Source organism: Bradyrhizobium sp. CCGE-LA001, from assembly GCF_000296215.2.
Taxonomy (GTDB): Bacteria; Pseudomonadota; Alphaproteobacteria; order Rhizobiales; family Xanthobacteraceae; genus Bradyrhizobium.
The window spans coordinates 7,287,400-7,345,070 of sequence record NZ_CP013949.1 but is presented as its reverse complement, the minus strand read 5'-3'; the positions used below and the strand labels follow the sequence as shown (position 1 = coordinate 7,345,070).

The 57,671-nt window shown below is 62.2% G+C and carries 31 protein-coding genes (1 of these 31 running past the window's edge); 17 read left to right on the top strand and 14 right to left on the bottom strand.

Going from position 1 to position 57,671, the window contains the following annotated elements; all coding sequences use genetic code 11:
• Nucleotides 1–157 precede the first annotated feature (157 nt).
• From BCCGELA001_RS33395 to BCCGELA001_RS33385, 3 genes are all read right to left on the bottom strand, one after another.
• Complete coding sequence (locus BCCGELA001_RS33395; protein ID WP_144441624.1) at nt 158–1,918, bottom strand: hypothetical protein; 1,761 nt, start codon at nt 1,916–1,918, stop codon at nt 158–160.
• Between the two features lie 73 nt (nt 1,919–1,991).
• A complete protein-coding gene (locus BCCGELA001_RS33390) occupies nt 1,992–13,379 on the bottom strand; it encodes a neuraminidase-like domain-containing protein (protein WP_060737227.1) in 11,388 nt (3,795 codons plus the stop codon).
• Between the two features lie 353 nt (nt 13,380–13,732).
• The gene (locus tag BCCGELA001_RS33385) at nt 13,733–21,190 is read right to left on the bottom strand and encodes a SpvB/TcaC N-terminal domain-containing protein (RefSeq protein WP_158511670.1); all 7,458 of its coding nucleotides are present in this window, start codon (nt 21,188–21,190) and stop codon (nt 13,733–13,735) included.
• 630 nt (nt 21,191–21,820) lie between these two features.
• Between BCCGELA001_RS33385 and BCCGELA001_RS33380 the strand changes: the two genes are divergently transcribed.
• The 6 genes from BCCGELA001_RS33380 to BCCGELA001_RS33355 all read left to right on the top strand — a co-directional run bounded on the left by BCCGELA001_RS33380 (nt 21,821) and on the right by BCCGELA001_RS33355 (nt 33,091).
• Nucleotides 21,821–24,538 (top strand): DUF2235 domain-containing protein, encoded by a 2,718-nt coding sequence (locus BCCGELA001_RS33380; protein ID WP_008541586.1) that lies wholly within the window; start codon nt 21,821–21,823, stop codon nt 24,536–24,538.
• Between the two features lie 20 nt (nt 24,539–24,558).
• Complete coding sequence (locus BCCGELA001_RS33375) at nt 24,559–27,339, top strand: patatin-like phospholipase family protein (RefSeq protein WP_060737225.1); 2,781 nt, start codon at nt 24,559–24,561, stop codon at nt 27,337–27,339.
• 96 nt (nt 27,340–27,435) lie between these two features.
• Complete coding sequence (locus tag BCCGELA001_RS33370) at nt 27,436–28,365, top strand: hypothetical protein (RefSeq protein ID WP_144441623.1); 930 nt, start codon at nt 27,436–27,438, stop codon at nt 28,363–28,365.
• A 13-nt stretch (nt 28,366–28,378) separates the two neighbouring features.
• Entirely contained in the window at nt 28,379–29,149 is a 771-nt protein-coding gene (locus BCCGELA001_RS33365; protein ID WP_144441622.1) for a hypothetical protein, read from the top strand.
• 562 nt (nt 29,150–29,711) lie between these two features.
• Nucleotides 29,712–30,848, top strand: coding sequence for a hypothetical protein (locus tag BCCGELA001_RS39210; RefSeq protein WP_008541599.1), 1,137 nt, complete (start codon nt 29,712–29,714; stop codon nt 30,846–30,848).
• Nucleotides 30,800–33,091 (top strand): P-loop NTPase fold protein, encoded by a 2,292-nt coding sequence (locus tag BCCGELA001_RS33355; RefSeq protein ID WP_236840917.1) that lies wholly within the window; start codon nt 30,800–30,802, stop codon nt 33,089–33,091. The genes BCCGELA001_RS39210 and BCCGELA001_RS33355 overlap by 49 nt, the downstream gene beginning before the upstream one ends.
• A gap of 240 nt (nt 33,092–33,331) precedes the next feature.
• Here BCCGELA001_RS33355 and BCCGELA001_RS33350 read toward each other — a convergent pair whose 3' ends face one another.
• The 5 genes from BCCGELA001_RS33350 to BCCGELA001_RS33335 form a co-directional block, all read right to left on the bottom strand.
• Nucleotides 33,332–33,706 carry a hypothetical protein gene (locus tag BCCGELA001_RS33350; protein ID WP_008541603.1) on the bottom strand — a complete coding sequence of 125 codons (375 nt, stop codon included), beginning with the start codon at nt 33,704–33,706 and terminating at the stop codon, nt 33,332–33,334.
• A gap of 9 nt (nt 33,707–33,715) precedes the next feature.
• Nucleotides 33,716–34,357 (bottom strand): helix-turn-helix domain-containing protein, encoded by a 642-nt coding sequence (locus BCCGELA001_RS36640; RefSeq protein ID WP_083543481.1) that lies wholly within the window; start codon nt 34,355–34,357, stop codon nt 33,716–33,718.
• Nucleotides 34,358–34,367: 10 nt separating this feature from the next.
• Nucleotides 34,368–34,589 (bottom strand): helix-turn-helix transcriptional regulator, encoded by a 222-nt coding sequence (locus BCCGELA001_RS33345; RefSeq protein ID WP_008541605.1) that lies wholly within the window; start codon nt 34,587–34,589, stop codon nt 34,368–34,370.
• 103 nt (nt 34,590–34,692) lie between these two features.
• The gene (locus BCCGELA001_RS33340; RefSeq protein ID WP_060737223.1) at nt 34,693–35,382 is read right to left on the bottom strand and encodes a hypothetical protein; all 690 of its coding nucleotides are present in this window, start codon (nt 35,380–35,382) and stop codon (nt 34,693–34,695) included.
• Nucleotides 35,383–35,432: 50 nt separating this feature from the next.
• Nucleotides 35,433–36,692 carry a tyrosine-type recombinase/integrase gene (locus BCCGELA001_RS33335; protein ID WP_008541624.1) on the bottom strand — a complete coding sequence of 420 codons (1,260 nt, stop codon included), beginning with the start codon at nt 36,690–36,692 and terminating at the stop codon, nt 35,433–35,435.
• A gap of 47 nt (nt 36,693–36,739) precedes the next feature.
• Between BCCGELA001_RS33335 and BCCGELA001_RS37740 the strand changes: the two genes are divergently transcribed.
• Both BCCGELA001_RS37740 and BCCGELA001_RS33330 read left to right on the top strand, forming a co-directional pair.
• The gene (locus tag BCCGELA001_RS37740; RefSeq protein WP_144441621.1) at nt 36,740–36,934 is read left to right on the top strand and encodes a hypothetical protein; all 195 of its coding nucleotides are present in this window, start codon (nt 36,740–36,742) and stop codon (nt 36,932–36,934) included.
• Nucleotides 36,935–37,210: 276 nt separating this feature from the next.
• Complete coding sequence (locus tag BCCGELA001_RS33330) at nt 37,211–40,462, top strand: outer membrane protein (RefSeq protein ID WP_008541625.1); 3,252 nt, start codon at nt 37,211–37,213, stop codon at nt 40,460–40,462.
• A 235-nt stretch (nt 40,463–40,697) separates the two neighbouring features.
• Here BCCGELA001_RS33330 and BCCGELA001_RS33325 read toward each other — a convergent pair whose 3' ends face one another.
• Entirely contained in the window at nt 40,698–41,189 is a 492-nt protein-coding gene (locus BCCGELA001_RS33325; protein WP_008541626.1) for a hypothetical protein, read from the bottom strand.
• 288 nt (nt 41,190–41,477) lie between these two features.
• Between BCCGELA001_RS33325 and BCCGELA001_RS33320 the strand changes: the two genes are divergently transcribed.
• Nucleotides 41,478–44,531, top strand: a complete 3,054-nt coding sequence (locus BCCGELA001_RS33320; RefSeq protein ID WP_060737221.1) for an ATP-binding protein — start codon at nt 41,478–41,480, stop codon at nt 44,529–44,531.
• Between the two features lie 70 nt (nt 44,532–44,601).
• On the opposite strand, the gene BCCGELA001_RS33315 is transcribed toward BCCGELA001_RS33320, so the two are convergent.
• Entirely contained in the window at nt 44,602–45,807 is a 1,206-nt protein-coding gene (locus BCCGELA001_RS33315; RefSeq protein WP_060737220.1) for an ABC transporter substrate-binding protein, read from the bottom strand.
• Nucleotides 45,808–45,972: 165 nt separating this feature from the next.
• Here BCCGELA001_RS33315 and BCCGELA001_RS33310 point away from each other — a divergent pair, with 165 nt between their 5' ends.
• The 3 genes from BCCGELA001_RS33310 to BCCGELA001_RS33300 all read left to right on the top strand — a co-directional run bounded on the left by BCCGELA001_RS33310 (nt 45,973) and on the right by BCCGELA001_RS33300 (nt 49,444).
• Nucleotides 45,973–46,740, top strand: coding sequence for a FadR/GntR family transcriptional regulator (locus BCCGELA001_RS33310; protein ID WP_060737994.1), 768 nt, complete (start codon nt 45,973–45,975; stop codon nt 46,738–46,740).
• A 67-nt stretch (nt 46,741–46,807) separates the two neighbouring features.
• Entirely contained in the window at nt 46,808–48,421 is a 1,614-nt protein-coding gene (locus tag BCCGELA001_RS33305; RefSeq protein ID WP_008541634.1) for an acyl-CoA synthetase, read from the top strand.
• Nucleotides 48,422–48,436: 15 nt separating this feature from the next.
• Nucleotides 48,437–49,444, top strand: a complete 1,008-nt coding sequence (locus BCCGELA001_RS33300) for a zinc-dependent alcohol dehydrogenase family protein (protein ID WP_008541635.1) — start codon at nt 48,437–48,439, stop codon at nt 49,442–49,444.
• Here the strand turns inward: BCCGELA001_RS33300 and BCCGELA001_RS33295 are convergent.
• Nucleotides 49,441–50,391, bottom strand: a complete 951-nt coding sequence (locus tag BCCGELA001_RS33295; protein WP_008541636.1) for an AraC family transcriptional regulator — start codon at nt 50,389–50,391, stop codon at nt 49,441–49,443. The genes BCCGELA001_RS33300 and BCCGELA001_RS33295 overlap by 4 nt on opposite strands.
• 302 nt (nt 50,392–50,693) lie before the next feature.
• Here BCCGELA001_RS33295 and BCCGELA001_RS33290 point away from each other — a divergent pair, with 302 nt between their 5' ends.
• Nucleotides 50,694–51,515 (top strand): outer membrane protein, encoded by an 822-nt coding sequence (locus BCCGELA001_RS33290; RefSeq protein ID WP_158511668.1) that lies wholly within the window; start codon nt 50,694–50,696, stop codon nt 51,513–51,515.
• Between the two features lie 21 nt (nt 51,516–51,536).
• Here the strand turns inward: BCCGELA001_RS33290 and BCCGELA001_RS33285 are convergent, their stop codons facing one another.
• Nucleotides 51,537–52,736 (bottom strand): MFS transporter, encoded by a 1,200-nt coding sequence (locus tag BCCGELA001_RS33285; protein ID WP_060737218.1) that lies wholly within the window; start codon nt 52,734–52,736, stop codon nt 51,537–51,539.
• Between the two features lie 184 nt (nt 52,737–52,920).
• Here BCCGELA001_RS33285 and BCCGELA001_RS33280 point away from each other — a divergent pair, with 184 nt between their 5' ends.
• The 3 genes from BCCGELA001_RS33280 to BCCGELA001_RS33270 all read left to right on the top strand — a co-directional run bounded on the left by BCCGELA001_RS33280 (nt 52,921) and on the right by BCCGELA001_RS33270 (nt 55,862).
• The gene (locus BCCGELA001_RS33280; protein ID WP_060737993.1) at nt 52,921–53,724 is read left to right on the top strand and encodes an MBL fold metallo-hydrolase; all 804 of its coding nucleotides are present in this window, start codon (nt 52,921–52,923) and stop codon (nt 53,722–53,724) included.
• Between the two features lie 159 nt (nt 53,725–53,883).
• A complete protein-coding gene (locus tag BCCGELA001_RS33275; RefSeq protein WP_060737217.1) occupies nt 53,884–54,900 on the top strand; it encodes an alpha/beta fold hydrolase in 1,017 nt (338 codons plus the stop codon).
• A 14-nt stretch (nt 54,901–54,914) separates the two neighbouring features.
• Nucleotides 54,915–55,862, top strand: coding sequence for a fatty acid desaturase (locus BCCGELA001_RS33270; RefSeq protein WP_060737216.1), 948 nt, complete (start codon nt 54,915–54,917; stop codon nt 55,860–55,862).
• Nucleotides 55,863–55,918: 56 nt separating this feature from the next.
• On the opposite strand, the gene BCCGELA001_RS33265 is transcribed toward BCCGELA001_RS33270, so the two are convergent.
• The gene (locus BCCGELA001_RS33265) at nt 55,919–56,170 is read right to left on the bottom strand and encodes a hypothetical protein (RefSeq protein ID WP_060737992.1); all 252 of its coding nucleotides are present in this window, start codon (nt 56,168–56,170) and stop codon (nt 55,919–55,921) included.
• Between the two features lie 97 nt (nt 56,171–56,267).
• Complete coding sequence (locus tag BCCGELA001_RS33260; RefSeq protein ID WP_060737215.1) at nt 56,268–57,287, bottom strand: helix-turn-helix transcriptional regulator; 1,020 nt, start codon at nt 57,285–57,287, stop codon at nt 56,268–56,270.
• Between the two features lie 87 nt (nt 57,288–57,374).
• Here BCCGELA001_RS33260 and BCCGELA001_RS33255 point away from each other — a divergent pair, with 87 nt between their 5' ends.
• A protein-coding gene (locus BCCGELA001_RS33255; RefSeq protein ID WP_060737991.1) for a glutathione S-transferase family protein crosses the window boundary here: on the top strand, nt 57,375–57,671 show its start. It continues 342 nt past the right edge of the window; the window shows 297 of its 639 coding nt (coding positions 1–297); its start codon is at nt 57,375–57,377; its stop codon lies beyond the right edge, outside the window.

Here is a 57,671-nt window from a genome sequence, read left to right as displayed (position 1 = left end):
GCCGTGGGCTGATAGTCAAATTTTGCTGGCATAACATGTTTTCGTACGAACGTCGTTCCAACCAGCTTTCTCGCCAAGCTACCTCCGAAATGAGTCTAATTATCAAGTGCTCATCTGCGCAGCGCGAGCGAGCTGCGGTTCAACAGAAGGATTGTCGTTATCGTTTATACGCTCCGACCAGTTTTCCACCCAGCAGCGTGGCGTGACTGAGGCCGAGCAGCCACAAGAACGTCGCGCCGACCGGCGGCATGCTCGAAAAGACCTGCCGCGCTTCGGCGACAGCTCCGGTTGCAGACAATCCGCCGATTCGTTCGGCCGCCTCTAGGGCCAGGCTCACATAGATTGCTGCGAGTACGCCGGTGATGACAATCGTTTGCACCCTTGTAGAATCGACAACTCCATCATCCTCCGCCGTCTCACCATAGACTAGGTCTGCAAGCGCGGCATCCTTCGGATCATCGTTTGTGAGGATGCGTGTCCTTCGCGGAGGAAGCACAGGCGTGGCACCGGCAGGGGAAGCGGACGTCGTGCCCGGCTGGGTTATGAAGCTCGACAGAATGGTTGTCCCACCGGAGATTCCGAGCAGAGCCCACAATGTCGATTCCATGCTGGGTGTAAATTCCAGCAAGCCTGATAACTTTGTCGCCCAAGGCTTCAGTTGCGAATCGTTGGCTGCACTGGTCGCGTACGCCACGCCTTCCTGGATTCGGCCCAAACTCTCCGCCCAAAAACCGACGTTGAACAGAGCGTAGGCCGCAAGCGGTCCCATCAGGATCACAAGCCAGATCGCGAATTGAACTTTGGTGAGGCTCATTCGGTTGCGCTTGTCGATGAACAGGCCAAGCGGCCGACCCATCACGCCGAGACCGGCCGCAAGCGCCACCATGATAATTGATGCCATCGTCAGAAGGATCGGCATTCGCAATGAGAACGCGTATCCTGAATCAGAGACGGTCCATTTTGCCAACCATACCTTGGTCCGCGACCACCAGTCGCGATTGGAAGCGTTCTGCGCATCGCTAACAGCCTTTAGCCACTCCGTCAGGCAGGCGCCGTCCTTTCCTGCGGTTCCTGGCAACCAGTCTTGCGGCGCGCCGAACAGTGTGGATGGCCGCTTATCGTCAAATTGGCTTGAGCACTTTGTCTCAGGTGTCGCAGGGGCCGCAACGGCCGCCGGAGCCGCAGCGGGGGCCGCAGGCGCCGCTGGAGCTGCGGGAGCTCCAGCGGCTGGGGCTGCAGGAGCGGCAGGGGCGGGCGCTGCAGCGGGCACAGTAGCCGCAAGTCTGGCCGCAAAGGCGTTCCGAGCTGCTCGCGTCACGTCGCCCACACTCATCGACCATAGACATGCCACGGCAAAGAGGGCAATCGAGGCGACGGCGAGCCAAAATGCCACCCGTGCGGTTTTCGCGTCGACCGGCTTGCGCCGAACCTCGCGCGGCACGTACACGGAGGTACCAGGCGGCAGGCCTGTCCCGGTCACCAGCGAGACGAAACGGGGCGCATCTTCATTCGGGCGAACCGCGCGCGAAAATGCCGACACTTCGTGGCCATCGACCGTGAAACGTCCAATCAGCTCCATTGTATCCGGTGTCGCGGTGTCCCATGGCGCGGGAAGGGCTTCATCCTTGGTCAGCGTCTTGCCGTCGGCGCTGGGCCACAGGATCACACGCATGTTCTTCAGCGCATCGGGTACTGCCGCCTCGGCCGCGGCGGCTGTGCAAGCGGCGACGTCCGCTCCATACAGATCATCGTCCTGGGCCGGGACGGACTCGAAGCGCGAAAAGCTCCTTTCGGCTTCGCTGGCGATTGCGGCCACCTGCTGCCGTAGCCTCGCCAGCGTCGTCGCATCTCCGCCGGCGGGCACCTGCAGGTCCTTCGTCTCGGCCCACACGATCTGAAATCTCGTCAATGCACTCATTTGTGCCCCCTGATCCACGTCCTCATGACGCTCCATTGTCAAATATCGGTCCGCGACGAATGCCCCCACCAGATCAATTGAGCGAGGCAAAGCGTTCGCAAGGTGCTACCTCCGTTTTCGGTGGCGCGAAAAAGTATTTCAAGCAAACCAGCAGCACCTCTGGCTGCGGGACGGCGGCACCGACCGGCGCTGCAATTTCGAGTTGGATTGAGGCACTCGCGGTCCCGGATTGAATGACCGACGGCGAGAGCGACAGCCTGACGTGATAAACGGGTCCGTAAGACTGATCGACAAGCGCAGCCTCGCAGGGTTGGCCGTTCACCTTGATTTCCAGGAGCGGCGGGAGGCTCGCTCCAGCCTCGGGCTTGAAGTAGACGTCGAGCTCTTCGACAACAACATTCTCGTTGTTCCGGCTCCAGGGAAACATGTCGCGATCGACCTGTACAGAGATACGGGTTGCGCTGCCTTCGCGCAGATTGGTCCACTGGGCCGGAAAGTCGTGCTGGATGTCCAGATACCGGTTCGCAGGATTTCCTTCCACGGGGAGATTTTGCCTGGCTGTGGTTCGCGCCTGTTCGCGCATCTCTGCGCCGCCCTCCATGGCGGTGTAGCGGAAGTGCAGCACCACGTCGGTCAAGGAGTCCGGGTCGAACTGAGTCGTCGTCGGGTCCATTTCGATTCGCCACCGGCTAATCATGCCGGCGCCTTCGAAGGGCAGATAGCGTTCGTCGCGCAGATTGGTCTCGAACAGGCCGGTATCGTTCTGGGCCGACGTTGTGACGATCGATTGATGTGCGGCGTAACGGCGCACGAACCGCGGATCACCTGCCAGCACGACCTGCTCCGGATACTGCGGGTCGACCTGAGGCGACAACCTCACCGCATCCGATAGCAGGGTCAACTTAGCGTTGACGGTATGATAGGGGCCTGTCGCGCAAAGCACGCTCAACGCCACGTTCTTGATCCGGCGCCGATAGTGTCCCGGCATTTCCAGATCTAGCATCCACTCCGGCAGATCGACCTCACAGGTGCCCGTCAGTCGCAGGCTGACGAGCGCGTCCGGCGCGCAGAGCCGCAGCGAAACACTCTTGCCGAGTTCGTATTCGCGCACGTTCTGCTGCAGGTAAGTCTGCTCCATGCGGCGAAGAGCCATCAGCAGGTGATCGCCCGCCGTCATGCCCTCGCGATAGTTGGTCCAGGATACCGACGCGAGAAAACCGGAGGATGCATAGTGTCGCTCGTAGCGGAAGGCGTTTTCGGCGTCCTTTGCTGCCGCAAGCGCGACGTCAAACATCTCGCGATAGAGCCCGGCGAGATTGTCCTGAAGCCAGCAGAAATGTTCAGCATTGGTGAACTTGCTCTGCTGGAAACGCTGGATTTCCTGCGCATTCAAGACGGTGTCCTGATGGATGTTCAACTCGCGTAACGCAATATCCTGCCGCCGGTCCGCAGCGAGAATCTGACGGCGCACCTGTTCGAGCTCGATCTTCACAACCTCCAGTTGGTGGCGCCATTCTTCCTCGCGGCGGGCAAACGACCCTCGCATCGAGTCGATGGAGGCGTCCATACTGTTGACCGAAGCCAGCATGTGCAACAAGCTGGCGCCAATCTTCGAGCTGGCTGAGTACTTCTGCCCACTGACGAACTTCACCATCGAGCAAACGCCGACATACACCTCGGGGACAAGGAGGAGTACCTGCGCGGCAATTTCGAACCCCTCGGTGGCGGCAGTGAGCATCTTCGCCACTTCCATGTGGGCGAAATACGACTGCTCGTCCGAAATAAGCCCGACCTGAATGAGGTGTTCGATATGCTGCTTCTTGATCTCCAGGATCTCGCGCGCCTTCTGTAGCGCCTGCTGTTGCCAGTCGGCCTCACGCCACTGCGAGCGTCGTACATCGAGTAGCAGTCGATTGATCTGCACCTCGTGCCTTGAGCGCAGCAGGGCTAGTTCTTCTGCATCGCCTCTCTCGAAGGCGGACATCAGCGCGGCACCGAAGCTGCGCGTTTCGGCGCACAGCTCGAGCGCCTTCTGCAGGACGACGTTGAACCGGTAATGCGGCGGCGGTACCAGCCATTCGTCACGATCGAGTTCGGTGCTGTCGTAGGCATGGCGCCACATCCAGCCATCGTGCAGCCGCATGTCGCCGTAGGCTGGCGTGGCCACGGGAGACCGTGACAGGGCGCGCTGTGTGCGATCATTTATGATCTGACGGCTGTTCTCGCAACGCTGGATGGCGGTAGCGAGACGGTCAGTGCGATCCCACAATAGGGCAAGACGCCGGTTCAGGGGCGGTGATTCGGGAACGAAGCTGCGAAGCTTGTCCGCGGTGTCGGGATCCTGGTGGCGCAGCCGTCGCGGCCGGTCACCGAGCACCTTGCGCGCGAGGGCGAACGTCTCGCGGGCAAGTTCGGTGGTCGAAAGACGCTGGCCGGCAAGCTGAGACTCGCCGATATCAAGGATGTTCTCCAGCCAGTTGAGAACCAGGACTCTGGCGTTCGGACGGCCGGCCAGTCCCTTGGGGTCGAGCCAGCCGTTGGAACACGCGAGCGGCTTGTGCAGGAACTCAAGCCACTCACGTGCCGCGTCGCCGCGGTCGTGCAGACGCAGATGCTTCTGCACAAGTAGGGCCGGCGCGTGGAATGTCGCCGGGCTCGCTGCGGCGCCGGGCGCCGCCGCCATGAAATGCGGAAACGAGGACAGTCCGCCGGCGGGCGGCGCGGTGCCGGCGTTCCAGGTCGTCTGCACCAGTACCCGTGCAATATTCTCGTCCGGGTCATAGACAAAACGCTGGTCGATTTTCGCCGCGCCGTCGACTTGGAACACCAGAAGGTCGACATCGCGTTTGTCGAACTTCAAGTTGCTGTCGCTCGCGGCAAGCGGGACGCCGTAATCCGAAACGCGGACATCGTCTGCGATGCCGTCGCGTATCCTGCACCACGCAAGCCGCACCTTCTTTCTCGTGTCCCAGCCAAGCAGGCTGGCGGGAATGCCGGTCACATAATCGTCGTGGTTGTAAGGATGCTCCCAATCCTGGCCGGCATCCTGCGTCGGCTTGTCGTAAGCTGCACCATCGACCAGCCAGAAGTAGAAATCGTCCTCTCTGTCGGTCGTGCTGCATTGCAGGCGGACGAACCTGCCGTCCAGCTCAAGCGGCGCATCGCGGAACATCCGCATCGAGTTGGTCTCGCGCCCATCCACCTTGTTCGTGACCTCGGCAGGGCTCAACGCGGTCCGGCTCAGCGCGCGGTCTCGTCTTGTCAGATTCTCATAACCATCCGGTTTCGTCGGAAGTGCCTCGGACAGCGATGGCAACCTGTCGATCCAGCGGACCAGCCCGGGAATCGCCGGCATCAGCGGTGGGGCGAGATCGTCCCAGTCCTGATCGGCCGTCAGGCTTTCCTGCTGAAGATGACGCTCAAGAAATGCGAAGCTTTCGGTGTGCGAGGCCGCATTGATCAGATAAGCCTCGCGATAATTCTCGGGGTAGACACTTCGATACTGCCACGCCTCCCACCTGCGATATTCCGCAAGGCGCAGGTCCCAGTCTTCAAGGAAGTCGCGGCTGATATCGTCGGTAGAGACTTCCTCAAGCCCCAGCCGCAGCCGCTGGACGTAGGTTCGCAACGCAGCACACGCTTCTTCAAAGCGAGGCGTTGCCGCGCATGTTCCCGTTTCAACGTCCAGCAGCAGCCGCTCGGAGAGATCGCGCGCGGAGCAAGCGAACGGAGGTCCGCCGTTCATTTGCGGCATCGTGCAGCGATCGAGCGAAGTGAGATATCCGACCAGCGCGAGGCGTGCCCTTTCGCGCAACGGCCCGTTCAGTTGCGCGAGGTTGGCATATCGGCGGACCGGGCCGTTTTCCAGATAGGCTTCGGTGATGTACTCGCGCAGCGACGGCACGTTCGGCTCGAACCTCGCCCATTCCCGACAGTTCGCCGGCGCAACGCCGCGCGCCGCTGCGAACCGTCGCTGCCGGGCGTATTGCCACTGCGCCGCCTGCCAGACGCGGATCGGCCACTCCTCGGTCTTGAGCGCGGTCTTCGCCAACTCCGGATAGTCGGGGCTGGCGTCGATCGTATAGAGCAGGGCGTCGGGCGCCACGCTCGCCTTCAGGCCGAGATGGTCGCACACCAGCCGTTGCGCGGTCGGCGGAGTTGCCGGATTGGCCGCGTCGCTGAACAGTTGCCACAGCGGCGTGGCGGCGGCGGAAACGTCCGAGCGAAGTTGCACATAGTCGTGAAAGCGCTCCCATTGGTCGAACAGCGGCCAGACGCGGTCCGGCATGTGCGCTTCCGGATACTGGCGCACATCCTCGCCGTCGGGGCGGTGCCGGAAGGCGTCGCCGACGCTCCACTGGTTGAAGTCGAAATTGAGCTTTCGCGACTCCCAATTCCCCGTCGTGGTCGCCCACGTGTGCGCGATACCCCGAAAGTCGGTGCCCTTGCTCAGAAGGAACGCAACCTCCTTCTCCACCAGCCGGAAGCGGTGGCAGAACAGCACGGCCTTGAAAGCACGCTGGTAGCTGCGACGGATGTCGCGGATCGAGCTGAAATAGTATGGCTCGGGATAGAAGAACGGCAGCGGCGGTGCGGCACCAGCGTATCCTGGAAAGTCTCGTGCTTCCTTGACTTCGATGAACAGCGACTGGGCCAGCACTTCGAAGAATTCTGTAGAAGTTGTGTCGCCGCCTCCCGGAGGATTCTTTGGAAAGCTTCGCGTCACCGCGATGTCGCTCAAACCATGCAGAGACGAGGCCTCCGGCGAATTCACGAAAACGCCGACCCATGCGACATGCCTGTCCTTGATGCCGCTCGGACCCTTGCTGATCTCATAGATGGAGGGATCGACCGAGTAGTCGACGAATGTCAATTTGACATCATAGTGGCGCGGCTCGAGATTTGTGAAGACCGGGGCGGTGTGGAACGCGCCGTCCGCGTCGTTGCCGAATAGGGCCAGCGAATCGGAAGCGCCGCCGGGCGCATGCAGCGGCACGATCTCCTTCGTCGCACCCGCGATTTCGATGCGCATGCCGTCGTCGGTCAGATTGGGAATGGTGGTGGTGCCGAGAGGTCCTTCTTCTCCGTCGGGGAGCTTGAAGGAGGTGACAAATCGGTGCTCACCTTTGATCGTGACCTGCAGTCGGCCATTCCACTCGATATAGTACGGAACCGCGCCGCCATAGCGTGCCTTGTCGGCCGGATCGGAGCGCAGCTGATAGCCGCTTCTCAGCTCAACTTGCTGCTGCGTTGGCGGTATCGGGTGCAAGAAGAGGTGGTCAACCGGTTCCGGTACACGCAGCGGCTTCGGAACATTGTAGAGCCAGTCGTTACTGTTCGGTCCGACGTTATCCCCGTACTTGTCGTTCGCATGATCAAGATAGTTCAGCGAGCCGGAAATCTCGCGCATCAGCGCGGTGGTTAGAGGCAGATTTGCGAACGGCGGAAATACCGGGAATGCTGGGGGTGTCTGCAACTGCCCGTAATTTGGATTGGGCAAGCCCGGGGCTCCGGGCACCTGCGCCACGTACCTGTCGAAGCGCTGATTGAAAACATCGGTGTAGGGGCCGGGTGGTTTGAACGACGAGAACGTCGTCCAGATGCCGGTGCCGCGCAGGCCGAGGATGCCGGCGATCGCCTTGGCGTTTGGATTAGCCGGGTACTGGAAGGCGCCGCTATTGTCCTTCCAGTTTTCGTCCGCCTCGATGTGATGCAGCAGTAAATAACGCGCCGTCGTGGACAGATTGTCGAGTTCGACGTCGGGATTCTTGACGGGTTCACGCTGTAAGACATGGGCTGCAAGGTGGTCGGCGACGACGAGCTGCTGACGAAAGAAGATGAAGAAATAGCGCACGAACACCTTCATGCGGTCGGCCGCCTTCTTGGGACGGAGCAGGCGGCGTGCGGCCTCGCGCTGGTCGGGGAGTATCAGGGAGAATTTGGCCAGCGTGCGCCGCGGCTGTTCGAACAGGTCGCGGATAGCCGTCACTTCGCCCGGCTTGCAAGGTGGAAAGGGGGTCGTATCTGTCGTATCGGTTTTCCTGAGACGCGTGGCTTCGGTCAGGATATCGACGGGATCCAGCAAGCCCGTACACGAAAGCTTGTTGGTCGCAGGGTCGAAGGCGAATATCGCAGAGAAGTCGTATTTCTTCGGTTGCGCGGGATTTTTTTGTGTGTACCGCGTGACATCGGCCTCAAGCAGGCCGGTCGTGAATTTCGGCTTGTCTTCGGTCAACAAGCTCTTCAACGCGTCGAGATCGGAATAGCCGAGCTTTTTCAGTTCGTCCGCAAGCCTGAGCCACAGCTTGTTCAGGTCGTCATTGTTTGGCGTGGGCGACCAGAGACCGTCGGGCTGGCGATCAGCTGCGAACACGCGATCGAGACGTTTGAAGTCGTCGTCGCTAAGCGCAAATTTGCCTTTCAGTTTGCTTTTTTCGCCGCCGTTCTGGTCCCATGTCGGCTTGTGGCCATCGCTAGCGTCGGGCCGATCCGATATCATCGACCCGTACGCCGCGCCGCGGAGCAGCCGCTGCAGGCGCAGCATCGATGCATCGGTGCAGTCGGAAAACTTGTCGGCAAACGGGTTTTCCCTGATGTTGTTCTCGACGGTCTCGACGCGGAACGGATCGTCCTCGAATGTCGTCAGGTGACGGTTGAGATAGAGGAAGGAAAGCTCACCGACGCTGAAGTCGGAATGCGCGATCTTGAAGCAGACTTCGACGAACCGCAGGGTATGCGTGGGTTGCAGGAATGCCGGGTAGTTGTCGTTGCCGGCATCCGAACGAAGGCTGGTCAGGTCGGCGATTTCGCCGAATTCCTCGGCGTGCAGGATACGTTTCTTTGGTTCCTTGCGGTAGCAGTTCGCCCGCTCCTGAATGACCGCGGCGAGGTCCTTCTTCGCCTGTTCGGTAACGGGAGTGTCGGCACCGCCCGCCGCCGGCAGCCAGAGCGGCAGCACGTCGATCAGACACAGCGCATAGTCGTCGCGCAGCATCTGCATGGCGGCAAGCTGCCTGATGAAATCGGCGTTGATGTTGGCGCCGTTGTAAAGGCCCAGCACGTCGCAGGTCTGCTTCAGCGCCAGAAAAGACTGATCTGTGGCGGCGAGCTTTTCCCACCAGCCGAGCAAATCCTCGATCTCGCCAAGCGGTCCGGCGAATGACCCGTCGCGCGGTTCGCCATTGATGAGGTCGATCAGGTCACGAAGGCGCTCGCGGGCTGCGGCAGCGCCAGGGAACGTTGCCGGAAGGGAATCGATCTTCACGCTGACAGGAGTGACGGTATCGCGGATTTCGTCCTGCAGCCGGTCTTCATTGAGGGCGGTCAGCAATTCCTCGCATTTATCGACCGTTGCCTGGGTCTTGAGTTGGTCCAGCGGCAGCCGGCCCAACTCCTTTGCAAATGCCTTTACGCGATTTGACGCGGCAGGAAGCAGGCCCAGCCGTCCGAGTTGCGCTTTCAATGCGGTTGTCAGCGCGTCGAGTTTTCCCTGAATGAAGGCGTTGTCGATCTCGATCGTTGACGGCCACCACACCGCGACGGCGTTGTCCATGTCCTGACCGGCGGCGGTGGCAGCGGCCTTCACATTCGGGACAGTCGCCATGCCGGGCAGAACGGCAGCAATCTGCGCCTTGGCGTTTCTGATGACGGGTGCGGCGCTGGCTGCAGGCAACAGGCCGTCGAGCATTGTCAGGGCGGCGGGGAGATCAGCAAGGGAGTCCAAGGCGTCAGACCCGTCGGCGAGGCTGACACGCAGTTCGCGCACCCGTTGCTTCAGCGCAGTTCGAACTTCACCGCTGGCGATGGCAACTGCAAGCCCTTCGGCCTGAGTCTCGATGTTTTCGATGCTTTTCCGCGCGACTTCCGACGCCGTAAGGCTCGCCTTGATGCGTCCGGCATGGGTCCTGATGTCGTCAGTGACCTGTGCGTTGGCTGAGCTTTCCAGGCGTTCGAGTCTCGTTTTCAGGGCGTCGATCGCAGCATCCGCTGCGGCGAGTTGAACGTACTGGTTCGGCAACGCTGCAAACGCCACCCTTACGGCATCGCTGGCCGCGTGCTGGTTCGCCGGATCGACCGGCGTTGTTCCCGCTTTCTCGAAAGCGGCGATGAAGGCACGCACGGCGGCTTCGATGGCGGCGATCGACGCCCGGGCGCCGTCCCAATTCCGCATCTGTTCGCGCGCCCTGCGCAGGCGCTGGAGGATGCCTTCGAAGGAATAGTCGGTGTGCGGGATTTTTCGCAGCAGGCGCCAGAGCCGCAGGAAAACCGCCAGCCGTTCGAGGGCGACGTCGGCGTTGAGCGGCGCAAAGTCGATCTCATACTCGCCGATATCGCAGGGCTCCTCCTCGGGCAGCCCCCGCGCCACCATGATCGGGACAAAGCCGCAAGCTACCAGATCGCGAAACTCGCGGTAGCTCAAGGCGCTGCGCAGCAGGAATTCCGACAGGCGCCGGACTCCGGCCGGCCGGGCATTCGCATCGGGCCGCATCACGACCCGATGCGTATCCAGCCAGTCGGCCCATTTCGGCGTGTCGTTGTGGCCGGTCCCGGGGGCCGACTCATAGCCCCAGAATTGCCAGAGCTTCTGCCGGGAATTGTTCAGCGTTTCGGTGAAGACTTCGCGGTGCTCTTCCACGCTCAGCTTGAGATATTCGCGGGCCGTATCGATGCGCACCGGGTAGCGACGCAGATGAGTCTGCGTGTCGAACTCGGGGGGCAAGTAGGGCGCGAACGCCTTCGCGTTGGCCATGTCCTGCGGCTGCTTGACGAATTCGTGGATGTCCTTGCGAAACGTCCGCATCGTGTCGTAGCGGCGCGACCCCATGTGTTCGAGGTAGCTGCGGGTTATATCGAGCGGCTGATGATACGGGCGCGTGAACGACGAAAAATCTTCACGCAGCCGGTCGTATGCAGCCTTTTGCCGCGTAAGGGCTGCGGCATCTGCAGGCGCCGACGGCGTGGAATGTTCGGGGACGGCGGTGAGTTCGTCAGCCGTCACGCCTATTGAGGTCTGGAAGATCGCGGGCGCAGCGACCGCTGGCAGCTCGCCGTTGGGGTGTGCGTCGATATCCGCTTCAGCGAGACCGACAAGGCTTTCAAGCGCCTCGTTGACCACGTCGACGGCGGGAACGGGCGTGAATGTGTTGGCAGCCGTGACATCGAGCGCGCCGAGGTCGCCGCGCCTGCCGGCAATTTCGGCGCCGAGCGAGGCAACCGTTGGATCGCGCTTCTTGTCCAGCAAGGCGCGCGCATAGCCAGCCGGCCCGAACGGCGACAGATGCTCGGCGGGCATGCAATCGGTGAGCAGGCCGTCATGATTGACCGGCCGAAACACCGACTCGACCGGGCTAGTGTTGTCGCGATCGTCCGGCGGTTCCGGAAACTCGTTGGTGAGTGTGACGGCACGTCCATGAATGCCGAGCGCGTCGGCATAGGCGAGGGTGCCCAGCAATGCCGCCTTGAATTGATCTTCCGACAGACGCGCGACTGGCCACGGATCGGTGAAGCCGCGGAAATAGAGGGCTTCCATCTTCAGAAGGCGGTCGTCTCCGGGACCGGCAGCGCGGTCGAGAAAATACAGGACGAGCAGTTGCCGTTTGACCGACTCGTCCGTGATTGGCAAAGCCTTGATGCTCGCGGCGGTGGTTGGCCGATCGCCGGGCATAGGATCGAAGCGGAAGGTCGGGTTGGCGTCGAAAAAGTCTTTCAACCCGGCGACGCTGGCCGGCCGGGCGCTGAACTTGGACGCCCCGGGCGGCGCAAAGGCCGCGGCCGGCCCCGGCGGCGTGGCGAGGTAGCGGCGCAAGCGCAGCAGCAGAGTTTGCCATTGCTGGCGGGCAGCCAGTTCGTCGATATCTCCCGCCCAGTATTGCTTGAATGCCTCCGCCCAGGCTCCCTCGTTCTCGGCTTTCAGGCCGTCGACGGTGGTAACGGCCGCAAAAACCGGATCGGTTTCGAGATACTCCGCGAAGCTCGGGCCAGCTACCCCGCCAACCGGGACGGGCTTGGCGACGCCGGCACACACGACCTGACGAATCAGCTGGAAATGCGTTGTCTGCGCGGACCCTGCAATGTTCTTCCAATATTCATCGTCGGGCCTGTCGGTGCCAAGCCAGTCATCGAACAGAGCCTTGCAATTGGCGTAGGAGAGCTTGACTGCGTCGCTATGGGTGCTGGGTTGCGGCCGGCCGTCGAGATCCAGCGGCGCAAGGCCCTGCAATCGACGGGCAGCCAGGCGATCGCTGAGGCTGGGGGATGCGGGATCGATGTTTGCCGCGTCCGTGATCGGAGAATGGGTCTGTCCGATCACTCTTCTGGTCTGCGCCTGCCGGAATTTGGCGCGGAGGCTGACTTCGGTGTTGCCGGCAGCCAGATTATAGCGCTCGAGTGCCAGAGTGCCGGCGTCGAGATCCTTCGATACCGCGTAGAAGTACGCTGCCGGTACCCGCAGCGTCAGCGGATCGATGTTGGTCACATCGACGCGGACGGTGGTGTTCGAATATGCCGGATTCCAAATAGCGGGATCGACAGGGACCAACCAGGAGAAGCGGCCGGCCGTCGCGGGGTCGGCGGTCCATTGCTGGCAGGTAAATCCCGTGGAGAGCGCTGCAACCAGCGCCGCGCGATCCCGCGCCGCCTGCTCGGATCCAATTTTGCGCTGCTGGACCTCCGCCTCGAGCGCAAGGCGAATGCCATGCGTCTTCAGGGCCGGCATGCTGTCCGAATCCGGATCGTAAAGCTTCTTGGCGGGCGTCGGCGGCGGCATGCCGATTACATCGAGGCCGCTAACCGATTGTGCCGCGATTTCCGCGATGGCAGTGTAGGAAAGGGCCGTCAGCGTAACGCCTTCGTCCTTCAGCACGTTGGCGGTCTCGCCGCGAACGCGTTCGTACTGGACGTCGGTGGAGGCGCTTGCGGCACCGGGCAGGCGTTCTTGCCCGGCGCTGGGGACGCCTATCCAGATAAGGCTTTCTTCGTCCATTGGGCTGAGGTCGGTAAGATCGTCCCGGCAGTTCCGAAACAGCTCGGAGCGCCCAATTTCCCGGACGGTGCCCTTGACGTCTCGCTTTACGACGATCTGAAAATCGAAGTTGCCCTGCAGCGGAATCGACCGCTGAACCTCGACACGTTTGCGTACGCGGGTGTGCTGGTTGGCTGGTAGTCCGACGTAGGGCTTGTACTCGGTCCAGACCTCGGCCCATGGCTTCCACTGTGCATCCAGGACACCCGGAGTGTTATTGGTTCCGCTCATGTCCGTGAGCGGGTCTTCACCGGTGAAGAGCTGGGTCGCGCCGGGTACCGGCAGGCTTGGGACGTAAGCTCCGTTCACGAGCACCAGCAGTTGCTCGTCGCTGCCGTCAATTTTCCGCTCGTAGAACTCGACGCTGACGGGGCCGAGTTCGTCCTTGCCGGTTTGCTGCGTCTGATCGAGCAGATAGATAAAAAATTGCAGAGAGGACATAAAAAGCCCCGGCACGCAGGGGGCAACAATAAGGACCGAGCCCCCACTCGGTTGAAACCCGCGGAAAATGCGGTGTATGGTTGAATTAGGCCAGACTATTCGACCGCGCGTCAAGCGGCTATGTCAAGTTGACGCAGATGTTTTTTGCACGACCGGCCTGGTTTGAGTTCAATGCCCCTTTGCCGGGACGCGCTCCAAAAGAGGATCGGTGCGCAAAAAGGGGCTTGAGCCAGCCAAGCTGCCCATGACACTCTTGGGCGCTTTTTCTGATCATCAACTCTTGAAGACTTGTGCCGAGTGCTAGCGGCTCCGGTACGCGCCGCTGGTTCAAAAGAAACAATAATCGCGAGCGACTAGTGGTGCTGCCGCCATTCAGCATACGCTTTACTGAGATAAGCCTCGCCATACGCCAGCGATTTCGTCACGTCATCAATTGCGGCATCAAATATCAACCCAGCCTGGCCCACATTTCGAGGCCTGATATCGTTGAATAGGGTCCGCAACCGTAACGATCCCTGCGCGTATCGTTGAAGGAATAGGCTATTCAACTTGGTCATTTGCTCGCCGGCACTTCGAGTCCACAGCGTTCCTTCGCGCAAGGTAAAATCAACTCCAATGTCTCCGAGTTTTGCCAGGGCCTTGGCTTGGCTCTCGATCGAGAGCAGGCCCCATTGTTTCCGAAAGAAGCCGGCAGTTGGATTAATACTCTTGATAAACCAATCTCCTTCGCGAAAGATACTCACGCCAGGCCCGGCCCATGGGCTCGATACGTGAGTTGCCTCTTTGACAAGTTTGGGTACCGCCGCTTCCGCAAGTTGAGGCGAGCTATGCAAGGAGAGCTGCGCCGCTTCGCGGCCTAACAGCTTCATGCCTCCGCGCCACAGAATCTTGCCTGCACCCGTGGCAAGTGACTTGACCAGAAAGACATCCGAGACGGCCAGCGCACCCCAAAGCGTACCCCTCCAATAATTCCCTTCCTGGAAATGATGATAAGACTCCTTCCCTGATCCCCAAATAGGGATGAGTGATTCTTTGAAGCCGGGCTCTTCCACTCGAGGCAGCGAGAAACCTCGGTCCGAACTCTTGGTGTTCAAGCTTCCCTGAACTTGCCGGGGCTGTTCCTGGCGATTGCGTGCTGAATCAGGTTTGCTTTCGAATAGACCAGTAGGATCCATGTGGGAAACAGGATTGCTGCCCACGTAGCAATAACGGTTAGGCCCATCCACCACGCCAGCCGGATCCGCCGATATCCATCGCCCAAGCCACGGCGCGTAGTAGCGTGCGCCGTGATAGCTCAACCCGGTCGACTCATCGCGCTCCTTTGCCGTGAAGCGATAGCGGCGCGCGGCTGCGCCCGATGTCGGGGCCTGATAACTGGTGCCGCCATAGGGATAGTATTCTTCTCGCGCGAGGAGTTCGCCGCTGGCTTGGTCGACCTCGATGCAACGCGAGCCGAGATGGTCCGGGATCTGCAACCGCACCTGCGCGTTGGCGCCGCCGGCATGGTCGACGATCGCCAGAATCCCGTTGCCGTCGCGGATCACCGAGGAATTTTTCGCCGAGCCGGCCGAGAAGAATTCGAACTGACCAAGATAATACCGCGTCCCGCGCGGCTCCGATTTGGCCACGCGCTCGCCGGCGGCGTCATAGGCAAAGCGGCTGTCGTCGCCGCCGCCCCGGGTCAGGACGAGGCGGTCGCGGTAGTCCCATCGTAGATCGGTGAGATGAGCCATGCGAACGACGTTGCCGTGGGCGTCGCAGTCGAGGGTTTCCAGCTCGGTGTTGCCGATCGTGACGCTGCGCAGGCGGTTGTTGACCACCTCGACGTTGAAGCTGCGTGTCCAACTGCCGGGGCCCGCGACGTGACGCTGGCGGACCATGTTGCCGACGGGATCATATTGATAGGTTTCGCGGTAGTTGCGGAACGCGTGCTGGTCGTGCGCATGGGCGCAAAGGTCGTAAGGGAAGCCTTTCGGCTGCTCGTTCCAGGTCCCCGACGTGCGACTGCAATGCTCGCGCCCGCGTGCGGTGACAAGCCGATAGAGCGAGTCGTAGTTGAACGTGCGAAGCGGATCGACACGCTGACCTGCATTGAACACGACCTCGATACTGCGGTCGAAGATGTGGGTGATGTTGCCGACAGGATCGAAGATGTGACGGATATTCTGGAAATCGCCGGCGCGCTGGCTGTGCAGCCGTCCCGTGAGCGGATCGAACACATATTGCAGGCCCGGTCCCGCGCCGCCATGCCGGAGCGACAGGCGCTGGCCGGACGCACGATAGGTGATGCCCGTGACAACCGCGCCGCCCGGAGAGGACGTCACTTCGATCAGTTGCCCCGAGACGGAATACTTCCGGGCAATCCTCGATCCATCGCTTACCGACTCGACCGGACGCGATTGCGCGTCGAACTCGTCCTGACGCGTCTCGGTCCTGGCGGGCTGGCCGGGCAGTACGGTTGTGCGTTCGGTTCGGGTGGGCGATCCATGCCAGTCGTAGCTTGCAATCGTCGATGATCCCCCCTCGTCGTCCTGTCGATACAGACGTCCTCTGAGGTAGTTGGCTGCGCCGTCGGCGACGCTCTCTCCGTAGGCGTAGGATTCGCGGGTGCGTTCGCTGCCTGCTTCGCGCACGGTGACCCTTAGCAGCCGTCGCAGGCTGTCGTATTCATGCACGATGCGACGCTGCATCGCGTCCCATTCGACCACGGTTTTGCCGTCAACGGCCGTGAGCAGTATTCGGCATCCGCTGTCCATGCTGTGGGAGCGCCAGGGCAACCCGATCATCGAGTAGTCCCAGCGCATCACCGCACGCTCCATGGTGTCGATAACGGCGCGCAAATTGCCCTCGACGTCGTATTCTGATCGCGTGCAGATGAATTCGTTCCGCGCTTCTGAATCGCGGCGATGATGCACCACGGAGAGGAACTGCCGGCCGAGCGGATCGAGGAACGTGCGCGAAGGGGTGGCCGCATGAACTGCAGTCTGCAAGGCGCACTCGCGTTCGTGGCGTTGCCTGGCCTCGTCGTCCGGCCACGACTCCTGGTTTAGATCCAGGTCAACGCGTTGCTGATACCAGGTCGGCAGCACCTCGCCGGCCGGTAGTTTGCGGAAGAACCCGTGAACATCCGCATCGTGAAGCGGATTCAGGAGCACGGTGTCGTTGGCGTCCCAGGTCTCTTCACCCCAGGGATGGTGAGTCTGCTTCTCGTAGCTGTGGCCGACTGGTGCGGTCGGCGCCACGGCGCCCGAGTCAAGGAATGTCCGGTGTGGCGCCAGCTTCGTGCGCACCCGCTGCAATGCGTCGTAGAATGTCGTGTGCGACGCGCCTTCGAGCCGGCCGGGCTCAAAGCCGTGGGTTGCCGTGAAGAAAGCCTCGTACTCGCGGACGATCTGGTTCTTGTTGTCGTGGATCTGCCAGCCTGAGCCGATCCAGCGTGTGACGCTTGTGTTCGCGGGATCGTGGACGGGATCGAGCGGACCGGCATTGGTCAGCTGCTTGGTCTGGGCGACTTCGCCAAAGCCGTTGGAGTAGGCAAAAACGATCTCGATCGTCGCGCCTTTATCTTGTGAGATGTGAAACTGCCGCGCAACTGTCGCGGCCCAAACCGGCTGCACGCGGGACACCGTTTGGCCGGCGGTGACCGCGATCGACCGCTGCAGATCGCAGGCGGCGAACATGTCATGGACAAAGCGCGAGGTGGCGCTTCCTATCGAGGAAGGTGCTCCGGAGCCGGGCTGCGCCAAAGCCACGGGCGTACCGAAGAATTTCGCGATGTCGGCCGCCGCTAGATTGACGCTGATGCCCCCCAGAGTATCGCCGGTCGGGCGATGCTGGTTGCCGCGCAGGGCTGTCGCAGCCACCATTCCGCGGAGGTCGAATCGCACTTCGGCCACCGAGCCGTTGGGATCGGTGATCTGCCGGGGTCGAAGCAGGCGGTAGTCGTTCCTGATGCGGGTCTCGTTTCCGGCGGGATCGACGATGCGCTCCGGCATCAGGACGCCGATGCCGAATTCCTGGATGGTCTTCTTGTAGAACGCATCGAAATGCGTAACGGGAACGAAAAATGCCTTGGGGTCGTATTGCTGAAACGGCGAGGGCGCCCACCAGCTTTCACTATCAGCGTCGTCCGGCCAGGCTGCGGCCGGAAACAGGGACGAGGACACCACGTCGCGGCGCCGCTGGTAGCCCGCGCCGAGCAGGCGATCGGCATCGACGGGCTCCCGGGCCTCGTCGGCCAGTCTCTGAATCATCTGTGGCGTAGATGCGAGCTTGAAACTCTGATGGGCGAGAGCCGGTAGCGCGAGGCCGCCGAGCGGCAAGGCCTTGTCTTGCGCTGCGTTCCAGTAGTGCAAGCGGTTGTGCTTGATCCGCCGGCGCGTCGCGGTGCCGTGTTTAACGGACTGGTAGGGCAAATCGACAATTGCGACCGTCGTATCGAGTGCGGTTGCGTCGACCGGCCGATAGAAGCCCTTCGGACCCGTGGGAGGAACGCCGGTGATCTCCCAGTCGATGCTTTCGGCGGGCAGTGCCGCCTGATGATCGAGCGGGTTGGCGAGCGGGTCGGCGACGCCGTTCGTGTAGCGTTTGCGTGAGTAGGTGAGGGACGTGCGGCTCTGGATCTTCCGTGCTTCGTCGTTGAGGAAAGCAAGATCCCGAACGAGGCCCGCCGTCCGCCGTCCGTAGGCGGCGTGCGCGGACTGCAACACGTTGCCCCACTCGTCCGTTTCCAGCGTGAACAGGTGTTGGACACGCGGATCATCCGGCCGCTGCTCGTAGCTGTAGTCGATCTGCTGCGCAGGATTGACCTGGAAGACGGCATGGCGATTGCCGGCCGTCGGCTGGCAGCGACGAACGGAATAGCTGTGTTCCGAAACGGTGTAGGGCCACGCACCGGGCAGTACCCCTCCATCCTCTTCACCGGAGTAGAGTTCCTGCCGCAGCACCGAACCGCGGAGTGCCAGGATCGCGTCGCGCGTCTCGGCCTCATTCAGTTCAGGCACGGCGGTGTCGGGCAGCAGAAGCGCCTCGGGATCGGCGGCGAAATATTCCATCGCCAGCCGTTCGTTCAGTGTCTCGTCCTTTAACGTCGCTCCGGTGTGAAACCACGTGCGGGTGACAGTCGGAGGAAGCTCGAAGGCGGCGTTTGCGCCGAACTTGGGTGATGGCGCGCGATCGGCGGTGGCTTCGTATCGCACCGCATCCCGCTGTTCGACATGCGCGAAGCCGCAGAACTCGCGTTCCTGTCCGTCGTAGTGACCGTGCCTATAACGATAGCTGTTGGTCAGGATCTTGCCGGTGACGAGATCATGATGTTCGACGCGTTCGATGACCTGCACGGGGAAGCCGAGCTTGGTGATCCACGGTCTGCTATTGTCTCGGTCCTCGATGCAGAACTGTGCCGACGTCGTATAGCGGAAATGCGTTTCGCCGCCGCGATTGTTGGTGTAGCGAACGAGCAGATGCGGCTTTTGCGATCCTCGTGTATCGGGGGAAACCGCGGGATCGGGCGACTGGCCTCCGACGAAATGCAGATAGCGAAGCGGCGCCGACGGATCGGGACTGCCCGGCGCGAACACCAGGCAAGAGGTGCCGTTGGCCAGCAAATCCACAACCGAGACCGCGCCGGGATCGTCGATCGGTGGGAAAGGAATCGTGACGGGGCGGCTGAAGCCATTGCCCGACTGGTTGCGCCAGCAGCGCAGTCCGTCGGCGCCCAGATAGGCAAGATCGGTCGAGCCCGAGCCATCGACATCGACCAGCCGGATACGGCTGGCGCTGAACAGTTCGGACCGGTCGAATATGACATGCTCGCCAGTTTCGTTCCCGTCCGCGTCGCGAATCGTAAGCGGGATGCGCGCTCCAAACCGTCCTGCGCCGAGATTGGGCCAGTAGCAGATCTCGCCATTACGTATCCGCACAAGGTCGGTCAGACCATCGCCTGACATATCCGCGAGATACACCATGTTGTTTCGATCCGCGAACAACAGGCGCGGCCCGTTCTTTTCCTCGCTAGTCCAGCTCAATCGCTCCGGGGGAGCGAAGCCGTTTTCGCCGAGCGAACGCTGCCAGACATAAGCTCCTTGTTCAGACGACACGAGGTCGGAAAGTCCGTCGCCGTCCAGGTCGAAGAGGCGCACGTTCGGATCGTCGGGATCGAGCGCCGGACTGTGGGCGAAGGGGACGAATTGATCCCACTTGTAGTCGGCCGTGCGTTCGCGAAAACCGGCGGCAGGCCGACCGAACTCAACGGCCTCGAGTTGGCCGTCACCGCCGAGGTCGAGCAGCGCAACCGAGCCGCTACTTCGTGACGTCATTGCGCCCGATAGCGGGGCTTGATAGCCGACCGGCTGCGGCGCGCTGAACCGCCCACCGCCGCTGTTGCGCGCGTATAGCCAGGCGCCGTCGGGCGACCGGAACAGGGCGCCCGGTGCTCCCTCGGCGTCCAGATCGATCCAGGAATAGTGGGGTCTGTCCAGCGCAGCGCGCAATGTCGGCAGGGCGTCGGGCGCGAGCCTTTCAACGCGCGCCTTAGCAAGGTCCGGCACGCCGGCATAGGCAAACTGTAGGGGTGGAAATGCCTTGCCAGTAACCCCGTCCCAGGCCACCTGGGTGACCGCCGCGAGCTTGCTGAGGTAAGGATTCTCTTCGTAGGTCAGCTCAAGCGAGCGAGTGAGCCCCTCATAGGCGTCTGACAGACGATGATATGAGAGAATTCGCCGGCACAGCCGGCGAGTCCGGATGGCAAATCCGCTTCGATAGGACGTAAAACTGTCCTGCCGGAAACGGCCTGCCGCCGGCAGGACGCAGCGGTCCTTGTCGACCGGCCGCTCCACGAGCGCGAGGATATCGGCGATGCTCTTCGAGGGATCGCCGATCGCATGGCCATAGTCGAACTTCAGTTCGAACAACCAGGCACTATGCTGCGAAACGGCAGGAAACGCCGCCGTCAACCAACCGTGACGATCGTAGGGCGTAGCGTTTCCGTATTTAACGGAGACGAGGTAGCACGGCGATGCAACGAGCGGACTGACATGTCCGTCGTCGTCGGCTGCGTATCCGTAGAGAACTGCGTTGCCGCGATCATCGAAAGAGCGCTCCAGCTGCCACTGAAATATTTTTGGCGTATCGTCGGCGACGCCAGGGGCGCGAAGCTGCGAGGCTGCTGAAAAGCCATACAGGCTGGTGACGTTCGACCGGCTGATGATCCGCCAGAAGCTATGCGGGCACGATCGCCTGCCGTTTTCACCGGGCACGATCCTGCGCCACCACTCGATGCGGCTGCGTATGTTGTCCACGCGCGGTATGTAGGGACGCACCTCGTAATATTCGGATGCAGGAGGTGACGAAATGAGTTCACCGTCGAGGGAGTGATACCGCAAGACCGCCTCACCTGCGCCATCGACTAGGCGAACAAGCTCGTCCGAACCTGCAGCCATGAAGCGGTCGGAGCCGATCTCGTCCTCGTAACGCGGAATTCCCTTGTCCGTCCTTCGGGAAATTGCGGGGGCTGCAACGTTCCAGCCGATGCCAAACGGACCATTGCCCGAGCCGGATTCGTAGTTCAGCGAGAGCTCTGGGACGACACCCCCGCGTACTGCATCGATGCCAAGAGGCACCGAAAGCCGTGCGGTACCGCGATAGACATCCACGCTGGCCTTTTCATCAATGCTACGAACAGCCCCGCCGCCCTTGGGAAGGTTGGCCGCAAAGCTCTGGCTTTGAGTTGCAGCCTCGGCAGATAGGGGAGTCGATCCGGAGGCTTGTCTTGCTCCGCTCGCAACGGGGTGAGGTGGGAACGCATTGGACATCGGCTGATACCTGAGCCGCGAGCGGCAATCTCTCATTCAATTCGTCTACGAAGCAATCAAGAACATCTGGAATCGTTATGAAGCCGCCAATCGAAGGATCTATTGAGTTTACGTGCTACTCTGCTTTCGGCAGAACTAGCCCCGTCATTTTTGTGCCGTCCACCGACCGAGCGGGCCGCGCTCAAACATTCTAATCCCATCAGGTTCTACCAAGGCGTGTACAAAAGCAATCCCTATTCGGACCGGCGTGGGCCCAAACCGTCGTGGCTATTGACTTCGTCAATGAGCAAGGGGCCACAAGCTACGTTTGTGGCGAGTGTCGATGCGGTCTCACCCTTCTATCGTCCTCCAAAGTTCGGTTCACCATCCGCGACACTGACCTAGGAAATATTGGAAGGTGTTGGTGAAGCAGGGAATTCCGGGCAACGATCCGGGTCAATCAACGACGGAGTGTCGCGGCACCTGGACCTGACCGGCGAGGGCGTTATAGAGCGTCGCAATTCGCCCAGCCTACAGCACATCTTACGCGAGTAAAAATTTTCAGTTACACTATCCCCCCTGCGCGGTTGAGGTTGAGGGGCGCCTAGCTTTTTTTCGCGTTGGCGCCGTGGGTGACAGAGTGGGGGCTTGATGACGGACATCGCAGCCGGGTCGCCGGTGCTGCCGCTAGGGCGGAAGTTCGTGATTTTCGCCGACGGCACCGGCAACGCATTCAGCGCTCAAGAATCGAACGTCTGGCGCCTCTATGAAGCGCTCGATCGCACCAAGACGGACCAGGTCGCGTACTACATCAAGGGCGTCGGCACCGCCGGTTGGAAACCGTTCGCCCTATTTGACGGCGTAACGGGCGTTGGCGTGCCGTCGAACGTGCGCACTCTCTACCGCTTTCTCTCCTGGAATTGGCAGCCGGGCGACCACGTCTACATCTTCGGTTTCAGTCGCGGCGCCTTCACCGCGCGCACGCTCGCCGGCATGATCGCCGCGCAGGGGCTGATGCCGGCTATGATAGACGGCAAGAGCGTCTCGCATGCCGACATGGCGCGCAACACGAAGGCCGCCTGGCGTGCCTATCGCAGCGCCAGCGTGACATGGCGCAACGTTTGGCCGACGGTCACTCTCGCCCGGGTCGTCCGCGACGTGTTGCTGTGGATATGGCAGGAGACCGGCGGCCGGCTGCTCGGCCACCAGCGGTACAGCGATGTGCTCGACAAACGGAAGGAGCAGGACGACAAGCTCACCGACAGCGGCGTCAATTCCGAGAGCCGGCGCGATAATGTTCACATCGAGTTTCTCGGCCTGTTCGACACGGTCGAGGCGTTTGGCGTGCCGATCGAGGAGCTGCGCGTCGCGATCGACTATGTGATCTGGCCAATCTCGTTCCGCAATGGCAAACCGAGCCCGAAGGTCAAGCGGGTTCGGCACGCGCTGTCGCTCGACGACGAGCGCGAGACCTTTCATCCACTGCGGTTCGAACGCGAGGTTATCAAGGACCCGGACGGCAAGGAGTCCATCAGCCCAGCAGAGCAGGAGCGCATCAAGGAGGTCTGGTTCGCCGGCGTACATTCCGACGTCGGCGGCGGCTACCCGGATGGCAATTTGTCGTATGTGCCGATGACGTGGATGGCAAGCCAGGTCGAGGGCCAGCTGCGCTTCCAGGACGGGCGCATCGATTATTTCCGCGCCTATCAGTCGGCGATCGGTCCGGTGCACGACTCGCGCGCGGGCGCCGCTGTGTTCTATCGCTACAGTCCGCGCGGCATCGCAAGCGACTTGAAAGATGGTGGGCCGCCGGTGCTGCATCACAGCGTGGTGCAGCGCATGCTCAAGGGCTGCGACAACTATGCGCCGGTGACGCTGCCGGCGAAGTCGCTGGTCTGGCTCCCGGGACCGACCGGCGCAACGGCGGAATTGATCTTGCCACCGGAGAAGCGCGCGCGGGTCCGCTGGCAGCCGGCGGCCAATGCGACGCAAGCGCGGCGCGACAATGCTGCGGCCGGCGAGGCCGCGATCGACCAGTTGCCGCCGCCCAGCGAGACGATCGTCGAACGGACTCTCGATACGGTGTGGTGGCGGCGCGTTTCCTATTTCTGGCTGCTCGCGCTCGCCGCGGTGGCCCTGGCCTGGCCGGTTCTCGCGCCGAAACTTGTGGCCGTACTGCGCGGCCTCGCCGTTCTGGCGGGACTTGGGGGGGTCTTTGAACAGCTCGAGGAGGGTAACGATCGGTCCGTTCGCGTTCTCGCGGTGCCCTTCGATCTGTTGCAGGCTTTCCTGCCTTCGGCAGCCGCCGCGTGGCTCGAGACAGCACGCACTTATCCGTTGCTCACGCTCTTGCTCGCCACCTTCATCTTTTTTGCCTATCAATGGTCGACGTCGCTGCGTGACAGGATCCGCGAGCGCGCGCGACTTGCTTGGTATCACCCGGAGCGCATTGTCGCAGGCAAAGAGCGCGAAACCTGCGAGGCGGCGCGGGAGCATGCCGGCAGACGCAGCTTCGCGCGCGAGATGCGCAACTGCCATCTCGCGAACGGGCTGGCGATGCTCGTATCGACCTGGGTCTTTCCGGGGGTGCTGCTCACCGCTCTTTTCGGCTCCGTATTCGTCGCTGGCAACCGCTCATTGTTCGACTGGTACGCCGGACGCAGCACCCCGATGTGCGTGACCGCGGGCGAGTTCGTAGTCGACGAAACGCCGAAGCAAGCCGGCAAACTGTTCGAAACGAGCGCGATGTGCTGGGGTAGCGGGCTTTGGATCGAGAAAGGCCGCCAGTACCGCCTATCGATGAAAGTCGTGGAGCCATGGTTCGACCGCACGACCATGTCGGGCACGAACGGCTTCACGACGTCGCTTTTCACCTCCCACGGCCTGGGCCTCGCTAGCCGGCGCTGGTATCACGCGGACTGGTTCCAACCGATCGCCCGTGTCGGCAAGTGGGGCACCTCCGAATGGCCGTTGGTTGCCAATAACAAGCGACCGGCCGACGAACTGCCGCGCAAGGCCGCGCCGGCGCTGATGCAGGAGCTGCCGTCCAGGTTTGCCTACGCACCTAGCCCCGAAACGGTCGCGAACAACGGCAACAAGGACTGCCGGCTGATCCCGACTGACAAGATCGATGCGTCAAAAATGGACGACGCGAAGCAGGAGTGGGACGCGCAGAACCTCGCGCGCGAGTTCGTTGCCGATTTCATCGCGCCGGAATCGGGCGAGCTTTTCCTCTACGTGAACGATGCGATCCAGATCGTGCCATTCCTGGGGCCCTACGGCTGCTACTACTCTAACAATCGCGGCACCGCGCAGGTCACACTGCAGCGCCTGCCGGCGTCGCCGGTTGCTCCGGCTCCACCGAACTGAGCATCGCGGGAACGGACACCATGATCGACGATATCAAGGACACCAGCGAAGTGTTGCTCGAGGAGCTGCAGTATGTCCGCTATCGCCGCTCGGGTGTCATCGGTCCAGAGCAGAATTCTCAGGCCAATACGGCAGCCAATATCGATCGCTATCACAGGCTGGTCGAGGATCTTGCGACGCCGCTTGCGGCGCTGTGCCTTTCGGGTGGCGGAATCCGCAGCGCTGCGTTCGCGCTCGGCATTGTGCAGGGACTGGCGAAGCGGCAAATTTTGGAAAAATTCGACTATCTGTCGACTGTGTCCGGCGGCGGCTATGTTGGCAGTTTCCTCGTCGCTTGGATCCAGCGGCATGGATTCGACGATGCGCAGGGGCAGCTCAGCGGCAATGAACCAATGCGCACGAATTCACCACTACGGCACCTGCGCAACTACAGCAACTACCTGACGCCGCGGACCGGGCTGTTCTCCGCTGACCGGTTAACGATGGGCGTGATCTATGTTCGCAATCTGCTGCTTAACTGGCTAGTGCTGCTGCCAGTCGTCGTGCTGGTCGTCGCAGCGGTAAAGCTGATTGCGGTCGGCGCTTGGAACGCTCCACCGGAATGGCGTGCCATGCTCGCGATTATCGCGGTCGCTTTCATGGGTATGTCGTTCGTGGATTCTATCGGGCAGCGGCCGGGGCCCCACGGAGACGTGGCTGATTCCGGCCTGTTCAATTTCTATGTATTCGAGATCATTCCGATGCTGATCGGCGCGACGCTGATCACGGTCGCTACCATCGGCTTCGTCCTTCCGCCGGACATCACGATCACGGACGTCGGCTTCGTCTTTCCGCCTGACAACATCGCCGGATATCAAAATTCTCCCCTCTCGATCAGCATCACCTTCTTTTTTGCCAGCGTCAGCGCCGTTACCGGCCTACTCGCCTGCCTTGTCGCGCTCTATTTTTCGAGTTTCGCACGCCCGCCCAGCGACGCGTCTCTGATCGCGCCGCGGAAACTTGCAACTGTCGCTGGCGCTATCGTGGTGAGCTGGGCGGTGGGGGCGGCATTGGTTGGTCTTGCGATTTATGGCGGTGACCGGTTGCACGACCTGCCGGCACCGCTGACGCCGCGGCATACTTTCATCATTGCAGGACCGCCGGTTGTCATGCTCACCCTGTTCCTCGGCGAAGTCATCTATGTGGCGCTGACGCACATGACAGACTGGAGCGACGGCGAGCGCGAGTGGTTGGCGCGCGCGGCCGGGCATCATCTACTGGCGGCAACAGCCTGGCTCCTTCTGTTTGGTCTAGTGCTGCTCGGGTCGCTAATCGTCTTCGATTTGATGAGCCATCCAACGAGGCTGCAGTTGGCGGGCTTCGCCGGCGTGGGCAGCCTCGCCGGCGCAACAACGGCGCTGCTCGGCTGGGCAAAATCGACAACAGCGACGATCAAGGAAAACGTCAGGTCGTGGATGGAGCTGCCGCGCGATCTGGTGATGGCTGTGGCGACGATGGTGTTCACGGTCAGTCTGATCGTGCTGACGTCGGTCGTGCTCGACTGGCATATCCACGGCACGGCACTGCTTCCTGCCCACACCGACACTGGACTGACCTGGGCGGTAGCCGCCGCAGCTATGACGATCGCCCTTGCAACGTCGTATTTTGTCGACATCAATCGCTTCTCGATGCACGGAGTCTATCGCAATCGCCTGATCCGAACATTCCTCGGCGCCTCGCATCATCCGCGCGAGGCCAACGAACTGACCGACTTCGACCGCAACGACGATCTCGGCCTTGCAACGATCTGGCCGGGGACAAGGGTGAGGGAGCCGGCGCCGGCAAACAAACCGGGCCAGCGCCCGCCTTTGCTCGTAGTAAACATGGCGCTGAACGTCGTCGGCAGCTCGCAACTCGCCTGGCAGGAGCGCAAGGCGGTATCGTTCACGGCAACGCCGCTCGCGATCGGCACCGGCGATCTGCCATCGATGGGGCAATCGGGGGGCCTGCCGGCCGGCTATTTCCGCAATACTGGGGACTATGGTGGCGGCATCACGCTCGGGAGTGCGATGACGGTTTCCGGCGCCGCCGTCAGCCCGAATATGGGCTACAGTTCGTCGCCCGCCTACAGCATCCTGATGACGCTGTTCAACGTTCGTCTCGGTGCGTGGTACGGAAATCCGGGGCCGAAAGGACACAAGAGCCACAAGAGTTCGGGGCCGCTGTTCTCCGCAATCCCTCTAATCTCCGAAGCGCTCGGGATCACCACCGCGGATCGACACTATGTCTACTTGTCGGACGGCGGCCACTTCGACAATCTGGGCATCTACGAAATGTTACGCCGGCGGTGCCGGCTCATCGTCGTCAGCGACGGAGGTGAGGACTGCAAGATGACTTTCGAGGACCTCGGCAACGCGCTGCGGCGGGCGGAGATCGACCTCGGCGTCACCGTGCAGTTCGAGTCGTTCGACATCGCCGCCAGGCTGACCGATGCCTCCTCGCCTTGCGCCGTCGCCACCATTACCTATCACCTGCCTGAGCGCAGCACCGGCAAACTGCTCTACATGAAGCCGTGCCGCGACGATAGCGCCCCCCTGTCCGTGCGCAGCTACGCGCTCATGCACGAGAAGTTTCCGCATGAGCCAACGACAGACCAGTTTTTCGGGGAGACCCAGTTCGAGGCCTACCGCGCGCTCGGCGAGCACGTCATCGACACGATCGCTCCGACTGCCACTGACAGCGGCGTCGGCAGTTTCATCGCTGCGGTCGAGAAGGCGGTGAAACAGCGCGTGGCGAAGCAGAAGAGGGCGGGAAAGCAGTGAACGTTGGTAGATGCTGAGGGGCATCCTTCTATTATTGTCAGGCGCTAATGTGCGTTAGCGAACTTTGTGGTTGATCGAGATCGGGGGCCGTTCGACATGAATTTTGTTCATCTATTGCCGATACCGATGTTCGTGGCGTGGCTCGGGACCCTTGCTCCGGCGGCTGCACAGGTCCCCAATTGGAACGACGACCAGGCCGTCTGTACCGGACTCGGCGCTGCGCGCGGCCTGTTCCTGCTTTATCCGGCCCACATTGCTGCCGCGCCGGGCGAAGCTGGCAGCCTCGGGGACGGCCGCCGCTATTATCGCGTCAACGGCGTAGCCCTGACATATCACCCCGAAGCGCGCTTGTTCATGATCGGCGGCAGGGTCCTGGCGGGCCGGGAAGAAGTCTGGAGTGTGCGCACCGAAACGATTGAGGAGCCCGGGGTGGATATCGGGAGCCGGATCGAGGCAGACAAGGTCAAACTCTGGCGGCCGGGCATTGCAACGGAGTGCTCGGGCGGCAAGGCGTTACTGCAGTTTGGTGGTGGTCGTTGGCTCAACAGCCGCTGGGTCAGCATGCGCGAATATGCCCAGAATCACGCCGATGACATTTCGCGCAACCCGCTGGGAACGAACATAGGCGATCGTCTGCATCTCGATCTGAAGGACGGCGGCACCGACTGCGTCGGAAGTAACAGCGATCTTGTTACCCGCGGACAGCGCTGGAAGACTTACGGCTTCGAGAGGTTGCCCGACGACATGGAGGTGCTGCGGACCGTGTTCGGCGCTGACGCCGAGCGTAGGCGTCAGAAGAAGGACGCGGAGACTCGCGGCTCCTATACCACTGAATTCGCTATCGTTTCGGCAGGTGACAGCGCGGCACCGGCTTGCTTCGGCTTCAGTGTTCCGACCCAGGATTCCTGGTCGTTCAGGACTTGGCAACCCTATCGGACCATGATCAGACTGTGGCGCGCGAGCAAGAATGGCGATCGCACGCCCTTAGTACGGACCGTCACGTGGAAGACTTCCTCGGGCCGCTAAACGGGAGCTATCGATGCCGACCAGCAGTATGTCCGCAGCCGTGCTTGCCAGCGAGGCGATCGAGGCGGAGGCCGAGCCGTCCAGCATGCTAACCCTGACGCGCTTTCCTGGTCGCGCGATGCTCGGTAATCGCCGCATCGAACGCGGACTAGCCGCGCTGATCTGGCTGTCGCTGCCGTTCCTGCTGCATCTGATGCGCGTGCACCCCGGCGGATACGGCAAGCTACTCGGAGAATATCCAGAATATTTCTTTCTTGCCGCCGTCGCCGCTCTCTTGGCCGTCTTCGGACTGTTTGTTCTGACTCGAATGTTCGTGAGCTGCGGGTATGACAAATCGCCGCTGCAATCCTTGGCGCACCGAGTGATGATGACATCGATCGTGTCAGCGTTTTCCGTCACGGTGATCCTGTTGTCGCTGTCGTTTCTGCTTGCTGAGAAGCTCCAGTCCGGCCAGCGCGAGAACCATGCGATCGATTCAATCAGTCTGCTATTGCGGAGCCTTGACTTGAAGGGAGACCAGTACGAGATCGCCGCCAGCGCTGCGCATGCCCTGGTTGCGGCACTGCTCATCAACCTTGGCGTCAGCGCGCTGGCCCGATGGCTGAAAACGAAGCCGGCACAGACAAGTTACACCTCGGGTCGCAATAGCGGCAAGGTAGCCGTCGCAAAGGCGCCTGAACCACTTCTCGCTTTCGTCGTACCATTCGCCTGGCTGACGCTAGTCGTCATCCTCTGGCTCACGACGCTGTCGTCGGGCTGGCTGCTGTCCTGGGCGCAGCGCTGATACCGCCAAATGCGCACTTTCTCATCCGTCGGACCATCCTGATCGATGTCGCGCAATGGAAATGAATTGTCTTAATGATCGCTTGTTGTCGACTGTCAACGTGTCAACCTTGTCAACCCAGCTTCCGCCCTCTGCGGCTGGTGATTTTCTGGGGCGCGTTTGTGCCGTAGGGGGTGGCGTCCTCGGAGGGACCCGCATCCTCCCTCAAACCGCTTCGGTTCGGGCTAACAAGCGCAGGTCCTGAACTCAATCCGCAGTCTGCTAATCGCCAGAAAGCAGATTCTTTGCGAGGCCAATCACGCACCAATTGCGGACTCATTTTCCGCACATTCAGGCTTTCCGCCTGAGTTTCTGAACGCCTCAATGATCGCGGGTCGGCGGGCGTTGTGCCGCCGCAGCCCTTCGCCTGCGCGCCGTTGCGCAATCCACCGGCTCTTCGCGACGCCGGTGTGTAGCACAGGTCACGATTGTGAATTAGATTACATGCATCCGACCGTTGAGGCGTCGCCGCGGGCGCGGTTTCACCTGCCTCGACCTTGAATGCCGGCACGAGGGCGATGCAATGCAAGAACTCGCAAGTAACCTGCATGACCAGATAGCGAACCTTGAACGGGAGATCGCAGCGCTCGAGGCTGCCCGAAATAAGCCGTATGTGACATCCGTCTCATCAAGCGCGTCGCCGTCCGAGGAGCCTGGATGGTCCAAGACGTCGCGGCAGATCGAATTGGAAAGTCAACTTTCAGAATTGCGTCGGAGGGTCGATCGACGCCCAGGAAAGGCGAAGAACGAGAGCGAATCCGATTTCGACGAACAAGCGGGCAGTAGAGAGCAGCAGGCTGCTGGTGAAGAACCAGATACGCTGCAGGGGACCGGCACGATCGGTCAGAACGGTATCGCTCCTCTGGCGGATCCGCTGGCGCCGGCACGAGACCGTGGCGCTGCTCTACAGGACATTCTCGCGTTCACCTGGCCTGAGAGCGCCGTGCCCTATGTTTCGGCAAACCTTGGACGGCTGCTTCGGATTGCTGCGACCCGGCTCGACCACGATCGGATTTTGCGGCCACGTCAGGTTTTCGATGCGCTGCTGCACCGGCAGATTGGGCAAGGTATGGCGAGTAGGCCGAGCGTATTCCTGCCGAGGATAGTGCGCGAATATTCCAGTGCAACGCCCACTCAGCTTGGGCAGTTCGATTTCCCGTCCGAAACGACAATTGATGCGAGTGCGAGCAACGTGATCGTTGGTCCGGAACTCGTAGCCATTCTTCTTCGTATGTCCTTGCTGCGCGAAAAGACAAATGTCTCGTACCTTGAAGGCGGCGTGCGGCACTTCCTCGCCGGACTCGTCCTTGAAGAGATAGGGCGTGTAGCCAGCGATGCCGCTGGACTGAACTTTATCAGCTGGCGCGATACATTGACGCGGATTGTTCAGGACGAAATTAAGAATTACGTAAACCTGGGCGACAAGCTCGAGTCCTGGGGCCCGATCTTAGACGAGATGCGGCAGGTAAGCCTGCCCCCCGCGCCGCTGGCGAAACCCATGCGTTTGCGAATGATCGGACCGAGGCCGACTTGCTCAACACCGGGAGCGATGCGGCGGCGCTTGCTGATCTGTTACTGCTCGATGACCTCAAGCCGCCGGTCGCGGTTGGAGTGTTCGGTCCTTGGGGTTCGGGAAAGAGTACGCTTATCCGCCTGCTAAAGGATCAAATTGCCGCGCGCACGTCGCCGGAACCGAGTGTGCCGGCGGCGCCGAAGGTGGTGCAGATTAACTTCGATGCTTGGAGTCATGCCGATGCCGAAAACCTCTGGGCTTCCCTTACAGCAGAGCTGTTCGATCAGCTTGCCGATGCCATCGACGGCCGCGCACCGGACGGTAAGCTTAGGACCGGCCTGATCACAGAGATCGCCAAGCGACTGCGCAGGGACGCCGAAGCTTCGCCGCTGGTAGAAGGCGCTATCGAACTTCAGCGCGAGGCTATACAGGCGGCCGAGACAAAGCTCGTAGGCCTCGAGCACGAGCCAGTGGCAGCGACCGTGGCAGGCGAGATGGCCAAAGAACTCATCACAAAAGCAACCCCGAAGGAACTCAGCGATAAAGACAAAAAGGACCCGAACAAGAGGCGCGAAGTCGAAAAGGCCGAAGCCCACAAGAAGCGTCTCGACGAGTTGTTGCAGGCGTGCGGTGTACCGACCGGCGAGCGCGATCCGGAAAAGCTTGCGTCGCTCCTGTCGGGGTTGTTCGATCTGCCGAGCCGCGCCGGGCTGCTCTTCGTGCTGCTGCGCCGCAGTCTCAGCCGGGGCATCATCTATGGGCTCACTGCAGCCCTCGCCGTTCTTACCATCGGAGTCGGCGGGGCCGTCTGGTATCTCGGTTGGGGACGTGTCCCGGAGATTTGGTCCTACATCGTTAGTGCCTTTCCTTCCGTTGCTGTGCTCGGAACGCTGATCGGCACGGCTGCGATCGCGATCGGCACCGCGACGCCGATCCTCTCGCTAGCCGCCGAATTCCTCGCCCGCAAGGAGAAGCGAGCTGCCGAGCTAAACAATGAGCGGCGCGAAGCCTCTGAGTTGGTCAAGAAGGAACGCGAGAAGCTCGACGCCATGATCGCCGAGCAGAAGAAGGCAACGGAGTTCGCGGCCTCTTACAGCCTCGCGGCCGAGGGGCGATCTCGCGAAGGTCTGCTGCGCTACTTCATTACCTACTCGCCGGAGCTTGCCGAGGTGCGCAAGAAGCTTGGGCTTCTCGCGACGGTCAGGCGGTGCTTCGTAACCCTCGAGCAGATCATGCACGAGAAGCGTGCGGCAGCGCCGGCGGAGGTCAAACCCGCCGAAGGCAACTCCAAGCCCGCAGCAGACAAAGTAGCCGATCTCACCCACGTTCCCGAGGTGCGACGCATCATCGTCTATATCGACGATCTTGACCGCTGCTCCGAGCAGCACGTTGTGCAGGTCCTGCAGGCAATCCACCTTCTCCTTGCCTTTGACCTTTTCGTCGTAGTCGTTGCCGTCGATGCCCGCTGGCTGCATCGCGCTGTCGGCAAGGTCTACAGCGGCCAGCTTGCGGTGCCCGGGCAACCGGGTGATGCCGACCAACCGGTACAGCCCGCTGGCGCAACTGTCGCCGATTACCTTGAAAAGATTTTCCAGCTGCCGATCTGGATGCAGCCCATCAGCAATCCCGGAATGGTCGAGACATTCGTCAGCGGCATCGATAAACAGGAGGAAGAGCCCGCAGACTCTCCGGGGCAGGCCGCCGGTGACAAAGGCGGGCAGCAGGGCCAGGACAACATGGTGCCGATCGACGTGGCGCCCGATCCCACGCTATTTCAAACCGCGGCGCAACGACGAGCCACGATGTCAAAATTCGAGCGGCGAGCGCTGGCGGCCATGGCGCCGCTTGCAGGAAAGTCACCGCGCGGGCTGAAGCGCCTGGTCAATACCTACCGCCTAATCCGCGTGATGCGTGGGCCCACGGGCATTGCGGACTTGGAGGCGGGCGGCGTCGGCAAGACACCGCTCTATCCGTATTTGCTTTTTGCTCTCGCCTGCGAGGTCGGGCTCACCACGGAAACCGCGGCGCTGGTCGCCGAAATCGCTGGACAGAACCTGCCGACCGATGGCCTCCATCCGCTCGTGGCTTGTCTCCTTCCTAACAAAGAACCCGTCGCGGAAGGTCGAGATGATGCCCAGATCCGGTTACGTGAACGCCTCAACGACGAAGGCATGCGAGCCGCCGTCCTCACCGCATTGCGCGCCGTATACGTCGCCGCCGCCGGCCGCGACCCGTCGGAGACGCGCGCGACTGACACCGGCCCGGATATTTCCGCGAATGCGCTTCAAAGAGAGGATGAAATCTTTGTGGACCGCAAGACCGGCAGCGAGCGCTTCGCTCAGGCTTTCGCCGAAGCGGCCCGCTTTACGTTCCGTCCACGCAATCGCTGACCTGTCCGAGGTGACGGGCTAACAACTGTTCTCGGTGACGATGTGACCCGCAAGCGGGATGACCAGCTTCTTCCCCACGGGGACATTCTGTGATGGCCTTACCTAGAATTTAGAGATGAGAAGCAGTCCCCCCATTCGCCCTCGGCCTCGATTGGCATCGACAAGGAAGCCTCCCGCGTCTCTGCGCCGACATCGCGGCCGTGGGATACATTAAAAACCCTCCCGCAGCACGAGAGACAACTAAAATGGTACCGGTCCATCCCAGAGCTTCCCGAGCCAGACATCATGTCCGCCGACGAATATCTCAACGCATTTGTACACTGCGATCGCAAGAATGATCTCGCGCGGAATCAAGATGCGGTCGCTACGAAAAATCCGAGACCGCAACTGACTGATCGTGATGGCCCCTTTGTCAAACTCGCCATTCGTCAATAATCTCTCCACCCATGTGATAGCGATGCGGCAGCTCCTTTCGCGAAGTTGCGATGCGGCGGGTTCGGGCGGCTGCGCCGCATCGGCTGGCTTTGGAAAGACATAGACCTCTGCGCTCAAACGCGGGTAGTAATATCGCGCCGCGTCGAGCGCTCTCGACAATATCTCGTCAAATTCTGTCATTCTTCGGTCCTATTGATTTTGCGCCACGGTCAGCTCAGCAGCGGCAATGTCGACGCGTGACAAGGTTCCATTTTTCGCCCGCCGGCAAAGCTGTTCGACGGCGCGGGGGTCGATCTCGTTCAGCTTTTCAAGCACGTCGATCATGCCCGGTCCAAATCGCCCAATGATCTCAGCTTCGAATTTGCCTTGATCGGCGAACCGAGTTCCTTGCCTTCCTCCGCCAAGCCGACTTGAGAAGGTTTTAAGGGATTTAGTTAAGTAGGATTGGCGGACAGTTTTGTCCCCTCCGGTGAGACGTTCTTGTCTCTCCACGAGGACAGTTTTGTCTGCATCATTGCCTTCGGTTGGCCTGGGCGCCGGGGCTCGTCCAGGCGGCCATCTCAAGCGATATCGGTTAGAACGCTCCCTTCTTCGCTCCACCTCAAGCCATCCCAGTCTTTCCAGCTGCCCGACCGCCCGCTGAATCGATTTATTCGATAGGCAGACTTTCCCGGCCAGCCGAGCGAGGGATGGCCAAGCGAATCCAGCCACTGAATTTTGATGATCGGCAATAAGATAAGCGACCCGAAAGGCGGTAGAGTTGACCTCGCACTCAAGACTGATGGCATTGAGCCACTGCATCTTCTCGCGGTTAAAGGCTCGTACGTCCATTGGCCCAACCTTACGCGGCGGAGCCGCTGTCAGACGTCGAGCGTCGCCGGCGAGAGCCCATCCACGCGTTCAGGTCGAGCGCAGAATAGCGAACGGACCGCCCAATCTTGATGGCCGGTGGTCCGTCGCCAGAGACAAACAGCTTTGCAAGCGTGCTCTCACCGAGTCGCAAGTAGGCGGCGGCTTCTTTCCGAGTCAGCCATTTGGACGACTCGGTTGCTTTTTCGATCATCAAGTTTTTCCCCTTTGAATTGCCGACGCGCTGCCGGCAACCCAGTCCTACAAGGGGAAAGCAGAGAGCTGTTCAGACAAGTGCGGACATGTCTTGCTTTGTCTCATTGTCCGTGCTTGCTGAATTCCTTGTAGTGGCGTTGAAGCCCCTTCCGGACCGAACTGTCGACGGAGTTGAGCTGCCCCGTCCGTTCCAAATACTCAATGAGTAGACCAAAGACGTGGTCGAACCCGACCGGCGCGGGACTGTGGAGGTACTTTTCGCCCTCAATTTCCTTTAGGAACCTGGGGTACTTTTTATCGAGCGGCGGGTCTTCTTTAGTTTGAACGATTTCCGTAGGAAATACTCGCCGCAGATCGCATTCGAGAAAGACAATTTGGTCCATTACCCTGTGAAACCCAGGTTCATTTTCATTCAGGCCTGGCAGGAGCTTGGAGGCCGGCTGGCTCAAGTCTTTAAGCGCCTCCGCGCGGTAGGCTTTGAGGGAGCGGACTATGAACTGGGGAATATAATCCACCTTTTTTTCGATGCGCCGGCCATCGCGATCAGCGGGGAGAAACTCAAACTCGGTCCACGTCCATTGTTGGATGAGCTGCACAGGCCCGGCATCCAGGGAGCCGTATCCCTGAAGTGTGCCATTGAGCAAAGCGGCTTCAAGCCGATTTGCGCTCTCAAGTGTTGATGTCCAACCGTCTCGCTTGGCTTCTTCAATCTGCTTGAACTCGATCCACCATAGCGCTTCATCTAGTTGGGCAAACGGTGGCTGGACGAGGTGAAAGTCGGAATCATCCATATCAGTGAACTCACTCACTTTGTTGTTTAAGGACACGTCGACACCCGGAGTCAGTCGCCCATGGCTTCCGCTAGTGCCTTTGCGATTTGGTTGGATGCTCGCCGCAACGGATCATTGTCCAGATGCGCATACCGGGCGGTGGTCGCGGGCTGCGAATGGCCAAGCAACTTCCCGATAATGGGCAGCCCAAAGCCTGCGCCTGCGCCATAGCTGGCGTGGGTATGTCTCAGGTCATGGATTCTTACGCCTTCGAGGCCTGATCGCGTGCTCACGAGCTTCCAAGGCTTATTCAGGTCGTGCCGAGGCTGGCCCTTGATATCGCTGGCGATCACGTAGCAATCGACGTTGGGAATCTTGCCAAGGATGTCGAGAGCCGGTGCATTGAGAATGATGGCCTTCTGTCCCGTCTTGCTGTCAGGGAGCAGGAGCAGGCCGCGCTGGAGGTCAACATACTCCCACTTGAGCTCGAGGATTTCGCGCAGTCGGGCGCCAGTGAGGATCAAGAGGCGCAATGCAGCCGCTACGTGAGGCCCGATTTTCGTGCGACCGTTTTTCGGGATGTGCTTCGCGTTCGGCTGGTCTTTGTCCACAGCCCACGGAATGCCCACCGTTTCCGCTTCGCGAATGGCGTCTCCCAGGCGGCCTAGTTCCGGTGAGCTCAGGAACCGTTCGCGGCGCTGCTCGCGGAATGCTTGGACATGACTCGCGGGATTGTGCCCCTTGGTAACGAGGCCGCAGACGGCAGCGTACCGGAAGACGGATCCGATGAACTCGACGACCCGATTCGCGGTCATCGGCGTCTCCTTGCCGATCTTCCGGTGCATCTTCGAGATGGCGGCACTATCGAGCGCATCGAGCTTGCGGGTGCCCAGGAGGGGGGCGGCGTGCTTACGCAGGTAGATACGGTAGTTGACGACCGTTCGCGGCTTTAGTTTTGCCGCGGCCTCCTCCCTGAGATAGCGCTCGCCAAACTCGGCAAAGGTTGGCATGGCACGTTCGGTCGAGCGCTTGCGGGCGGGATCCTGTCCGAGAGCCACAGCAGCGAGGGTTGATTTGGCCCTAGCGCGCGCCTGGTCGGGCGTCATGCTCGAGGCGGACCCAAGGACCATCCGCGTCTTGCCGACGCTCCGCCCGCCGGCGCCGCTACGGTATTCGACGCACCACCTCTGGACGCCGGAGGGAAGGACCTTGAGGCAAAAACCGGTCAATTCGCTGTCGTAAAAGATGGTCTGCTTGTCGACGGGTTCGATTGCGTCGATCGTTCTCCGCGTCAGCTTCAGTACCGGCACATTGACCTCCAGAATCGCCACCGAGTCGCCACCGTAACGGGAATGGCAGGATATCTCGGGAAATCGCGATGCTAGATTTCACTAGTATTTTAAGTGGCTTAGGTAAAGCAAGAGGTCTTGGGATAACTCCAGAAAACTGTGAAATTCATACTCATAACCTGAAGGTCATAGGTTCAAATCCTATCCCCGCAACCAAATTCGGATTGACCGGATCCGATACGAAAATGGCCCGCTTGATGCGGGCCATTTTTGTTTTGGGATGAGGCGCCGAGCTGATGCGGCCTCGCGCGACAATGTTGTCGCGCTGTGCAGGATTAAGTTGCATCTTCCAAGTGCGACAACCTGACGCATTTCATATAAGTATCAATAACTTAGGTCGGCTTCGACTCCGAAACGTCGAACTTGTTGTATGCGCGCAACGGCTTTTCATCTGCTCTTCCGGTAACATTTTCTTGTTCTGGAATTGGAATTGGAATTGGGGGGTTGGGGTGAAAAAGCTGACATCACTGACGGGCGCTTCATTGGCTGGCGCCTCGATCATGGTTTCTGCCGGAGCTCTAGCCGCCGACCTGACTGTGAAGGCGCCACCCCGACCGGCCTGGGTCAACAGCTGGGCCGGGCCCTATATCGGCGCTTATTTCGGTGCGGGCGCCGGACATGCGACGGACTCCTCGACTGGCAGTTTCGCCAACAGCTCACTCTCGACCAACGCCGGCGTGGTGACGTCGAACTCGACCTTGGTCGGGACGACTGCGAGCATTCTTTCGGGCGACGTGACCGGTTCGATGGTCGACCTGTTCGCGGGGTATAATTGGCAAGCCGGGAATATCGTGGCCGGCGGGCAGGTTGAAGGCACGGTCTTTTCCGATGTCGCGTTGAAGCCGTTCGGCAACCAGACGTTCAACAGTGTCAGCACCAACGTGCTGCTCGGTGTGGTGACCTCGACGACTGCCGGCTCGGCGACCGTGCAGAGCAACCAGCAGCTGCGCTCGCGAGTCGGGCTGATCGGCCGGCTCGGTTTTCTCGCGCGTCCGGACCTGCTGCTGTATGGCCTCGGCGGCCTCGAGCTCGGTCACTTCACCTTTGCCGACAGCGCCGATCCTTTCGGTGGCGGCAACAACAAATGGGTGGCCGGCTACACGGTCGGCGCCGGCGGCGAGTTGAAGCTGACCGGAAATTGGTCGCTGCGCGGCGAATACCGGTACCTGAATTTCGGCTTCAACAGGAGCGCAGCCACCAACTCAACGGCCAGCTCGGCGACGGGCGCAACCACGTTTGTCTCGACCAGCAGCGAATCTTCCTCGACACGGACGAATGCCGATTTCCACCTGGCAAAGATCGGTCTGGTGTACCAATTCGGTGATTCCGGACCGCTGTCCGCGATGGCGGCGATACCGCCGGCGGGACGCGGGGCTTCATTCGCTAGCGCCTGGGGTGACAGCTGGGCCGGACCCTATATTGGTGCTTACTTCGGTGCCGGCGCCGGGCGCGCAAGACAGACCTCCACGAGAATCGACGACGAAGGCAGTGTCAGCACTGTCGGCGGGACGTCGGCGTTCACGCAATCGGGATTCGGCAATCTCGCCGGCGATATGACCGGTTCGATGGTCGATTTGTTCGCCGGCTACAACTGGCGAACCGGCAATGTCGTGGCCGGCGGGCAGATCGAAGGCACCTTGTTCAGCGACGTCACCACGAAGACGGTCGGCAACGAGGCATACAGCTCGGTTTCGACCAACAACGGCGTCGTCACCTCGACAAGCTCAGGGACGAACAGGATCGAGGACCGGCAGCAGTTGCGCTCGAACGTCGGCGTGATCGGCCGGGCCGGTTATCTGGTGACGCCGAGTGTACTGCTGTATGGCCTGGGCGGCCTCGCGCTGGGGCATCTGACCTATCCCGACGGCTATCCCGACTCGGAAGTCCGCGTCGGCGGCAAGAACGGCAAATGGGTGGCTGGTTACGTCGCGGGCGCGGGCGGCGAGGTCAAGCTGACGGACAGCTGGTCGCTGCGCGGTGAATACCGCTACATGCATTTCGGATATGACGGCAACGAGCCGACGGGCAGCTCGCAGACATCCGTGTCAGGTGGCGGCACCACCACGTCCACCAACAGCACCGTCAACGGGCGGCATATCGACGCCGATTTCCACGTCGGCAAGATCGGACTGGTTTATCAATTCGGCGCGTCAGGAACGCGGTCGGCGATGGCGGCACTGCCGAGCCCGGCCTGGAACGACGGCTGGGCGGGACCTTATATCGGCGCCTATTTCGGTGCCGGCGCCGGACGTGCCGCGGAAACCATCGCGACGAACAACACCAGCACCAGCACGATCACCATCGTCGGGACCACGACGTCCACCAGCACCCAATCGACGAACGGCCGTCCCGTCGGCGACGTGACGGGTTCGATGGTCGATCTCTTCGCCGGCTACAATTGGCGCGCCGGAAGTGTCGTGGCCGGCGGGCAGATCGAAGGCTCGGTCTTTTCCGACGTGACGTTCAAGACCATCGGCCCTCACACATTCACCTCGGTTGACACCTCGAACGGAGCCGTCACCTCGACGTCTTCAGGCTCGCAAACGGCCGGCAACCGGACCCAGCAGCAACTGCGTTCGAACGTCGGCGTCATCGGCCGGGCCGGATATCTGGTGACGCCGAACGTGCTGCTCTACGGCCTCGGTGGCCTGGCGCTGGGACATTTCACTTACGCTGACGGGGACTTCAGCAGCGGCGGCGCCAACGGCAAGTGGGTGGCCGGCTACACGTTGGGCGCCGGCGGCGAGGTGAAGCTGACAGGCAACTGGTCGCTGCGCGGCGAATATCGCTATACGCACTACGGCTTTGGCCGCAACGAAGGCAGCAACTTCGCATCGAGCACGCAATCGACCGGATCTTCCAGCACCTCTCTCTCCACCGACAGCACCACTCGCCAGATCAACGCCGACTTCCACACCGGAAAGATCGGCATGGTCTATAGGTTCGGTGAAGGAGGACCGCGATCAGCCATGGCGGCGCTGCCTGGCGCCCCCAGCGACCATTGGGCAGGCCCCTATCTCGGCGCCTATTTCGCTGCCGGCGCGGGCCGTGCCCGACAGATCCTGGCCTCGACTGCCGACTCTGCCCAGCAGAATTTCAACGGTGCGGTGCAGACGACTGATTTCGTCGGCAATACGACGACCCGGGGCAGTGCCGCCGGCGACACCACGGGCTCGATGGTCGATCTGTTCGCAGGCTACAACTGGCGAGCCGGCAATATCGTGGCCGGCGGTCAGATCGAAGGCACGCTCTTCTCGGATGTTGCCTTCAAGATGAACGGCGAGCAGACGAGCAATACCCGTCAAGTTCTCAACGGTGTCGTGACCACGAGTGTCAATCCGACGGCGATGCAGGCCAGTGAGCAATTGCGCTCGAACGTCGGCGTGTTCGGCCGGGCCGGCTATCTCGTCACCCCGAAGCTGATGCTCTACGGTGTCGGCGGCTTGGCGCTCGGCCATTTCACCTTTCCCGACCCCGGCGGCGTCAACGGGCCCAACGGCAAGTGGGTGGCGGGCTATACGGCTGGCGCGGGCGGCGAGTTCAAGCTGACCCAGCGATGGTCGCTGCGCGGCGAATATCGCTACCTGCATTTCGACATCGACCGCGCCGAGACGCGCACCAGCTCGAGCACGCAGATCCAGGGCGCCACGACCATTCTCAGGGCCAACGCGGACAGCACGTCGCGAAAGACCAGCGCAGACCTCCACATTGCCAAGATCGGCGCAGTCTACGCGTTCTGCTATTGCGACTAAGGTGCGACGAGAGCGGGATGAATCATCATCCGGAAAAGTGCATTGCATTTTTCCGGATCACTGCTCCGGGACGGGGCTCCCTCAAAACTCCCTGATCGCCTTCCCGTCCGCCCCCGAACCGGATCATCTTCATGCGACGGGTCGGTGACGGGAGGTGGACACCGGCGGCCCGCCACAGTCCCGGCATATCACCCGCGTGCGACGATGATGTCCGCACAAGCCAGAACGCTTCTAATCACGATCTGTGCGGACAGACCATCGTCAGATGGAGCAGTGTCGGCTTGTCCGAGCCCTTCTTGTATTCCCATTCCAGCCGGATCTCGTGCCGGTGGGCATAGGCGTCGTTCGGCGCATGGACGATGATGTTGGTCTTCATCGGGATCGGCGGCTCGGAGTTGAAGCACTTCCGGACGCAGGCATCGAGCAGGTCGCATCGCGTCAGGGGGATCACGCCGGGCTCGTCCCGCGATAGGGGGACCGTGTTCGGTTGGGTGCTGAGGTCGAGGCGAGCCCGGCCCTTCTCCTTGTGCCAGTACTTGGCACTTCCCTGCGGCCATTTCGATGGCGGCGTCAGGATCAGGTGGTACTGGCCATATTCAAGGGTCGGCAGATCGATGTCGTCCGACGCTTTGAGCTTGGCCACGCTCCTCTTCATGTTCGCCAGGGGGTAGTAATTGCAGTTCATCAAATCCCTGAACGCCTTGCCGCTATATGTCTTGCCGCCCATCGCCTTGCCCTTCGATATGTTCTAATCAATCGGGGTGACGTGCAGCCCAGCAAAGCTCGTCGGCCAGAAGAAAAGCCGCGGCGCCCCTAGAACGCGCGGCCCCATATTTCGCGCGTGCAATTGCTATCACTCGAAATTGTGCTTCGTCCAGAGAGCTGCGGATCGGTGATGGCGCCGTACGGCGTGCAAGTTCGATTGCCATGACTCTTTCGATGGGTAATCTTGCGCCGGGCTCCTTGCGAGCGCCGGTCGACAAGCGACGGCGCTGCAGCTTTTGAAGGCACGGAAATGCAGTGTGTCGCGTGTCAGTCGGCGATCGACCCAGGCGATAGCTGGTGCTCCAATTGCGGGGTGGCCGTGCGCCGTTCCGAGCCGGACAACGAACGCCGGTTCGTGACGATTCTCCGTGCCGACGTCGTCGATTCCACCGGACTTGTCGCCGATCTCGATCCGGAGGAGGCGGTCTCGCGCCTGGAGCCGGCGCTGGCCGCTATGAGAGGCGCGGTGCGTCAGTTCGGAGGCATCGTCAGCAAGGAGCTGGGCGACGGCGTTTCTGCGGTGTTCGGCGCTCCGATCGCGGACGACAATCATGCCCCCCTGGCCTGCCATGCGGCCATCGAATTGGTCCGGCGTGTCGTCGGCTTGGGCGATCCCGGGCTTCAGGTCCGGGTTGGTCTGCACTCGGGTCATGTCGTCGCCTACATGGTCTCCAGCGAGTTTTCCAAGGTCTACGAAATCGGCGGTGCCGCCCAGCATCTGGCCGCCCGCCTGGAATCTGCGGCGGAGGCGAATCAGATTTACGTGTCGAAAGCGTGCCAGGAGCTTGCCGAAGGGCATGTCCGATTCGAGTATCTCGGCGGCAAGCCGCTGCGCGGCTTCAATCAGGCCGTGCCGGTCTACCGCATCGTGGGGGCGAGCGATTTGTCGAGCTGGCGGGTGCGGCGTGCCCGCAGCGTCTCGCGGTTCGTCGATCGTACGACGGAGCGGGCATTGCTGGCCCGTGCCGTCGAGAGCGCCAGAACGGGCCGGCGGACGGTCCTGCTGCTCGGCGACGCGGGCATCGGCAAATCGCGGCTCGCGCACGAATTCGTCCAGGAGCTCAGATCCCGTGGTTGGCGCCTGATCAACGCCGAGTGCAGCCCGAACCTCAAGGGGGCCCCGTTCAGCACCCTCAAGCGTGTTCTGCTGTCCGCCCTGGAGGCCGCCGCAAAGGATTCCGACAGCCCGTCGGATCCGCGGAAGGATCTCGGAGAGATTGCGCAATGCGCCCTCGACGCGGTGCTCGATCTGCCGACGACGAATCCTCGCTGGTCCCAGCTCGAGCCTCACGCCCGGGGACGCGCGATCTCCGATGCAAGCTGCGCCGTCATCGAGAGCATCGCGCGTCGTCAACGAACCATCCTTCTGCTCGAGGATCTGCACTGGATCGATCGGGCCAGCGATGCGGTCATGGCCACGATAGCGTCGCTTCAGGCTCCAGGTCTTCTCGTCCTCCTCACCTCCAGGCCCAACGGCATGCCGGTGTGGATTGCGCGCTGCCATGCCGAGGTCGTCGCGATGCAACCGCTCGACCACGACTCGGGGCTAGCCATGCTCGCCGACATGCTCGGACCCTCCGCGGCCAACGACGATCTGAAGAATCGCATCATCTCGCACACGGCAAATGTCCCTCTGTTCATCGAGGAGGTGTGCCGGGGTTTGCGGGACAGCGGAACGCTCCACGGCCAGTGGGGCGATCTCGCGCTGATGCGTCCGATCGACGAGCTGGGCATTCCCTCGAGCATCCAGGGCGTGATCGCGGCGCGCCTCGATCGCGTGTCGCGCCAGGAGCGCGCCATCCTGCAGATCGCGGCAGCGCTGGGACGGCGATCGAGCGTCGCCACGCTGCGAGACCTCGCCGAGCTGCCCGAAAGCGTCCTTCAGGATTGCCTTGCGGCGCTCGATCGCGCCGAGCTGCTGGTGAGGATCGACAGCGAACTGGACGATGTGCTCGAGTTTCGGCACGAGATGGTCCGCCAGGTGACCTATGACTCGATGGTCGAGAAGGTGCGCGAAGCCATCCACGCGCGCATTCTTGCGAGGCTGGAGGGCGATGGAGCAGGCGCGGATCAACCCGATACGCTGTGCTATCACGCCGTGCGGGCCCGCGATTGGTACAAGGCGTTCAGTCACGGCAAGAGCGCAGGGCGAAAATGCCTGAGCCGGTCGGCGTTTTCCGACGCGGCCAGCTATTTCGAGATTGCGATGGGCTCGCTCGACAAGACGCCGATGACGCCTTCGCGGGAGGCCGATGCCATCGATCTGCGGATGGAGGCCCGCGCGGCGTTCATCGCGTCCGGCCAGGTCGCCGAGTGGCTCGACCTTGGAATGGATGCCGAACGGCGGGCGGATGGGATCGACGATATCGGACGCAAGGTCGCCGCGATGACGGTTCGAGCCGGCGCGCAAAACTTCTACGGAGCGCCGGTCGAAGCCGTCGCTGTCTCGGAAGAGGTGGTCCGCCTCGCTCAGGAATGGGACAATCCGGGTTGGCTCAATCTAGCCCGGTACGGTCTCGGGCAGGCCTATTTCCTCGCCGGCCGCTACCCCGAAGCCGAACGGACATTGGCGCTGGCGCGCACCCAGCTGGCGGGTCCGCAAGCCCGCGCTCCGATCGGGACGACGCCGAGCTATCTGCTGCTGCTCTGCTGCATGATGAAGAGCTTCACCCACACCGTCATGGGTGAGCTCGATGCGGCCGAGGGGCTCCAGCAACAGGCCGCCGCGATCGCGGAGGAGACCGGCCGTCCCTATGACCGCGTCGCCGCCGCCTATAGTGGCGGCTGGCTGAAGCTCGGGCAGAACAATCCGGCCGCCGCTGCGTCCATCCTCGAAGACGGGTTCGTGCTCGCGCAGAAGCACGGCATCCGCCTGTTCGTGCCGGTGCTCGCCTGCCATCTCGGCATCGCCTATCTGGAGCAGGGACTGTTCGACCGGGCGCGGGGCATGCTGACGGAGGCGCGCGAAGAGGCCAAGGCGGTCGGATATACCTCGGCGGTGCTGCGCAGCTCGATCTATCTGGCGCTGGCCGCCCACCGGTCCGGCGACGTCAGGGCCGCTCAGAACATGCTGCGCGAGGCCCGCAATACGGCGCGGCAGCAGGGGTTTTCGGGCCTCGAGGCCGAGGCCCTGTTCGGCGAAGCCGTGGTGACGCCGCCCTCCGATGCCGAAAGCAAGGCGGCCATCCGCGCTTCCCTGCGTGCCGCCATCGCGATCGCCTCCGAAAACGGCGCGCGGCCGCTTCAGCACAAGGCCGAGGCGATGCTGAACGAGATGCTCGCGAGCGGTGACGAGGTGACCTGACGGTCGGCTGGAGCCACTCGGCTGCGGGCAGTTCAGGCGCGCGCGGCCGTGCCGCGCGCGCCTGTGAGCCTCACTTCACCAGCGGACAGCCGCCGTCCTTCAGCGGGCGGAACGCCTGGTCGCCGGGTACTTCCGCGAGCAGCTTGTAATAATCCCACGGTCCTTTCGACTCCTCCGGCTTCTTCACCTGGAACAGGTACATGCTGTGCACCATGCGGCCGTCCTCACGCAGGACGCCATTGTCGGTGAAGGCATCGCGCACCGGCAGCTCGCGCATCTTGGCCATCACGGTCTTGGTGTCCTTGGTGCCGGCGGCCTGCACGGCTTTGAGATAATGCAGCGTTGCACTGTAGGTCGCGGCCTGGTTCATCGTGGGCATCCGCTTGACCCGCTCCATGAAGCGCTTGCCGAAGGCGCGGGTCCTGTCGTTGAGGTCCCAGTAATAGGCTTCGGTGACGATCAGCCCTTGCGCAAGCTTGAGGCCCAGGCTGTGCACGTCGGAGATGAACATCACGATCGCGGCGAGGTTCTGGCCGCCGGCGACGATGCCGAACTCGCCGGCCTGCTTTATCGCGTTGATGGTGTCGCCGCCGCCATTGGCGAGCCCGATGATCTTGGCCTTGGAAGCCTGGGCCTGGAGCAGGAACGACGAGAAGTCGGCCGTATTGAGCGGATGCTTGACGCTGCCGAGCACCTTGCCGCCCGCCTTCTTCACCACGTCGCCGGTGTCGCGCTCGATGGAATGGCCGAACACGTAGTCCGCGGTGAGGAAATACCAGCTATCGCCGCCATTCTTGACGATGGCGCTGCCGACAGTCTGCGCATTAGAGTAGGTGTCGTAGGTCCAATGCGCGGTGTAGGGCGAGCAGGATTTTCCGGTGATGTCGGAGCTCGCCGCATCCGTCACGATCATGATCTTCTCGTACTGCTTCGACAGCTCCATCACCGCGAGCGCGGTCGCCGAGGTCGGAAGGTCGATGATCATGTCGACGCCCTCGGTCTCCCACCATTTGCGCGCGATGGTGGAGGCGACATCGGGCTTGTTGAGCACGTCGGCACTGATCATGTCGATCGGCTTGCCGAACATCTGCCCGCCGAAATCCTCGATCGCCATTTTCGTGGCCTCAACATTCCCCATGCCGCCGATGTCGGAATAGACGGAGGAGAAATCGGAGAGCACGCCGATCTTGAGCGGTGCCTGCTGGGCGAAGACGGGAGAGATCAGGGCAGCCGACAGCAGGCCGGCCGCAGACATGAGTGTCGCGATAGGTCTCATAAGTACGTTTCCTCTTGCATGGGACTATCCTGTCCCTTTGTCCGACAAAGTTAGAAGCAGCTATCCGCGGAGTCAATTTATCCAGGATGCAGCTTGCGTGATGTAGTTTGACGCACCCTTGGCGACCCAATATAGTTTGTCCGACAATCGACATTGGAGGCCGTCTTGCCTGTCGCGCCGCTGTTTCGTCCGATCGATGTCGCGCCGGCCTATCAGAAGGTCGCCGACGCCATCGAACGCGAGATCGTCAATGGCCGCATCAAGCCGGGCGACCCCATCGGCACCGAGCACGATCTCGTCCGCCAGTTCGGCGTCAACCGCTCGACCATCCGCGAGGGCATCCGCGTGCTGGAGGAAGGCGGTCTGATCCGCCGCGATTCTTCACGCCGACTGCATGCCTGCCTGCCGCGCTACAGCAAGCTGGCGAGCCGGCTCAGCCGCGCCCTGGTCCTGCATGAGGTCACCTTTCGCGAGCTCTACGAGGCCTCGATGACGCTCGAAGTCGCGAGCATCGAAGGCGCGGTGGAGCGCGCGACGGAGGAAAACATCGCCGAGCTCGCGGCCAATCTCGCGCGTAGCGAGGCGGTGGTCGGCGATCCCGCGATGCTCGCCGAATGCGACGCCGAATTCCACGTGCTGGTCGCAAAAGCCTCGCAGAACCGTGTGCTCCAGCTCGCGCGCGAGCCGGCCGCGCAATTGTTCTATCCGACCACCGAGATGATCGTGAGCGGCGTTGCCGAAGGTGGCCCGCGCCTCGTCGCGGCGCACCGCCATCTGATCGATGCGATCCGCCGCCGCGACCGCGAGGCCGGCGTGCTGTGGACGCGCCGGCACTTGCAGGACTGGCGGCGCGGCTTCGAGAAGATCGCCTCGCTCGATCGCTCGGTCGAGCACATGTACATGGAGCACGCCCAGGCGGCCCGGCGCAGATAGCGCAAAAACAAGACGCAAGATTTCGATCAAGAAATCCCGCAAACAAAGACGTTAGACGGAGGAACACATGACCGGCGACACCGCAGCCATCATTGCGAAGGCACGCGAGCATTCCATCGGCGATCTCTTGCGCCGTTCGGCGGCGCGTGAGCCGAACAAGCTTGCGGTGAGCTGCGGCGGTGTGAGCTGGAGCTTTGCCGAGATGGACGCGATCTGCAATCGCCTCGGTCGCGGTCTCCTCGGCCTCGGTGTCAAGAAGGGCGACCGTCTCGCGGTGCTGTCGCGCAACTCGCATGCCTTCGCGGCACTGCGTTTCGCGCTGGCGCGAATCGGCGCGGTCCTGGTGCCGATCAACTTCATGCTCAATCCGGACGAGATCAATTTCATCCTGAAGAGCTCCGGCGCAAAGCTGCTCGCGACCGGCCCCGATTTCGTCGAGCCGGCGCGCGCGGCCAGCGCCAAGGATTGCGCCGTCGAGAAGATGATCTGGCTGCCGGGCGAGGATCCGGCGACGGCGCCTGCGGGCCTCACCACCTTCGACGATCTCCTGCATGCCGACGGCTCGTTCCTTGAGGCGTCGGTCGACAGCCGAGATCTCGCGCAGATCGTCTATACCAGTGGCACGGAGTCGCTGCCCAAGGGCGCGATGCTGACCCATGAAGCCGTGATGTGGCAGTATGTCAGCTGCATCATTGACGGCGGCATGAGCGTGGAGGACAAATTCCTGCACGCGCTGCCGCTGTATCATTGCGCCCAGCTCGACGTGTTCCTGGGGCCGCAGGTTTATCTCGGCGCCTCCGGCGTCATCACGGGCAAGCCGACCGCGGACAACATCCTGGCGTTGATCCAGGCCCACAAGATCACCTCGTTCTTCGCGCCGCCGACGATCTGGATCGCGATGCTGCGCTCGCCGAACTTCGACAAGACCGATCTATCGACACTCCAGAAGGGCTATTACGGCGCTTCGATCATGCCGGTGGAGGTGCTGCTCGAGCTCCAGCGCCGCCTGCCCAACGTCAAGTTCTGGAATTTCTACGGCCAGACCGAGATCGCGCCGCTCGCGACCGTGCTGCGGCCCGAAGACCAGCTGCGCAAGGCCGGCTCCGCCGGCAAGCCGGTGCTCAATGTCGAGACGCGGGTGGTCAATACGTCCATGGAAGACGTGAAGGTCGGCGAGGTCGGCGAGATCGTGCACCGCTCGCCGCATCTGTTGTCCGGCTACTACAACGATTCCGTGAAGACGGCGGCGGCGTTTGCCGGCGGCTGGTTTCATTCCGGCGATCTCGCCACGGTCGATGACGAGGGCCACATCACCGTGGTCGACCGCGTCAAGGACATGATCAAGACCGGCGGCGAGAACGTCGCCAGCCGCGAAGTCGAGGAGATGGTCTACCGCATCCCCGCCGTCTCCGAGGTCGCAGTCGTGGGCCTGCCTGATCCGCGCTGGATCGAGGCGGTGACCGCGATCGTCGTGATCAAGAGCGGCGAGGCGCTGGACGAAGAAACAGTCATCAAGCATTGCGCCGGTCAGATGGCACATTTCAAGGTGCCGAAGCGCGTCATCTTCGTCGATAGCCTGCCGAAGAATCCGAGCGGCAAGCTCCTCAAGCGCGAGCTGCGCCAGCGCTTCGTCGGCGGCGAGACGCTCGACAAGGCGATCCAGACAAATTTTGGTACCTGAAACGGAGCGATTGCCATGAAAGCCTGGCAGGTGGCGCGTGACTGGTCGATCGAAGGGATGGAGCTGGCCGATCTGCCGGAGCCGACGCCTGCCCCGGGCCAGGTCTCCGTGCGGATGAAGGCAGCATCGCTGAACTACCGCGACCTGCTGACCGTGCAGGGCAAGGGCGGTGTTTCCAGGTTGCCGCTCATTCCGTTCTCGGATGGCGCGGGTGAAGTGATTGCCGTGGGTGAGGGCGTAACCCGTGTTGCCGTCGGCGACCGCGTCTGTCCGATGTTCTTCCAATCCTGGATCGATGGGGAAGTTTCGGCAGCCGCTCGCCGCTACGCGCTCGGCGGCACGCGGCCGGGCGTCCTGCAGGAGGTGATGGTGCTCGACACCGAGGGCGTCAGCCACATTCCGTCGCATCTGTCGTTCCAGGAGGCCGCAACGCTACCCTGCGCCGGCCTCACGGCCTGGCGTGCGTTGTTCGAACACGCAAAGGTACAGCCCGGCGACACCGTGCTGGTGCAGGGCACAGGCGGCGTGTCGATCTTCGCTCTGCAATTTGCAAAGCTCGCCGGCGCAAGCGTGATCGTGACCTCGTCGAGCGACGAGAAGCTCGAACGCGCCAGGGCGTTAGGTGCCGACCACACCATCAATTATCGGTCGGTTCCGGAGTGGGGCAAGGCCGCGGCGGCGTGGACCGGCAGCGGCGTCGATCATATCGTCGAGGTCGGCGGCAAGGACACGTTCGCGCAATCACTGGAGGCAGCGCGCGTCGGCGGTACCATCTTGGTGATCGGCATCCTCACGGGCGTCTCGCAGCAGATCGCGATCTCGAGCCTGTTCGCCAAGAACCTGCACGTCATCGGACTCTCTGTCGGCAGCCGCCGCATGTTCGAGGCCATGACCGCTGCGATCGGGCGCAACGCGATGAGGCCCGTGATCGACCGCGCCTTCGGCTTCGACGCCGTGCCGGATGCATTGCGCCTGATGCAGAACGGTGGCCATTTCGGGAAGATCGTGGTCGAGTTTGGCTAGCCGGCGTCGCCGGCCAGCTTCCGGATGTCATCAGGCGTCTGCCCGAAGCGGCGGCGAAACACACGGTGGAAGTAGGACACGTCGTGGAAGCCCGCCAGATGCGCGATCTCGATGATCTTGCGCGTGCGCATGGCGGGATTTCGAAGCAGACGCTCGGCGCGCAGCAGGCGTTGCTCCAGCACGAAGCCGCTATAGGTGATGCCGGCCTGCTCGAACAGCAATTGGATGGTGCGCGGGCTGATCCGATGTGCGGCGGCAAGATCGGTGAGCGACAGTGCGGGACTGTCCAGCTGCGCCAGAATGTCTGATTTCAGCGTTTGGAAACGCGCCGCCGCAAGGCCGCGCAGCCGCGCCTCGTCGGCGACATCGCCGCGCGCCCCGATCATCAGCACGGCGAGGTCGAACAGATGTTGCGAGACGGCATCGAGCTCTGCGGGCGCGAGCTTGTCCGCATGAGCATGCGCGAGATCGTAATATCGCAGGAACATCGACGTGATCGCATTGGCTCCGGGGATCGACTGCGCGATCAGGTCCTCGGCATTCGGGCACGCGCGCAGCAGCGCCTTGCGCGGCAGCAGCGCGGTCTGGAAATTGCCGTGCTTGATCTGGGTGATGCAGGCGCCCTTGATCGAGGGATCGCCGATGGTGATGTCGCCGGCGGCGACCTCCAGCGGACGTTTGCCCATGGCCCCGCTCAAGGCCGAATTGGGCGACATCGTAATGATCAATTCGTCGTTCGTCCCCAGCGACACGAAAGACATCGGCGTGCCGAACGAGGCCGAAAGCCTGATGCGAGGAATAATGGCCGGCGCAATGGTCCGGTGAACGCGCCCTTCGCCGACCGGCACGAAATCAACGTTCGCCACCCGACGGCAGAACTGCTCGCGCCATTCTTCATAGGCCGGACCGTTCGGATCGCCATCGAATGAAAGTTGCGGCTGGGTCATCGATCGCTGGAAAACATGCGCTGGCGATTTGGTGCGGGTTGCATCCTCGTCGTCGCACCGCGGTGCGGCAACCAGAAAAACGCGGGATTGCGCGAAAAGCCACTCGCAACTACGCGCTGAGCCAGTGACCAGGTGCCGCAGCCAGGCTTCGGCGTAGTGTGCCCGGATCGCAACAAACGATAGCCGATTTGGCGGTTTTCACGTCAGTCCATCCAACGCTTCGCCGCTCCCCACGATCCGCGACTGCCTCCTTGCCTATTGTCCCGCTCGCAATGACTGGCCGATTGGAAGGAAATGACTCGATGACACGCCGTGCGAGGGGTTTGCTGGCTATTCTGGCACTTGGCTGTGGGGCGGCGACCGCCGCCCCTGCGACGGCCGGCGATACCGCTCCCGTCTTCAGCTGGGTCGGTTTCTACGCGGGTGTTCATGCCGGTTATGGCACCGGCGATGGCAATGCTGCGTCCGTCGACCCCGGCGCACTTCTGGCGCTGTTTCCCGGCGTCAACAATGCGACGTCGACGGCATCTGCACCGTTCACGCTCGGTGTCGATCAGTCCGGTGGGTTGGGCGGATTGCAGGCCGGCTACAATTGGCAGGCCGGCCATCTGGTCGCCGGTGTCGAAGCCGACGTCAGCGTCTCCGGGATTGGCGGGCGGGCATCGGGCTCTTATGCGCTGCGACCCGTTTTCCTCGTCGGCGATTTCGACAATTACACCGGCACCGTGACGGTGACCCAGGACATCGATTATCTCGGCACGCTGCGCGGCCGCCTGGGTTATGCCAGCGACAATTGGCTGCTCTATGCGACGGGCGGTCTCGCCTGGGCGCACGTCAAGGCGAGCCTCGACAGCAGCCATGCACGCCTGACCAACAACCTGATCATCGCGGGATTTCCCGGCGCATTGGACGGCCGCGCCTCGGCAAGCGGCTACAATGTCGGATATGCGGTCGGCGGCGGCGCTGAATGGTCGTTCGTGCCGCGCTGGTCGCTCAAGGCGGAGTATCTGTATCTCAACCTCGGGCGCCAGCTCTCTCTGTCCATGCCCGGGACCCGCCTGCCGGCCGGCGACATCGAGCTGCACACGTTCAGGATCGGCCTGAACCGGCAATTTGCGCCGTGACGCGGGCGCCCGCGGTGAAGCTCAATACTTCTTCACCGTCGCTCCGAAGGCCAGCCACAGCGCCATGGAGGCGAGCCCGAAGCCGCCGAGCAGCAGGAAGGTCGGGCCATAGCCGATCCATTGTGCGATCCAGCCGCCGAGCGCAGGGCTGAGGCTCGCGCCGACGCCTTGCACCGTGATCACGGCCCCCTGGCCGAGGTTGATGCGTCCGGTGCCGTTGAGCGAGCGAGCGACCATGCCGGGGACGGCGACCGTCTGAAGCCCGGTGCCGATGCCGTCGAGCACCTGCATCGGCACGACGCCCCACCATCCCGTGACGAAGAAGGCGAGCACGCCGCGGATGGGCAGGAACATGAAGGAGACCAGGATGATCGGCCAGTAGTTGCGCTTGCTGGCGGCCTTCATCGCGATCAGTGAGGTCACGACCATTACGCCCTGCGCGATCACCACGGTGGTCGCGACGAAGGTCGGTCCGTTGGCCTGTCCCTCGGCCACTGCGGCAAGTCCGTAGAGTGGCACGATCGCGGCGTTGCCAAGATGGAATAGCGCCAGTGCCAGCGCCAGAACCAGGAGCGCGCGATGTTTGAGCAGCATCGAGAAGGCGTCGGGCGCGCTGTCGGGATCGTCCTCCTTGCAGCCACGCGCGGCGCGGTCGTCGATCGCCTTGGCGGGAATCATCAGCACGCAAGCGATCGCGATGGCGCCGAACAGGGCCGCCAGCGCGAACACGGCAAAATAGCCATACTTGTAGCCGAGATAGCCCGAGAGCGCGGCGCCCACCATGTTGCCGGCGTGGTTATACGCCTGGTTGCGGCCGTTGAGCGCGTTGAAGCCCTTCTGCTTGGCAATGCCAAGCGTGATGCCCGTGACTGCCGGCACGATCGCGGCGCTCGCCAGCGACTGCGCGACTTGCGAGAACGTCACCGCCCAGAAATTTTGCGAGATCAGGATGATCGCGGAGGCCGAGACCACGCAGATGCCGGGAATGACGACCCACATCCGCTTGTTGCGGCTGGAATCGATGAAGCCCCCGATCGGCGTGGTCACCAGCATGCCGGCGACATTGCCGATCGTCATCGCAGTGCCGATCAGACCGGGCGCCCAGCCGCGCTCCTGGAGGAAGACGCCGATGAAAGGCCCGATGCCCGACTGCATGTCGGCCATGAAGAAGTTGAGCGCAAACAGGGGCCAGATACGAGACGTTGAAGGGCGCGATGTCATCGAGACGCTGAACTTGGTGCTGCCGATCGAATTGGATCTCGCATGAGGCGGGGAGTGCGGGCCAATGGGCCTGCGGCGGACCAGAACTTAACCTGTGCTCATCGCGTTGGTTCCGATCGCGCTTGTGATCGCATGGCGCGCGACGTCATGTCATACTCGCGATGTTTCAACCAGGATCATGGCCATGCCACTCTGGATCTGCGAAACCTGCGGCGCACAATTTCCGGACAGCGGACATCCGCCCGCATCCTGTCCGATTTGCGAGGACGAGCGGCAGTATGTAGGTTGGAATGGGCAGATTTTCCTGACGCGTGCGACGCTGGCCGAAGGTCACCGCGTCGTTTGGCGCGACGATCTCGGCCTCACCGGCCTCTCGCTCGAGCCGAGCTTCGCCATCGGCCAGCGCGCGCTGCTGGTGCCGCTCGGCGATGGTTGCTTGATGTGGGACTGCGTGCCGCTGGCGACGGCGGAGGCGATCGCGCATGTGCGTTCGCTCGGCGGACTGAAGGCCATCGCAATCTCGCATCCGCACTATTATGGCGCGCTCGCCGATTGGAGCGACGCCTTCGGCGGCGTGCCGGTCTATCTGCACGCCGACGATCGCCAATGGGTGACACGGCCGCATGCGTCGATCGTGCATTGGACCGGCGAGAGCCAGCGCATCTCCGACGAGGTGCTGCTCCTGCGCACCGGCGGTCATTTCGCGGGCGCCACCATGCTGCACTGGTCGCGCGGCGCGGAGGGCAGGGGCGCGTTGCTCACCGGCGATATCGCGCAGGTGACTATGGACCGCCGCTTCGTCAGCTTCATGTATTCCTACCCTAACTACATGGCGCTCAACGCCGTCGCGGTGCGGCGGATCGCAGCCGCGGTGGAGCCGCACGCCTTCGATCGGATCTATGGCGCCTGGTGGGGTCGCAACATCGCAGGCGGAGCCAAGGCCGCGTTCGCGGCGTCGGTGGAGCGATATATCGCGGCCATCGCGTGAGGCGGCGCGTCGCCGCTCATCTTGCGTTCGCCAAATAAATGTACTAATGGTACAATATATGACGAGGGCGCAACGATGCGTTTGCTGGTCCGGCACGATCGATGCATTCGTTTGTTTGGACGGGCGCGTTCTGCGGCCGTGTGAGCGGAAGATGGACGCATGAGCGGGCCGAGCAACTACGAGATTTTCGAGGCCGGAGACGTCACGCTCCAGTCCGGCACCGTCTTTCCGTCGCTGAAGCTCGCCTATAAGACCTATGGCACGCTGAGCCCTGCCAGGGACAATGTCATCCTCTACCCGACCTCCTTCAGCGCCCAGCATTTCGACACCGAATGGTTGATCCGGCCCGACGGCGTGCTCGATCCCTCGCGCTACTTCATCATCATTCCGAATCTGTTCGGCAACGGCCTGTCGTCGTCGCCGTCGAACACCGCCGCGCCGTTCCCGAAGCTGACCTATCACGATGCGATCGCGGTCCAGCACCGGCTGCTCACCGAAGGTTTCGGCATTTCGAAGCTCGCGCTGGTCTATGGCTGGTCGATGGGCGGCATGCAGGCCTACCATTGGGCGGCGCTGCATCCTGACATGGTCGCGCGCGCGGCGATCGTCTGCGGCAGCGCGCGCTGCGCGCCTTATAACCATGTCTTCCTCGAAAGCGTGAAGGCCGCTCTGACCGCCGATCCCGCTTTCCGTGAGGGCCGCTTCGTCGACAAACCTATTGCTGGCTACCGAGCGATGGGGCGGGTCTATGCCGGCTGGGCCATGTCGCATGGTTTCTATCGCGATGAGCTCTGGCGCGAAGCCGGCTTCGCCGCGCTGGAGGATTATCTCGTTCGCACCTGGGATACGACCTTCGCGCGGCGCGACGCCAACGATCTCCTGGCGCAGATCGACATCTGGCAAGGCGGGGACATCAGTGGCTGCCCGGCTTTCGCAGGCGATCTCGATCGCGCGCTGGCGGCGATCAAGGCGGACATGCTGCTGATGCCGGGCGCAACCGATCGCTATTTCGACGTCCGCGACAACGAGGACGAACTCGGGCGGCTGACCCACGCGAAATCGGCCGTGCTGCATCCGATCCCGTCGCTGCACGGCCATCGTGCCGGCAATCCCGTTGGCAATGCGCGCGATGAGGCCTTCATCAAGGCCGAGATCGCGGCGCTTCTCAGCAAATAGGTGGGCTTCCGATCATGACTGACGCAACCGTCTCAGAGCCTGGTCATCGCCTGAAGCCCCTGACGCCGGCAATGCTGCGCGAGCTGTCGGTTCGCTCCAATCTCAGGGGCGCCGTGCAGAGCCTCGGCCATTACGGTGCGATCCTGTTGATGGGGACGCTGATCTGGATCGTCAGCTCGCGCCATGGCGTGCTCTGGGCGCTGCCGCTGATGGCCATGCAGGGCTATGTCGTCGCCTTCCTGTTCATGGCGGTGCACGAGACCGCGCACAAGACGGCGTTCAAAAGCCGCAGCCTCAATCTGATCGTGGGCAATCTCTCGGCTTTCCTGATCGGATTGCCTTACGAATATTACTGCCTGTTTCACTGGGACCATCATCGCTACACGCAGGATCCGGAAAAGGACCCGGAGCTGATCGTCGGCGTGAAGCCGACATCCGACACCCAGCTTGCGATCGCCTATAGCGGCCTGCTCCAGGTCGCCGTTCGTCTCCGGCTGATGCTCGGCCACGCCGTCACCGGAAGGGTCGCCGCCCCCTGGATTCCCGAGAACAAGCGCGCCGTCATCGTACGCGAGGCGCGCGCCTATCTCGCGCTTTATGCGCTGCTCTTCGCGCTGTCGCTGTGGTTGTCCTCGGCCCTGCTGCTCTGGGTCTGGGTCGTGCCGCTCGTCATCGGGCAATTCTTCCTGCGGCCCTATCTCTATGCCGAGCACACCGGCTGCGACCGTACCCGCAGCGCCTTCGAGAATACCCGCACCACCTATACCGGTGCGATCGTCAAATGGTTCGCGTGGAACATGCCCTACCATGTCGAGCATCACGCCTATCCCTCGATCCCCTTTCACGCGCTGCCGAAGCTGAACGAGATCGTCGACGGCGAGATCATCCATCGCGGTCGCGGCTACATCAGAACGACGCGCGAGACCTGGGCCTGGTTTCGCCGGCAGCGGCAGACGGGATAGCTGAACGCAAAACTCCGGTCGCAGCGCGACCGGAGCTTTGTCGTGACGGTGAGATATCAGTAGATGCCGTAGGCGCAGACATTCACGACGCGAACGCGCAGGCCGTGACGGGTCTGGACGAGGCGTTCGCGATAGCAGCTGCTGACGCCGGTGTTGAGGTAGATACCGCCGACGCCCCAGCCGGGACCCCAGTGGTGATGACCGTGATGATGGTGATGGAAGCCGCCGGCCGAAGCCGCGGTGGGCGCGAGGGCGGCAACGCCGAGCGAACCGGCGGCGATCAGACCAAGTGCAAGCTTACGAAACATCTTCATTCTCCATGTGGCGCAGGGCCATTGTTGTGTCCCTGCATCTCGGTCGGGTCGAAACGGGAATGCGTTCACGCCGTTGGCTGAGAATCGTGTTTCAGGACTGTTTCGTCGCCCTCGGTGATTTACGCCACCGCCCGGCTTTCGGCGCCGTGCGATAGCGCGCGGCCATGGCCTGCGTCAGCTCGGCCAACTTGTCGCGGAGATCGGCAGGCTCCAGCACTTCGGCCTCGGGGCCCAGCCGCAGCAATTCGGACGCCGCATGCCATGACGTCTTGCCCACCGGCACTTTCGCAATGCGCCAGCCATCGGCATCAACTGTCTCCTCGATCTGCGTGCGCGCCTTGACGTAAGGCTGGCTCAGCGCGTCGAGCAGCTTGACGCCGAACGGCGACAGGCGAACGATTGCGACATTGGGATGCATCTCGGTTTCGAGACGAAGTGTCGCAGTCTGCCAATACGCAGCAAGAGCGAAATCGGCGGGGCGATCGAAGCGCTCGTCGAGCGCCGTGCAGTCGAGCACGCGTGCGATGCGATAGGTGCGCACGCTGCGGTCGACCTGCCCTGCGAGATACCAGCTGCCGCCCTTCAGCACGAGGCCGAGCGGTGCGACCCGGCGCTGCTTCTCCGAGCGCCAGCTCTGATAGCGGATCTTGATCAGCGTCCCCCGTAGAGCCGCGCCGGCAATGGTGCGCAGATGTTTGGGATCCTCGGCCTCGCCGAACCAGCCCGGCGCGTCCAGGTAAAAGCGTTCCTGCATCCGCCCGGCGTCCTCGCGCAGATTCGCGGGCAATGCCGCCATCAGCTTGTTCTGGGCGGCGATCATCGCAGCGTCGAGCCCGAGCGCCGCGGCCGGCCCCGGCAGTCCCGCCAGGAACAGCGCGCCAGCCTCGCTTTGCGACAGGCCATTCAGCCGCACGCGGTAGCCGTCGAGCAAGCGATAGCCACCCTCCGCGCCGCGGTCGGCATAAACGGGAACGCCTGACGCTGCGAGCGCATCGATGTCGCGATAGATCGTGCGCACCGACACCTCGCAGGCCTCCGCAAGCTCGGGCGCGGTGACTTGGCCCCTGGCCTGGAGGGTGGCGAGGATCGACAACATCCGGCTCGCGCGCATGATGCCTTAAACCATACCTGACACAGGATGTCAGGTATGGTCCGCTACAAGCTGCGCCATCGCCAAACGCCAGATGGGATCCCCGCCATGACCGACCGCATCACGCTGTATTACTCGCCGCAGAGCCGGGCCACAGGCACGCGGGTGCTGCTGGAGGAGCTGGGCGCGCCTTACGATCTGCACGTCCTCAACATGAAGGCCGGCGAGCAGCGCCAGCCCGCCTATCTCGCCATCAATCCGCTCGGCAAGGTGCCGGCGGTCCGCTACGGCGAAGCGCTGGTGACCGAGCAGGTTGCGATCACCATCTATCTTGCCGATCTGTTTCCGCAGGCCGGGCTGACGCCCGCCCTGAACGATCCGCTGCGCGGGCCTTATCTGCGCTGG

Excerpts from the sequence above, each read along its gene's own strand:
- BCCGELA001_RS33260 (WP_060737215.1), bottom strand. The coding sequence starts at position 57,287 with ATGCGCGCGAGCCGGATGTTGTCGATCCTCGCCACCCTCCAGGCCAGG.
- BCCGELA001_RS39210 (WP_008541599.1), top strand. The coding sequence starts at position 29,712 with ATGCAAGAACTCGCAAGTAACCTGCATGACCAGATAGCGAACCTTGAA.
- BCCGELA001_RS33390 (WP_060737227.1), bottom strand. The coding sequence starts at position 13,379 with ATGTCCTCTCTGCAATTTTTTATCTATCTGCTCGATCAGACGCAGCAA.
- BCCGELA001_RS33320 (WP_060737221.1), top strand. The coding sequence starts at position 41,478 with ATGCAGTGTGTCGCGTGTCAGTCGGCGATCGACCCAGGCGATAGCTGG.
- BCCGELA001_RS33300 (WP_008541635.1), top strand. The coding sequence starts at position 48,437 with ATGAAAGCCTGGCAGGTGGCGCGTGACTGGTCGATCGAAGGGATGGAG.
- BCCGELA001_RS33325 (WP_008541626.1), bottom strand. The coding sequence starts at position 41,189 with ATGGGCGGCAAGACATATAGCGGCAAGGCGTTCAGGGATTTGATGAAC.
- BCCGELA001_RS33385 (WP_158511670.1), bottom strand. The coding sequence starts at position 21,190 with ATGTCCAATGCGTTCCCACCTCACCCCGTTGCGAGCGGAGCAAGACAA.
- BCCGELA001_RS33295 (WP_008541636.1), bottom strand. The coding sequence starts at position 50,391 with ATGACCCAGCCGCAACTTTCATTCGATGGCGATCCGAACGGTCCGGCC.
- BCCGELA001_RS33280 (WP_060737993.1), top strand. The coding sequence starts at position 52,921 with ATGCCACTCTGGATCTGCGAAACCTGCGGCGCACAATTTCCGGACAGC.
- BCCGELA001_RS33270 (WP_060737216.1), top strand. The coding sequence starts at position 54,915 with ATGACTGACGCAACCGTCTCAGAGCCTGGTCATCGCCTGAAGCCCCTG.
- BCCGELA001_RS33340 (WP_060737223.1), bottom strand. The coding sequence starts at position 35,382 with ATGGATGATTCCGACTTTCACCTCGTCCAGCCACCGTTTGCCCAACTA.
- BCCGELA001_RS33370 (WP_144441623.1), top strand. The coding sequence starts at position 27,436 with ATGAATTTTGTTCATCTATTGCCGATACCGATGTTCGTGGCGTGGCTC.
- BCCGELA001_RS33350 (WP_008541603.1), bottom strand. The coding sequence starts at position 33,706 with ATGACAGAATTTGACGAGATATTGTCGAGAGCGCTCGACGCGGCGCGA.
- BCCGELA001_RS33380 (WP_008541586.1), top strand. The coding sequence starts at position 21,821 with ATGACGGACATCGCAGCCGGGTCGCCGGTGCTGCCGCTAGGGCGGAAG.
- BCCGELA001_RS33395 (WP_144441624.1), bottom strand. The coding sequence starts at position 1,918 with ATGAGTGCATTGACGAGATTTCAGATCGTGTGGGCCGAGACGAAGGAC.
- BCCGELA001_RS33375 (WP_060737225.1), top strand. The coding sequence starts at position 24,559 with ATGATCGACGATATCAAGGACACCAGCGAAGTGTTGCTCGAGGAGCTG.
- BCCGELA001_RS33315 (WP_060737220.1), bottom strand. The coding sequence starts at position 45,807 with ATGAGACCTATCGCGACACTCATGTCTGCGGCCGGCCTGCTGTCGGCT.
- BCCGELA001_RS33275 (WP_060737217.1), top strand. The coding sequence starts at position 53,884 with ATGAGCGGGCCGAGCAACTACGAGATTTTCGAGGCCGGAGACGTCACG.
- BCCGELA001_RS37740 (WP_144441621.1), top strand. The coding sequence starts at position 36,740 with ATGCTAGATTTCACTAGTATTTTAAGTGGCTTAGGTAAAGCAAGAGGT.
- BCCGELA001_RS33285 (WP_060737218.1), bottom strand. The coding sequence starts at position 52,736 with ATGACATCGCGCCCTTCAACGTCTCGTATCTGGCCCCTGTTTGCGCTC.
- BCCGELA001_RS33290 (WP_158511668.1), top strand. The coding sequence starts at position 50,694 with ATGACACGCCGTGCGAGGGGTTTGCTGGCTATTCTGGCACTTGGCTGT.
- BCCGELA001_RS33330 (WP_008541625.1), top strand. The coding sequence starts at position 37,211 with ATGGTTTCTGCCGGAGCTCTAGCCGCCGACCTGACTGTGAAGGCGCCA.
- BCCGELA001_RS33345 (WP_008541605.1), bottom strand. The coding sequence starts at position 34,589 with ATGATCGAAAAAGCAACCGAGTCGTCCAAATGGCTGACTCGGAAAGAA.
- BCCGELA001_RS33365 (WP_144441622.1), top strand. The coding sequence starts at position 28,379 with ATGCCGACCAGCAGTATGTCCGCAGCCGTGCTTGCCAGCGAGGCGATC.
- BCCGELA001_RS33265 (WP_060737992.1), bottom strand. The coding sequence starts at position 56,170 with ATGTTTCGTAAGCTTGCACTTGGTCTGATCGCCGCCGGTTCGCTCGGC.
- BCCGELA001_RS33305 (WP_008541634.1), top strand. The coding sequence starts at position 46,808 with ATGACCGGCGACACCGCAGCCATCATTGCGAAGGCACGCGAGCATTCC.
- BCCGELA001_RS36640 (WP_083543481.1), bottom strand. The coding sequence starts at position 34,357 with ATGGACGTACGAGCCTTTAACCGCGAGAAGATGCAGTGGCTCAATGCC.